The sequence below is a fragment of the Hugenholtzia roseola DSM 9546 genome, from assembly GCF_000422585.1.
GTDB classification, from domain to species: Bacteria; Bacteroidota; Bacteroidia; order Cytophagales; family Bernardetiaceae; genus Hugenholtzia; species Hugenholtzia roseola.
The window spans coordinates 1-57671 of record NZ_AUGI01000044.1; the positions used below are offsets into that span (position 1 = coordinate 1).

Here is a 57671-nt window from a genome sequence, read left to right on the forward strand (position 1 = left end):
TTTTCCAACTTCCGAAGCAAGGCAAAGAGCATGGTCGTTTTGCCATACTGACGTGGGCGGTTGATGACAAAGTAATCACCATACTCAACCATTTCTATGATGCTGGCAAAGCGACGGCTGTCGTCCATCATATAATGCTCGTTAGGGCGGCAAGTGCCTGTAATATTAAAATCTTTTTTCATGTGATTAGTTTTTATTAGTTTTGAAAATTATTTTTTATTTTTATATCATACCACGCGCTTTGAGTTCCAAGTATTTATTGATAGTATTGACAGAAAGGTCTTGCGGTTTGGTCAGGATACACTGAATCCCATGACGACGCAATTCCTCTGCAATAATGCGTTTATCCAAGACAAATTTATGCGCAATGGTCTGTTGATACACGCCCAGAAGATGTTTGCTTTCTTCTTGTGCATAATCTAATAACTCTGTATTTTCAAAAAATACGACTACTAAAAGATGTTTTCGACTAATTTTTCGCAAAATAGGCAACACCCGTTCTAAGGCAGAAAGGCTCTCAAAGTTGGTAAAAAGCAGCATCAGGGCGCGTCCCTTTGTCGTATATTGCAAGGTATGGTAGAGTTTTTCGTAATCGCTCTCCATAAAATTGGTCTGTTGGGCATAAAGGGCGTTAGAGATTTTGCCAAGTTGTCCTGCTTTTTGTTCGGCGGGCAGGACGGTATCTATCTGTTCGGAAAAAGTTATCAAGCCTGCGCGGTCGCTTTTTTTGAGGGCAATATTGCTAAGGGTCAGAATGGTATTGATGGCGTAATCGAGCAACGAAAGCCCCTCGAAAGGCATGCGCATAACCCTACTTTTGTCCAAGATGGTATAAATGGCTTGCGACTTCTCATCTTCATATTGATTGACCATTAAATGCCCCCTTCGGCTTGTGGCTTTCCAATTGATGCTTCGGTAGTCATCTCCAATGACGTAATTTTTTATCTGTTCAAATTCGTAACTATGTCCTAATCTGCGTATTTTTCGCAAGCCTGAAAGCTGTGCGGTATTAGAAAACGCCAAAAGTTCGTATTTTTTCATCTGTATCACCGAAGGCACAGCAGGCAAACTTGTAGCCGCCTTTTCTACATATCTCCTTTGCACCAAGCCAATGGGCGAGGTAAGAAAAAAATTCATATCCCCAAATTCATACAAGCCACGCTCGGCAGGGAAAAGCGTGTAGTTAAAATCTTGGGTGCTTTTTTTGGCAATCGAAAACGAAAAAATAAAGTCGCGCTTCTGAAAAGCGGTAGGCAATTCGTCTATAAAATCTACCTGCAAAGGATAAGGCGACTCGCTCTGTACCTCTATGCGAATCGGATTTTGGTCGCCCAAAGAAAACTGTATCGGCATTATCCGTCGTGCTTGTATCTTTACCGAAGGCAGGTGAATCCATATTACATCAAGCAGAAAAATCAGACCTAATAAAAAACTACCGCCTATCCCTACTTCAAACAAAAAAGGAAAGCTATAGCCGAAAGCAAAGATAGCCGCCAGCACGCCCAAAGCAACGTAAAGACGTGTGTTGAGATACAAGTTTTTAAAAAATTTAATCATATTTTTTTGTAAAAAAACAAGTTAGAAAACGCTAAAAACGGACAAAAAGCCATAAAATTGAAAGACACAAGGTAGGCTTTTTTCCTTATATCTCCAAATGATAGGGCAATTTAGCTAACGATTTGGCAATAAACCCCTAACAGAAAATCGGGCAGCAGCGCAGGAAACGCCACAGCCCGACTTACTATAACTCTTTTTTTATATTTTTTGTAAAATTTGTACCACTTGTAAAAATAAGATGGCACTATTACAAAGGTCAGAAGACTAAAAAGTAGAGATAAAAGCAAACACGCTACCCCTGACTATTGACGTTTTCTAAGTTGAAAAGGTCGTTTAAGACATCTGCCAAATTTTCGGCTTCGCCTCGTTTGCAGGCAGCTTTGAGTTGTAGTACGGGAAGTTTGATGATTTTTTGCATCATATTTTTGGTAATCATTTCTACCTTTCCCAATTCTTTTTCGTCTAAATTTTTAAGATGACGCGCAATTTCAGCCTGTCTGATTTGCTCTAAAGCCTGTTTGAGTTTTTGAATGGTAGGGGAAAAAGTCATCTCTTGTAGCCATTGCGAAAACTCCTCTATCGATTCGGCAATAAGGGCTTCTACGGCAGGGATTGCCTCCTTTCTCCGTTCTATGGTTGCTTGGGTACGATTCTGAATGTGGTCGATGTTGAACAAATTTACACCCTCAATTTCCTCTGTTTCAGGCTCGATGCTGCGCGGAATAGAAAGGTCTATCAGGTAGCGAAATTTAGCCAAAGGGAGTTCGGATAGCATTTTTTTGGTGATAAGAGGACTTTGCATCATCACCGAACTCACTAATGCGTCTGCCTGCGCCAGCTCTTTTTCCAAATCAGAAAGAGGTGCAGACCGATAACCCAATTCCTGCGCCAAAGACAGGGCTTTTTCCTCTGTACGGTTTATCAGGACTACCTCCCAATGCCCTACATTTTTGAGATTCCGCACCGCATCTGCACCAATTTCACCCAAGCCAACCATCAATACCTTTGGCTTTGGCAGGTGCGATAGGCTATCATACAAAATTTCAGTAGCAGCATAAGACACCGAAGCCGCTCCGTCGCGAAAGTTCGTTTCTTGTGCTACGCGCTTGTGAGTAAAGAAGATGGTATGCAGTAGGCGGTGCAGAAAAGCAGTGGCTAAGTTTAGGTCGGCAGAAACCTGATAGGCGCGTTTTACCTGATTTGAAATCTGAATATCGCCTACTACCTGCGATTCAAGCCCCATCGCTACCGAAAAAAGATGCCTTACCGCTTCCTCGCTTTGCGTAATGTTCTGAAAATAAGCGGCGTAGTCGAGTTGCTTTTCCGATTTATCCCACTCATGGTGATAAGGACAAGCCGAATAGTGCCTTTCTATCCCTTTTTCTATCAAAAGAAGTTTGATAAAATCATCAAATATATCGTTTTCCGAACTATAATACAATTCTGTTCGATTGCAAGTGGAAAGCAATAGGGCTTCTTGTATGCCTAAAATCTCTTGTAGTTTGAGCAAAAAGCTACGTGCTTCCTCATCTGAAAGTGCCAGCGGCTCGCGTATGGCTACGGGCGCAGTTTTGTAAGAAATGCTAATTGCCTTAAAGGGGTGATTCATCGCTTTTGATAGAGAGGGGATTTTTGAGTACGCAAATTTACGAAGCGTTTGAGTATCTATAAAGCAATTTGTAAAAGAGATATGTTATTTAGAACAAGTATAAATAGGTAGCTTCCGCCTCAAAGCAAAATCCTCTTTCTTTGCACTACCTTTTGGAAAGGCAGGCAGAAAAGAAAGAGGATTGAACATCAGAGCAGAAAACAGGTGGTGTTTCTACTAAGGTTAGTTTTTAATTAATTTTTTAATAAAAGTTTGAGTTTGGGTCTGAATCTTCAACAAAAACATGCCCGAAGCCAACTTTTGTGTAGGAATGGCAAGATTCTGCCGTCCTGCTGCAAGATTTTGTTGGACTTGGTAGAGCGTCTTGCCTTCCATATCTTGAAGTTGTACCCAAATTGTTTCGGCTTGGGGTAGGAAAAGCAAAACTTGTGTATTTTCTGCAAAAGGATTCGGTGCAATTTGTAAGAAAGCATCAGAAGGCACACCAGACTTTATTTCTACTACGGGCGAATAGAAAATTGTCCCTGCTTGGTCTTTCATTTTGAGGCGATAGTAGAAAATTTGGTCAGATAGCGGCACTTGGTCTGCCCATTGGTATCGCAAGACCTGATTTTGTGCTACAACCTTACCGACAGGCGCAAAGGCTACTCGGTCTTGTTTTCTTTCCACCTCAAAAAACACTGCGTCCGACTGTGGCGTTACTTCCCAATGAAGCAGCACCTTTTCATTATCAGTTTGGGCGCGGAAAAAGACCAAATCAATAGGCAATAAATCGCCGCCTTCGGCAGAATGGATATAGAAATTGGAGCTACCATCAAAATCTAATACATCAATCTCGATGTAATGAATACCCGTCAGGAAGTTGGTAACGACGCTACCGCCTAAATACTCTCCCGCAGGGCGATAGGGCGCACCGTAGGAGGCAGGGTATCTATCTACTGCCAAATTGTAGCCTGCCGCGCTGGGATTGGCAGCCAAAAGCTCTTGATATTCGGCTTCGGTAAAGTAGAGGCGAATGGTAGTGAGTCCGTTAGAAGTGGGCGTTACGTTGTAATGGCGGCGGATATAAGGTTCGCCATCATAGTAGGGTAGGCTTGGCTCTATCGTAACACCTGCCTGCACGATACCCATATTTACGCCATTGTCGTTGATAGCCAAAATCATATCCTCGTTGGGGTCGGCAATGGAAAGCCAAGCATTTACCCCCGGCACCAAACAAGCCCCAATTTGGTCGTTACTCGGAATGGCATCATTGATATTGGGGGCGGCTACATTGAAAACAGTATCCCTACAACCTTGTGAATCGATGACCTCAAAATCATGGGTAGTGTTATTGTCTATAAAGAAAGTATTATTTGTCGTATGTGCCGTAGCCAAGGTAAGATTGCAATATTGATAGCCTCCTGTGCCGCCTGTGGCTTGTAAAATTACGGCGGTCTGTCCTGTGCTGCCGATACCCCCACAAGATACAGTCGCATTTACTTCTAAGGTGCTATAATTGATAACGAGTGTATCCGAAACCCTACAACCACCTTCATTTTCCACAAAGACCCTATAAGTTCCCGCTTTAAGCCAAGTGGCAGAGTCGGTAGAAATAATCGTGTTGCTGCTATTTTGCCATTCGTAGGTTACATATTTGCCTACTCCCATCAAGACAGAGTCGCCCTTGCAAATAATCAAATCGGGTCCCAAATCTGGCAGCGGACTTAAATAAACCACCATACTATCATAAGGCTGCCCCGTGCAAGGCTGCACACGCCTGATGATGACGCTATCGAGCTGCGTGATGTTATTGTAGTTGGGGGTAATCGTCATATTAACCGTCGGTACGCCTGCCCCAAAGGTAAGGGTATTTCCGCCGCCCAAAGAAGTAGTATATTGCACGCCATTAACTGCCGAACCTGCAAATTGGAAAGTCAGGGTAAGCGGATTAACAGTGCTACCTGTACGATTGTAGGTAATAATAGGGTCAGTACAGCCTGCCCACACCTGCGAGGCATTGACAGTAGTATTGATGTCGTTGCTCGTTACTTTTTCTATAAAAACGCCTGAATCGTATGAACTATCTCCTGCATCTGCAATCATCTAACGGACGCGATAAGTCGCACAAGGCGTTAGACCTGTTCTTGTTGCTACCAAATTTACGGTATAGCCGTCATATTGAAAAGTTGCGTTACCTGTGGCGTTAGTCTGATAATAAGTTGCATTGCTGCCTACATTGACATTGTTAATGGTTACGGGCGTAGTCGTTGCTGGAATAAGTGCTATGTTCTGTTCGCCTGCAATGCCCGGACCGCTTATCATAAAAGCAAAGACATCATTGTAAGAAGAATTGACCCATTCGGGATATTCTTCCGAACCAAAACTGTAACGAAATTCTATCCTATCTCCTGCGGGTACTACGTCAAATTCTAAAATGCAAGCGTCTTGCGTTGTCGCACCTGCCAAAGTGGTTAATAGCGCGTTTCCGCCCGTTCCCATATTACCACTAAGATTACCTACGTTATTAGGTCCAATTGCGCCTGTTGCCGTTCCCGAAGTTAGCAAAACGCCCTGCGTCAATCCCATAGGAGTAGTACCTGCAAGGTCAAATAAACCATAACCGTTACTGGCACAAGAGATGGTTACATTTGAAATGGTTACGCCTTCACCTTCAATTGTATTGATAATGTTGGCAATCGTCGGATTGGTAGTAACAGTAAGTTGTGCCTGCAAAGAAGGTATAAAAATCAAAAAAGCCAAAATCGAGTAGAAAAAAGAGTTTCTCTTTGTATAGTGTTTCATATTTTATTTTTTTTGTACGGTGAGCATGACTTTTATCAAAATTGACCCTCAATATAAAGAATAACCCTTATTTTTCAAAATTGGGGACTTATTACACACGTAAGTTTTGGCTTCATTTTAAACTTTTTTACCTTTCGAATGGCAAAAAAACGTATCCTCTCTTTTTTGTTTTTTTTAAAATTGCACCCTTCTGAAATGAACAAGGCTGTATAAACAGCAAGACGCATTTTTTAGATAATAAAAAAAACCTATTTAGGACATTGTGCTTAGGCTACTGTATAAAAGCATTTTTTTTGCGTTTGTATGAAAATCCTAAAAAAAGAAAACAAAAAGTTTGGTGGCTTCTTTTTATCTGCCTTTTGCCTATTTTCTTTGTGTTCTTTATCTTAGGCGAAAATAGGGAGCTATTTTGCCCAAAATGATTAAATTTCTAACTTTGCGTTCATTCTCATTTTCTGACCCCTCTCCAAAGACATGTCCTTAGACCGCCTTTCTACCACCCAACTCTTAGAAACCTTACATCAAGCCGACAGTAGTGTGGCACAGGCTGTCGGTTTGGTCTTGCCTCAAATTGAGGATTTTATAGAAACAACGCTGATTCGCATGCAAGCGGGGGGGCGGCTTTTTTACATTGGCGCAGGTACGAGCGGACGCTTAGGTATCTTAGATGCTTCCGAATGTCCGCCTACTTTTGGTGTTCCGCAGGGGCTTGTTATCGGACTGATAGCAGGGGGCGATAGTGCCATTCGCAAAGCCGTAGAGTTTGCCGAAGACGACCTCACACAGGCTTGGCAAGACCTCGCCGCCTTTTCACCTACTACACTCGATACCGTATTGGGCATTGCCGCCTCTGGGCGCACGCCTTATGTGATAGGCGGCATCGAGGCGGCGCGTCAGGCGGGCTTATACACAGGCGCATTGGTCTGCAAAGAAGGAAGTGCCTTGGCAAAAAAGGCAGAAAAAGCCATAGAGGTCTTGGTAGGCGAAGAAGTCTTGCGAGGAAGCACACGCCTAAAAGCAGGTACGGCGCAAAAGATGGTTTTGAATATGATTTCGACAAGCCTGATGGTAAAGTTGGGAAAGGTAAAAGGCGACAAAATGATTGATATGCAGCTTGCCAATCACAAACTCATCGAGCGCGGCATCGATTTTATTTGTGAAGAAATCCCTAACCTTTCACGCAAAGAGGCAGGAGAGATTTTATTAGAAAAAGGCAGTGTTCGCGCCGTTTTGTCTTATTTTAATAAAATTTAGAGAACAAGAAATAACCACTTCTTCAAATTCGATTGTTAAAAAAGTGGGCAGCGAAGTTCTCAAAAAGACAATTCCGACCTGCCAAAAAAAATATTAGTCGTCCAGACTTGTAAGTTTGCTTTTTTTTGTTTTGATTTGCACAGAACTTATCGCTTGTGTCATCATACCCTGCGCATTTCTTGCCTTAGTAATTACTAATTGATAATTACTAATTACTGAACTTTCAATATGGACAAAAAAATTCTCTTAGGGAAATACAATCGCCTTGAAATTGCGCGTCTTATCGTGCATGGGGCTATCTTGCAGGCACAAAGCGGCGAAGAGGTGCTTTTACCCAAAAAATGGACTCCTGCTACCGCCAAAGTGGGCGACCCACTCGATGTCTTTATTTACACCGATTCGGAAGACCGCCTCATTGCCACAACGCAAAAGCCAAAGGGTATCTTAGGAGATTTGGTAGGACTCAAAGTTGTCGATAGCACCGCTATTGGGGCTTTCTTGGATTGGGGATTAGAAAAAGACCTTTTCGTACCCAAAGCCGAACAAAAAAAGAGCATGCAAAAGGGCGAGTACTACGTCGTGCGCATTGGTTTGGATTTCCGCACAAATCGCTTAATAGGAATGGGCAAATTTGAACATTTCCTACAAAAGACCATCGATGAAGACGAGCGCGACACCTGGCAGGAAGGCAAAACTGTTTCTATCCTGATTTATGAAAAGACGGATTTGGGCTACAGTGCCGTAGTAGAAAATCGCTTCTGGGGGTTGCTCTACGAAAATGAAATCTTTAGCCCCCTACAAATAGGCGAAAGAAAAAATGCCTTCATCAAGAAAATCCGTCCTGACGGCAAGATAGACCTCGTCTTGCAAGCACAAGGCTATCGCGCCACCAGCGAACGAAGCGACGAAATTTTAGCCAAACTCCAAGCCGCAGGCGGTAGCCTACCCTTTGGCGACAAGAGTTCGGCAGAGGAAATTCTCGCCCACTTTCAGATGAGTAAGCGTGTCTTCAAACAGCTCATCGGGAAGCTCTACAAAGAAAAGAAAATCGTGCTGACCGAAAAAGGCATCAAACTTGCTACCCAATAAAAAACCTTTGGCAGCACAAAGTCGTTATAGTCGGATACAAATATTCCTTTTTTGGTAGATTTGGTCGAATTTTGGAAATATTTAGCGAATATTTCGCCTTTCAAACGGCTTTTCTTTTTGTGAAACGGAATTTATGTTTATATTTACGCATAAAATAGGCTCTACTGCTCAAGCGGCATGCATTCGCCTCACAAATGCTGGTTGGTATAAGGCTTCTCAAATAAAATCCGCTTTTTTTTGAGTCGCTTGCTGTGGCGAAAGCCTCTCTTTTCTTGCAAAGGGCTGCTTTTTTCTCCTCACTCTTTTCGATTGATTGACGATAGAGATTTTGTTTCATCATTATATTTTGCCTTCACCTTGAACCTCAACGAACTTTACAAGAACATGCTGCCCGACGACATCATTGTATCCTACAAGGGTGCGCCTTCGCAGAGTCTTCTGGATAGCTTACTGAGTATCGCCGACGAGAAACTGGCAGCCATCGAGCCGCAGTCGAATTTAAAGAAAAAAGTATATCATATCTTGATAGAAGCTCTGCAAAATCTGTATCATCATTTAGATACAGAGGCACTTGCACCCGACCACGAGGCGGATACGGTACTCTTTGTCTTAGCACGCCAAGAAGGTGGGGGCTATCTCATCATAACAGGCAACTACTTGCCTACTGCGGAAGTTCCCAAACTCAAAAGCCATATTGAGAAGGTCAATAACGCTTCCAAAGAAGAAATCAAGCAGCTCTATCGCGCCCAACTCCACGCAGGTGAAGTGTCAGACAAGGGAGGAGCAGGATTAGGCATCATAGATATTGCACGTCGTTCAGGCGAAAAACTGGATTATTCTTTCGAAGAAGGTCTGTACGGCAACTCATTCTTTAGTTTGAAAATCAAAGTATCGGCTTAAAAAGATATATCAGATAGAATGGAAAACTTTTTCTTAGAAGGAACAAGCAAAACGCCTTTGCTCGAGTTCAAAAAAACAGAGGGCAGATTCCTCATCAAGGGACGCTCCATACCTGAAAACTCCATAGAGTTTTACAAGCCTCTTTTCGAATGGCTCGATAACTATTCAAAAGAGCCACAAGAAGATACCATTTTAGATGTCAAATTAGAATATTTCAACACCAGCTCTTCTAAGTGCTTGGTGGAAATATTCCGCAAACTCGAGCATCTACAAGACAATGGCAAAAACGTCCTCATCAACTGGTACTACGAAGAAGATGATGAAGACATGCAGGAGTCGGGTGAGGATTTCCAAGAAATCATAGACATCAAAATCGTGATGAACCAAATAGAAGGCGACGAAGACTAAGAAAGTCTTTTCACGCAGGCAGCCCGACTCTCTGCCGCCCTAAGCGCAGGGCTACTCTTGCCTTGCGAGTAGTTTTGTGAGGGTAGGCTGTTTTAGGGTGCTAATTTTTTGTGGTCTTTCAAAAAAGTTTCCGCACGAAAGTTTCCTTTTAGATGCTCTTACACAGGTCTGAAAATGATGCAAAAAGCAAAAAGACTCTCTGTCTTTTTGCTTTTTGTTTTTCCTTACTTTACCTACATTACTTTCTGTCTTGCTTCTTTTGTTCTCTCTTTTTGCTGACAAGCAAAATTGGCTACTCCTTTTTAGCTTGAATAGGGATTTAAAACTTCCTTAGACGCAAAAAGAAAACTTATTTCACTTTATTTTATTTCAATAATTTCCTAACTGATATGATAAACAAATCAAAAATCGCAATTCCATTTCTCTTTTGGATACTCCTGCTCCTTACGGCTTCTTGCGCTGGTTCAAAGAAAAAACAGAGTAAAATTGCCCCACAACCTTTTATGGAAACAATGTGGAAAATCACCTATTTAGAAGGTGTGGAAACGCTGCCAAGTTCTGCCAAAAAGGATATTTTTGTATTATTTCAAGATGATGCAAAAAGTTTGCGCGGTTTTGCAGGCTGCAATAATTTTTCGGGCATGTATCAGATAGACCAAACGGCAAAAAAATTGAGCATTTCAGGTTTTATGGCGACTAAAATGTCTTGTCCTCTGCTCAAATTTGAGTATGATTATTTAGGAAAATTAGAGAAAGCAACTCGCTATGAAATAGAAGGCAAGAAACTCTCACTCTATCAAGACGCGCTGCTTTTGGCTACCTTCGAGGCGCAGGCAGGTGTTCAATAGGCTGCTAATCGTAGCGAATCGCTTTTTATGTTTCAAGAGTGCTGCTACAAAAAAGACAATAAAAAAACCTAAGTCCTTAGAAAAAGACTTAGGTTTTTTATTTGGATAAGCGGAAATTTTAGAGCGAAATACCCATAAAGGACATAAACGCCAAGCCCATCAGACCCGTAATGATAAAGGTGATACCTAAACCACGCAAGGGGGCAGGGACATTTGAATACTTCATCTTTTCGCGAATTGCCGCCAAAAGAATAATCGCCAACCACCAACCGATACCCGAACCTACGGCATAGACGGTAGATTCAGCCAAGCCGTATTCCTTTTGTACCATAAAAAGCGACGAACCTAAGATGGCGCAGTTTACCGCAATTAGCGGAAGGAAGATACCCAAAGCACCGTAAAGGGCGGGCGAAAACTTTTCAATGACCATTTCCACAAGCTGTACAATGGCGGCAATAACGGCAATAAAGCTCACAAAGCTAAGAAAGCTAAGGTCTAATTTTGCCAATTCAGGGCTGCCTGTCCATTTCAAAGCCCCCTCACTCAAAACGTAGGTAGTGAGCAGGTTGTTGATAGGAACAGTAACCAAGAGTACGAAAATAACCGCCAAGCCTAAGCCCATTGCCGTAGAAACCTTCTTCGATACTGCCAAGTATGAACACATACCCAAGAAGTAGGCAAAGACCATGTTCTCGATAAAAATCGAGCGAATACCTATATTGATGAGTTCCATAGTTACGAGGATTACAAGATTTAAGTAGCCAAAAAAAACTTAATGTGCTTCGGTATAGCCATTTCGCGCACGCTGTACCCAGATGATAAGGGCAATGATGATAAATGCACCCACAGGGTTAGTCATCAAACCATTATTGGGGATAAATTCAGGCATAATTTTGATGCCGAACACAGAGCCAGAGCCAAAGAGTTCGCGGAAAAAAGCCACTACCAAAATCACCCAAGCATAACCAAAGCTGCTTCCGAAGCCGTCTAAGACCGAATCATAGGGCTTATTACCCATCGCAAAGGCTTCCAAACGCCCCATTACGATACAGTTGGTAATGATTAGCCCTACATATACGCCCACGACTTTGGCTACATCAAAGAGAAAGGCACGCAATACTTGGTCTACCAAAATAACCAAACTCGCCACAATCGCAAGCTGCACAATGATACGCACACGATTGGGAATTAGGTTGCGAATAAGGGAGATAATCAGGTTTGCAAAGACCACTACAAAAGTTACGGCTATCGCCATTACTAAGGTAGGCTCCATCTTCGCCGTAACTGCCAATGCCGAACAGATACCCAAAACCTGTACGGTTACGGGATTGTCGTCATCAAGGGGGTCAGTCATCAATCGGACGCGGCGTTTCGAGAAAAGAGCCTCCGATTTTTTAGCTGCAATATTTTCGGCAACTTCTGCCATATTATCAAAGGTTTAGGTTTCGAGAAAGAAGAATAAAAAAGCCTCGCCAAGGGAGTGCTACTGTACGGCAGCCGCCGAGTCTGCTTTTTGCATTTGCGCAGAATCAGTCAGGGCGGTAGAATCTGCCATTTGCAGGTTTAGCGAATCAGGGAGTTCTATTTCGATGGCTTTGGTAGGCTTTTGGGTTGCCTTCTTTTCCTTTTCAAAATAGTTTTGATAGAAGCTCATATAGTTTTTCAACATATTATTGACCCCTACCCCTGTGATGGTCGCGCCTGCCATGCCATCTACCTTGTTTTGCGAAAGTGCCGATTCAGGGTTATTTTCACCTTTTATCATGGTTACGGCTACAAGTGCGCCTGCCTCATCATAGATAGATTTTCCCTGATAACGGTTTTGAATATCCTTGTCGGAAATACGCGCTCCCAAACCGGGCGTTTCGCTTTTGTGTCCGAAAGAAACGCCAAGAATGGTTTTCAAGTCGGGTTTCAAAGCGACGTAGCCCCAAATCACGTCCCAGAGTCCGTTTCCATAGACGGGAAGAATATAGGCTTCTACTTCGCCCTTTTCGTTTTTGTATTTAAAAACGGGGAAACGCTTTTTATTCACGTCTTTTTCTTTAAACTCTTTATAGACATTGATTTTCTCTACTACCAAATCTTTGCCTTCGGCATCTTTGGCAATAGGGTCGCCATTGGCATCTACAGCAATGGCTTCAATGCGTGTGGAATAATAAGCATTGACATCGCCGACGGCAAGCACGTCATCGACGACGGCACTCAAGATTTGCTTTTTTGTGTCCAAATCTTGGGCTTCAGTTTGGAAAGGTTTTAAGCCAACGTTGGCTAAGGCAAGCAGACTGCCACAGATAAGGGTCAGTGCTACGATAAAGCCGATGATGTATCCGTTAGAGTGTTGCACGTTTTAGTCTTCGTTTTTTGTTAGCTTCTATCACATAATAATCAATCAAAGGAGCAAACACATTGAGCAACAAAATCGCCAACATGATGCCTTCAGGATAAGCAGGATTAAAGACTCTGATAATGACCGTTACTAAGCCAATTAGAAAGCCGTAAATCAACTTACCCCACTCGGTCTGTGCCGCAGAAACAGGGTCAGTAGCCATAAAGACCACACCAAAAGCAAAGCCGCCGATAATGAGGTGTTTGTAGGCAGGCATCAACATGTAAGGATTGTCTATCCCTGCACTTTGCGCAATCACAGTAGCCAAAGCACCCATTGCTAATGCACCTGCTACCGAACCTACCATAATGCGCCAGCTTGCTACGCCCGTTACTACCAAAATAACCGCTCCGATAAGGATAGCAAATTTAGAAGTTTCACCAATACAGCCGGGAATTGTACCCATAAAAAGGCTAAAATCAGAAAACATGTTTTCTGCACCTTTCCAAGAAGCCGTTGCATTGATGGCGGCATCAGCTACGCTTCCCGTTTTGGTTTCAGCCGCCACAGCCAAGTAAGTAGCCCCTGTATAGCCTTCTACTACATTTGCCGCCCCTTTGTAATTCCAAACATCGCCTGAAATATCGGTAGGATAAGCAAAATAAAGGAAAGCGCGTGCCGTAAGTGCAACATTAAGGATATTCATACCTGTACCACCAAAGGCTTCTTTTGCAATCACGACGGCAAAAATTGTAGCCAATACTACCTGCCAAAGCGGAATATCAGGTGGCATCACCAGCGGAATAAGCATACCCGTAACCAAGAAACCCTCGTTAATGGGGTGCTTTCTAATAATGGCAAAGACCACTTCGACGATACCCCCTGCGGTGTAGGCAGCAATCACGATAGGCAATACTTGTATCGTACCTACCATAATCTTGTCCATCAGAGGGGCATCTAAATTGCCGATAGAAAGGAAGTGCTGATTGCCTACATTCCAAATCCCGAAAAGAAGGGCAGGAATCATTGCCAACACGACGGTCATCATCATGCGTTTGAGGTCGATGGCATCATGCACGTGTGTAGCACGCCTACCCGCAACTGTGGGGGGCGTGAAAGCAAAGGTTTCGCCAGCTTCGAAGAGGTAGTAAAATTTTTCAAATTTCCCTCCTTTTTCAAACATGGGTCTTTGCTTTTCTAATATGTGGTGTAAAAACTTCATAGTTGAGTAGAAGATGAAGAGAAGTAAATCAGAAAAGACAGAGAAATAAAGAATTAAAACATTCAGACTTGCAAAACAAGTATCGCTACGGCATAGGTAGCTCATATCCAGATAAAGACCTACCAGAAAAAAGCAACCGAAAGCCACTCTTGGGCTTAACCCTCACGCAAAAGGTTTAGACCTTCACGCAGAAGCAACTGCAATTCGTGTTTCGATACATCTACAAACTCGCACAAGGCTACATCTTCCTCTACCAATTCGTAAATCCCTAAGGCTTCCATCTCCTCGTAGTTTTGTGCCATAATAGCCTTGAAAAGGTAGGTAGGATAAATATCCATAGGCATTACTTTTTCGAAAGCTCCCGACATAACAAAGGCACGTGGCTCGCCATTTAAGCTCGAATCCAAGACGCGCTCTTTTTTAGGGCTTAGGAACGAAAGCAAACCGAAAGCACGGTGGATAGAGGTACGCTGTGTAGGCGCAAGCCAGCCGTCTGTAAGGATAAAGCGCGGCTTATCGCCTTCGGGGATAACCGTTACCTGATTGTGGTAGAAGCCCAAATAGCCATCTTTGCCCACACTCTCGCCCGTCAAGACGTTGCCCGAAATCACGCGCACATGGTCGGATTTGAGGTTTTTGTCTAATAGGTCGCTGATTTTAGCTCCTACAAAAGTCTTGGCATAGGCAGGCTTGGCAACTTCCGAACCCGTCAGGGCTACTAATTTAGAAGCGTCATATTTGCCCTCCATAAAGAGTTTGCCCATCTGAATTACGCCATAAGGCTGAATCGTCCAAACGGTTTCACCCTTATTGATGGGTGCAATGTGGTGGATTTGCACACCCACGTTCCCCGCAGGGTGCGTACCTGCAATGGTATGAATTTCGACACCTCTAACGCTACGCAAAGGCGAAACTTCCGATTTGGCATCAAAAGTTACGTGAATAGGCACGTTTGCAATCTTACCCAAAATGTCGATACCTGCCTGAAAATAAGGAGCTTCGTTTTTGTATAAAAACTCATAGTCAGGCGCAAGTGGGTGCGAATCGAAAGCCGAGATAAAGATAGCCTTCGGCTTTTCTTCGGGGTCGGCTACAATACCGTAAGGACGCTTGATGAGATTGACCCAAGCACCACTTTTCAAAAGGGTTTCCTTCGCTTTGGCAGCCTCGAGCTTGCCTAATTCCGAAACGCTATATTTTTCGAAAGGCTCATACTCGACCTCCTTATCGGCTAAGATAACCACTTCTAAGACCGCACGCTTTTCGCCGCGCTTAATTTGGGCTATCTCACCGCTTACAGGTGAGGTATAGAGAACACTTTGCAAGCGTTTGTCGTAGAAAAGGGGCGTTCCAGCCTTGACGCGGTCGCCTTCCTTTACAAGCATCTTTGGGCGATACATGCCCAAAAAGTCTGACGGCTTGAGCGCGTAAGTAAAGGCAGGCTTGCCGTTACTGATGGTCTTTTCAGCGCGTCCGACCAGATGAATGTCAAATCCTTTTTTTATTTTTATATGCATGGTAAGAAGCCTTAGTTTCGCTATGTTTCCCCCCTGCTTTGTGCCTCGCTCGCTTGTAGGGCGATACAAGCACTGACGCAGAGATAGGGGCAAGGTTAGAAATGGGGTATGCAGCGCAAAATTAACAAATATCTTGGCATAAAACCCAACCCCCTGCTATTATTTTCGGTAAAAAAAGACTTATTTTCTTCAAAAAAATCCCTTTTTAGCCTACAAAGAGGCAAAATAGGAACTTTTCGAGCAGCAAGTGGGTTGTTTTTCTCTGCTATAATTTTTTGTGTGCGATTTTGTTTGCACAAAAGTCGTGAAAAAATAGCAAAAGTACACAAGTAGCTTTGCCCTATTGCCCATCTTTTTGGCTAAATTCCAAACTTTTTTAGTATAAAAGCGGCGGTCTATCAATGCGCTCCTCCAAAGAGATAAAGGTTTCGGTGCGCTCTATTCCCACTACCGACTGAATCTTATCGTGCAACACTTCCCGTAAATGCTTGGTATCACGACACAAAATACGCGCAAAGATGCTATAAGCACCTGTGGTATAGTGCAGATTGAGAATTTCGGGGATTTTTTGTAGCTCCGCCACTACATCTTCATACATCGAGCTTTTTTCGAGGTAAATACCCAAAAAAGCCGTAACGTCATAGCCTAAGGCACTGTAATCGAGGGCTAAGGTAGAGCCTTTCACTATGCCCGCTTGCTCCATCTTTTGCATGCGCACATGCACTGTGCCGCCCGAAACAAAGACGCGATTGGCGACATCAGTATAGGGCAGTTTCGCATTTTTAGAGAGTTCGCTCAATATCTTCAAATCGATGTTGTCGATTTTTAAATTTCTATCCATCTGTATTAGGCATTTTATGTTTTTTGCAAGAAAAACCGTATAACATTGCGAATATCGTAAATTTTTGAGAATTTTGTTGCAAAAAAGGCAATCGTATAAGAATTTTTTATACCTTTGTCATGTGCAAAGAAAGCATCGCCTATCAAAGGTTAGAAAACGAAAGGTTCTTGTGCAAGTTTGGGGCAATCGTTGCCCTGATTTCAAAACCCAAGCAAGATAATAAAATTTTCGAAACCGATGCGATTTGCGACTCATTTCGCAACTTTGATAGCGCGTGTGTTTTATGTGTTGTTTATTGGTTAAGGTCGAAAGGGCGTGCCGTTGGCATTGCCTTTTTTTTGTTTTTGTTTTCAAATGATACAGAAATAAGTTTAATTTTTAAATTATATACAGACAAAAAAAGCGCACCGTAGTTTTTAAGGCTACGGTGTGGTGCTTTTTCAATGCCAAAATCTAAACTGCTATGATTGGCTTACAGAATGGCGATTGAAATTTCAGGCGCAAAGTTGGATTTGGCTTTGGGCTACTTTCCACTTTCAAAACAGAAGGCGTTAGATGGAAAAATCGTAAGTCGCAATTTCATTTCCACTTTCTGCTTCCAAACGGTACTCACCTGCGGGCAAGTTGGTCAGATTGATTTGCTGCACACAATCGATGTTTTTGCAGAAGTTGCTATAAAAAATGCGATTCTGCTTATCTTTAATGACCAAATAAACATCTTGTTTTGCATTTTCCAAAGAAACAAAAAGCTCTGTCTGTTGTTTCTGGGCTTTGATGTCGAAAGCCTTTGGCGTGTTGGCACTCAAATTGTTGAACAATGAAACAAAAGCCAAAAGCGCAATCATAGAAAAAGCAAAACGGCGAGCAGTGGCAGTGAAGGCAGGGAAAATAAGGGTAGGTTTCATAAGAATAAGAAATAAAGGATTTGAGAATGAAAGAAAAAAGAAAGTTTGTGTGGGCGGCGGTTTCTGTGTGCCGCCTACACAAGAGATAGTGCCAAAAGCGTGCAAGATTTGTAACACACTGATTTTCAAACACTTATAAAAATTTAGCTTCAAAACTTGTATCGAAAACGAACAGTTGATTTCGCTTTTGCGAACATCAAAACCTTGTTATTTTTTTTTCGTAGCAAAAAGAAACCCCAAGTATTCGAACACAATGTTCCAATACTTGGGGTTTTGGCTTGGGAGTTTTATTTGTAGTTTGTCGGATTTGGCGTAGGATTTCGAATCCGCACTTTCCTTTTAAAGCCAACTGTTTTTGAACAAGAACGGAATAAAATTTGGCTTCAAGCCTCATTTGAGTCTGAAAAGCCACTTTATTTCAATTCATCTTCGAATAAAGCCTGCCTTGCCGTTACCAAAGAGGCAATTATTTGGTCTTAAACCTTTGCGAGCCAGTCAGAAGCCGCCTTGATTTGGTCGAAATATTCTATCTTGATTTGGTCTTGGTAGTAAAGACGCGCCATAGCTGCAACCTGTGCGGCAGGCACTTTTCGGAAGAAATTTTCCGTCTGCACCACCGCCATCGCTTTATACCCCAACTCTAAGGCTTTGGGTAGCCACTCTTGGGCAGCCCAATTTTGGTCGGCTTTTGTGATAGAACCCGTAATTTTTCGGTCGTCGTTGAGGATTTTGCTCACGCCACGCTCTTGCATCTGCGCCAAAAGGGTGTTCATCGATTGTCGGTAGTGGTCAGAATTCAATTTGCCGCGCCATTTTACCATCAGACAAGGGACATCTTCATTGAATTTGATGAGGCAGTGTGGTTTGTCTTCTATGATAAGATATTCTTTCATGGGTTTGTGAAAAGTCGGTACGATAAAGCCCAAAGGCAGGATTTGAAATAAGGCTGCAATCTTACTAAAAAAGGGGCAAATCCTCAAATAAATTTCTTAATTTGTCTTATTTTTTTTATCAAATCCCCGATTTTGCTTTTCTCTCTTTTTAGTATGCCCAAAAAAAGCTATTTTTGCTTCGGTAGTGCCAAAATTCGCAAAAAAGTACAAACCCAAAGTATAGAAAAAAGCAAGTGATGATAGTTTCGGGCGACGTTTGGGCGGAAAGCCTAAGTTTTTTTTGGGAAAATATGGAAACAGACTTTCAAGTGCGAAAGGCTTGGGAGTCGCTTTTTGCTCTTTTTTTTCAATCGCAGGGCAGAAGTGAGCCTTCCCAAAAATTTTTACAAGAGGCAGACCGTCTGATACAGACCATTGGCACAAATTCTTATGCCAAAACTCTGCAAAGTTGGCTCGAAACCGTTGCGGCTGCCCCTTGGCGCGTGCTTTTTTATGAAGACAGTTATCAAATAGAGCGGTATAGGCTTTTGCTTTTGCAAAGTCAGAATGAAATTATTTTTAAAAAAGTCATCTGGACGGTGCTTTCTGTGCCTGATAGCAAAAACATATTTCAACTTTTAATAGAAATTATCCAAAAATCTTACACGCCTTATCAGGGTTTGGTAGCCGAAAATCCAATTTTAGGCAAAACCGCCTTACTTGTTTTGGGTAGGAAAGGGCGCAAAGGAGCAAAGTTCCTAATTGCCCTCAAAAGTTTTTCGAGGCGCAAAGATTTCCAACAGACCGTAGAAAAGGCACTTCTACAAGCTGCTGCCATAGAAAACACAAGTCCTGCCCTGCTCGAAGAAACCCTGCTGCCCACCTATAACATGAAAGAAGGTGAAAGACAAATTAGGCTCGATACTTACATTGCCGATTTGCGCCTTGAAGACGAAGGGAAAGTCCAACTCACTTGGTACAATGCACAAGGAAAGGCTCTCAAAACTGCACCCACAGCACTAAAAAAGCGTTTTCCTGCCAAAATAGAAGCCATACAAAAACTTTTCAAAACGATAGACCAAACCGCAAAGGGGCAAAAAAAATACTTAGAAAGTCTTTTTCTTACTTCGCGTCGTTTTCCTTTTTCCCATTGGAAAAGTTATTTTTTAGAACACCCGCTACGCTCTACTTTGGTTTCCAAACTTATTTGGAATATTCATTTTCAAGACGAAGAAAAAGAGCGCGTACAGACGGGTTTTTGGCTTTTTTCGCACTTTGTAGATGCTTTTCGGCAGCCGCTCGAATTGCCTTTTTCGCTTTCCGAAATAAATTTTGAGTTGGAGGATTCAACCCAAGGGGGCGCAAAAAACATAGAAATCAGTCTTTGGACACCTGCACAGGTATATGAAAATTGGGCGAAAGTTTCCCAAGAAACAAGTCCTGAAAAAATCATTGAAGACTGGCAAGATTTTTTGCAAAAAAAGCAAATCAGGCAGCCCTTCCTACAAGCCTTTCGTCCGCTTTATTTCGCCAAAGAGATAGATTGGCACTGGCTTTTTAATCAAAAGTTAAAGCAAAATCAATTAAGAGCTGTCGCCTTACAACAAGATTGGCACTACAAAATGCTGCGTCCCTATCGCAAAAATCGCCTACCGATGCGCAAAAAGTTTATTTATCAGCATCAAGGGTGTGAAAAGCGAGAAATTACGCTTGAAATTTGGCTTTATTTAATTTTCGAGCAGCAACCCACTTGGGTTGGTATCAATCAAATCCTTATTTACGATAAAATTCAGGTTTTGTCGCCAGAAAGCCTACCTCTCTCTGTTTTTTCGGAAATGATGCGTCAGGTTTTGCTTTTGGTAAAGGTAGCCAAAGAAGAATAATTTTTTAAAGCTAAAAATCAGTAACAAACCGCAAAATCCGTATAATTCGCGTTCCCTTTCGAACACAGATAAAACGGATTTGACGGGTTTAAGCGGATTTTGAAAGACTAAAAAAACAGTGGCAAACCGTAAAATCTGTATAATCCGCGTTCCCTTTCGAACACAGATAGAACAGATTCGACGGGTTTAAGCGGATTTTGAAAGACTAAAAAAACAGTGGCAAACCACAAAATCTGTATAATCCGCGTACCTATCAGTGCGGCAAATCTTTGATTTGCGTTGTAAGATACTACAAAAATAGCAAAAAACCCCCTTTGAAGCTACAAAATTGTTTTTGCCACTCACTATCCTGCACAAGTAACGACGAAGTACACCTAATAAACTTATAGTTCTTTACTCAATTTGCGAACTTCCTCGATGGATAGCTTCGTAAGTTCGGCGGTCATTTCGATAGAAAGCCCTTTTTTTAGGCAAGAAATTGCTAATTCACGGCGGGCTTCGAGTTTGCCCTTTTCCACGCCTTTCTCTATGCCTTTCTCTATGCCTTTTTGCAAGCCTTTTTGCAGACCTTGCAAATAAAAGTCATCTTTTTCGATGTCATATCCTATTGTTCCCATGTTTCCTAATTGATTTTGAATTATTTTTGGAAGTTTATTGCGCAGACGTGCCAACACAAGCAACTGCTTGATGTATTTACTTAACGCAGTAATATCGGTTTTTAGTTGCGAAAGGCGAAATAAAATTTTACTCACTACTTCCTCTTGCTTTTCCTTTTCGAAATCCGCTAAAACTGCCATAATGACTTCTTCGGCATTTTCAGATTCGATAAATTCTTTATAGGAATAATCTCTAAAAGATTTTAATTGAAAGCCTACAAAAACTTCCGACGGCGCAAGGATAGAACGCATATTACTGGGAGTTTCACCTAAATAATAAACGATTTGAACAATAGGCTTTTGATACTTTTTTTGTAAAATGGCATGATACTCTTGCATACGAAGTATCATATTTGGCTCATCTCTTGCTTGAAATTCTAATTGTAGGATAAATTCTTTTTCGTCTTGGGTGGTGATAAGGACTAAAAAGTCGGCTTCTCGTTCTAAGGTAGTTTGTAACTTATCTTTTAATAAAGCATGTTTTTTGATGTGAAAGCCTAACTGCTTTTCTGAAAACTGCAAGACATATCCTAAGATATTTTCCTTTAAAATTTTATCGTAAAGATTTTGTTCTTTTTGATTAGATTTTTCGTTTTCCATAAAAGATTTTATGCGCTAATTAGACTGTGAAGACACGATTTTTTTAGAGATTATCAAATTTTTTATGCTTTTTGTAGCCGAAATTTGAGATTTGCAAAATTGATTAGGCTTAGTCTAATAGGCATTTTCCTATAAACCCTACATTTCCAAATCTTTTCTTTGATAGGTAGGTCTTTCTCTTGCTTGCAGAAGGGCGATAATCTCTTGATTTTGAAGGCGTTGTGCCTCCTCCAAAGGCGTGGTAGGCAGGCAGTCGCCCCAGTTGCCGACAGTTTTTTTTGCCCCATGTTTGAGCAAAATACGCACGCCCAAGACCTGCTGACGGTACACACATTCGAGCAAAAAGCCCCAATATTCGCCCCAAGTATCGGTATAGACCGATTTTTCGTTGATAAGGCTGCTATCCTGCTCCAAAAGGGAATCGAGCCTATCCCAATCCTGTGCCTCGATGGTTTGGCGCAGGATTTGGGCTTTCTCTCTTTTAGACTGTAAATCGTTTTGATTTTCCATATTTAAAAGCGATAAGAATTTCTCAAAAAATATTTTTTTCCTAAAAATCCCAAGACTGAACAAAGGCAAAATCCGACTTTTTAAGCCCCAACCATTCGAGGGCAGAGCCACTCAAAAGCTGTTCTTTGAGGTCGTCGGAATAGGGAAGGCTGTGTATAATTTTGCCCGGTTCGAGTTCGCCCAAAGGGAAAGGGTAATCCGTTCCTAAGGCAATGCGATTAGCCCCTACCAAATCTACCAAATAAGTTAGCATTTCGGGGCTATGCACCAAAGAATCGAAATAAAATTTGCCCAAATAGTGTTTGGGTGCAATGGGGTTATCGATGGCACAAAGGTCGGGGCGCACCTCGAAGCCATGCTGAATCCTGCCAATGGTAGCAGGAAACGAACCGCCGCCATGGGCAAAGGCAACGCGCAAATTCGGCAACCTTTCGAAAATACCTCCAAAAATCATCGAGCAAATTGCCAAACTTGTTTCGGCAGGCATGCCCACCAACCAAGGAAGCCAATATTTTTTCATCTTCTCTGCCCCCATCATATCCCAAGGGTGAACAAAGACAGCCGCGCCTAATTTTTCTGCTGCCTCAAAGATAGGGAACAGTTCGGGCGCGTCTAAATTCCAATCATTGACGTGTGAGCCTATTTGCACCCCTGCCAAACCCAACTCTTTCACACAACGCTCCAATTCGCGAATCGCCAAATCGGGGGCTTGCATCGGAATTGTACCCAAACCGACGAACCTATCAGGGTACTCTCTGACGATTTGTGCAATGTGGTCATTTAAAAATTCAGAAACAGCTAAGGCATCTAAGGGTTTTGCCCAATAACTAAACATGACAGGAACGGTAGAAAGCACCTGCACATCTACTCGATGGTGATTGCACTCTTTGATGCGCGTCTGTGGCGACCAGCAATTATCCTGCACTTCTCTAAAAAATCGGTCATCTATCATCATACGCGCACAACAAGGCTTATGATGGTCTAAACGAATAAAACCGCCATATCCGAATTTTTTAGCAAAATTGGGGATATGTTCGGGCAAAATATGCGTGTGAATGTCTATTGTAAAAAGGCGTTGCATGCGAAGAAAGCCAAAAAAGGCTGTGAGTGGAATTGGGTGAGGGAATGAAAAGCCCTTTTGAGCAGGGCTTTTGCACAAAGATAGCCTTTTTTCGCAATTTGTTCAAAAAGAATAACCGTCTGCCAAAGGAAAATAGCAAAGTGGGAATCCCTTTGGGGTTGTTTTCTTGGTTCTGAAACGGCGACTTTTGCCCGCAGAATTGCTAATTTTGTCGTACTTTGTCGTACTTTGCTATACTTTGTTATATCTTACCGACCGCCTACTCGCTCACGCGCTTCTTTCTATGCACCAAATCAAACTCACCACCCAATTTGCCGCCCCCTTAGAACGATGCTTCGAAATGGCACGCCACCTTTTTGCCTACCAACAGGCAGCAACTTGTATCGGGGGGGCAGCAGGGCATAGTGCCGCAGACCGCAACCTTTTTAGCGCAGAAGGCGAAACTTGGTGGCACACACTGCCGCCTATTGGCTTTTCAAAACCTACCCTTATCTGGACACTAACCGAATACGACGCACCCAACGCCCTTGTCTTTCAGACCAAAGCCTTTTCCTTAGCATTGCAATATCAACAAATTTTTGAATGGATAGATGTACGAAAAACGGAAGTGAGTGAAATTTTTTCACTCCAAAAAACGCCGCTTTGCACCCAAAACACTTGGAAAAAACAAATAGAAGCCTTTTTAAGGGAAAGGCAACTGGCTTTAAAACAAGCCGTAGAGTCTGACCAATGGGAAAAAATTTTGCAGCAAAGTCCTGATTATGAGCCATTTTTTAAAACAGCCTTTGAAGAAAATAGACAAGAAGAGGAAGAAGAATAAAAAAGTATTATTTTAACACAAAAAAACACACATAAAAAAACACAGAATAGAGTTGGCAAACCCTATTCTGCGTCATTTTTACAACACTGCCTTGTGGCAAAAAAACTGCCTATTGTTCGGTTTCCTTCAAAATATTCACCGATTCGAAAAGGTGAATGTCCTTTTTTAGCTCTTTCTGAAACTGCTCTATACGCGCGGTAGCAACCGAATCAGGGGTTTCGGGTTTCATCTCTAAAAAGGGTAGGATTTGCCAATCGGTAAATTCTTTGCGGCTCTGCTCCAAACGCTTAGATTCTTCTTTGAGCGTTTTTTGTTTTTGGCGATAAGCCTCTAATTGAAGCGGATATAACGTTTCGTCCATGCGTTTTTTCAAACGCTCGGCACTCTGATTAAGCAAATTGAAGGCTTCGCTGCCCTCGATGCGGCTCTTGGAATGTTCGCGAATGGTACTCAAATTAGGCGAATTGTCCCAATTCTTGTAGGTGGCGCGTTTGATTTCGTCCCATTCCATCGCATATTTATCTTCTTTTTCGCCCAAATTCGCGTAACTATACAAATCAGGCAGAACGATGTCGGGGATTACGCCGCGAAGTTGGGTAGTGCCGCCATTGATGCGATAGAATTTTTGGGTCGTGAGTTTGATAGCTCCCAAAGGCTTAATGGCATCATAACTGCTGGGCAGAAAGGCATCTAAATCATAAAACTGCTGTACTGTGCCTTTGCCAAAAGTGGCATTGCTGCCCACTACCACGCCTCTGCCATAGTCTTGGATAGCGGCAGCGAAAATTTCGGAAGCGGAAGCACTAAATTCATTCACCATCACAACCAAAGCACCGTCATAGATGACCTGTCTGTCTTTGTCTTCTAAGACCTGCGGAGCGCGTCCCTTCGATTTAACCTGCACAACGGGACCTGTTTCTATAAAAAGCCCCACCATATTGACCACTTCGTAAAGCGAACCGCCACCATTATTGCGCAGGTCTAAGATAATGCCTTCTACATTCTGCGCCTTCAAACGCAAGACCTCTTTTCTCACATCTTCGGCACAACTGCGGGCATCTTGCTGCTCGCCCATATTAGAATAAAAGCTGGGCAATTTGATGTAGCCAATTTTATGAGATTCGCCTTTGCTTTCCAAAATGGCAGACTTGGCATACGTTTCCTCCAATACCACCACGTCGCGAATAATGGGAATGACCAAGATACTGCCATCTACTTTTTTAACGGTTAGGCGCACCTCTGTTCCTTTTTTACCGCGAATAAGCTGTACGGCTTCATCTAAGCGCATGCCTACAATATCTACGGGTTCGTCTGCCCCTTGTGCCACTTTGAGGATAATGTCGTTTTCTTTGAGTTGCCCTTGTTTCCAAGAAGGGCTACCCACGACGATATTTGTAACCCTGATGTAGCCTTCACGCTCTTGCAGGGTAGCACCAATTCCTTCCAACTTTCCGCTGAAAGTGATGTCGAAATCGGCTTTGTCTTTGGGTGGAAAATACTGTGTATGGGGGTCATAGACATTCAAAAGGCTATTGATATAGACCGATTGCCACTCCTCTTTTTTCACCTTGCGAAGTCTATCAAAATAATCTTTTTGGCTTTTCAAAACCTTTTCACGTGCTTCCTTTTCTAAGGTAGCCAAATCTTTTTTCTCTTCTTTGAAGGTGCTATCTTCCTGCACTGCCAACATTTCGTCTAAGCGCATCAAGGTCTGATACTTCAAGTTTTTGCGCCAACGCTCACGCCATTCCTTTTCATTGGCTACATATTCGAGCTTTTCGCCATCAAATTCTACCTCTTCGTTCTTTTCAAAATCAAAGGGTTTTTCAAGTAGGACGAGGCTCATTTTTTCTGCCTCATCGATGCGTTTGACAAAGAGTGTGTAGGCTTGCTCGAAAAAGTCGTAGTTGCCTTCTTGCACCTGCTCATCGATTTGTTTCTTGTGCTTGACCAGCGTCTTGATGTCGCTTTTCCAAAGGAATCGTTTTCCGTTGTCTAAATTATCTAAAAACAACTGATAGGCATTTTCGGAAAAAGCGTCATCTATGGCTTTTGGCTGATAGTGTTGGTAAGAAAGAGCCTGCCAAATGAGTTGTAATAGCACTTTATCTTTTTCAGGTTCGCCCTCGTTTTTGAAGGGGCTGCCAAAATATGCCCCTACCCCCAAAAGTATAAATAAAAAGGGTAGGCTGCTCCAATATATGTTTTTTTTCATCTTTTCAAATAAGAAAATGAGAAGTTTCAAGTAAGTAGGATATTGAGGTGAGGCAAAATAGAAAAGTAAGCAAAAGCGGATAAGTAAGAAAACTGCCCAAAGAAAGGTAGCGAAAGAGGTATGGATACAAAGGTATTGATAAAGACGGCAAAAGCAGGACAACCGCCAAAGGCGCAGCCTAAAAAGGGAGTTTGTCGCGCCTTTCTTCTTTCAAGATTGCCTTATTTGCACCAAAATTAGTAGGCAGAAAGGCTGCCGAAATTACAGTAAGATTCGCTTTTTTCCAAATCTAAGATAGAAAAAGGCAGGAAAAGTGTTTTTTTTAAAACTTTTTAATATACCTACCCCAAAAAGATTTGAAAGATTTGGCGGCTTGCTCAAAATTTGCCCCTTTTGATTTGATACCAAAACCGCTTGGGAATGTGTTTTGTTTCAAAGCTGCCTTATCAGGCTAAGAAAGACGCTTGCGTTTGAGTGCGGGGCGGACTTTTTTCTTCTTTGTGGGAGCTTTTTCGGGTACAAAAATCGTATAAGAATTTTCCAAATTAGCATCACTATAATTGCCTACTTGAAAAAGGCTCATCTCTTTAATGGTATCTATATCTAAGTCGAGCTTTTCGCTTTTGCTGCCCAAAATGCGTTTCATATCGTTGAAAAGTGTAGCATCTTCTACTTGGTCTTTGTTCCAAGTGGTGTAGAGCTGTCGCATCAATTTGCCGATATAGGCGTAGGCGGCTAATCTATCGCTTCGGTCGGGCAGGGCAATCGCGTCTATCAACAGATTTTCCACATTCCTACCATAATGGCGAAAGCGAAATTCGGTCTTTTGATAGCCCAAGTGTTTGGGTTTTTGGTGCAAAGTATCAGGCGAAGGAGGTGGAAAGGGACTATCTATGTCTAAATCGAAACCTGCCATAAGATAAAGGTGGTCCCAGATGCGTTGTTCGTTGTCATTGACCTCTTTGAGGGTGGGATTGACTTCTTTTAACACGTTGATAAGTGCGTATGCCGCCTGTGTGCGTTCCTGACGGTCTGGCAGCGTTTTGAGATGCTCGACCATATTTTGCACATTTCGCCCATATTCTTTGAGCAAAAGAGCAGGTTTTAGGGTATGATAGCCCCAAGGCGTGTCGGATTTGTGGTCTGAATTTTTAGGAAATGCCATTCTTGATGAAAGATGTAGGGTAAAGACAGGGTAAAGATAAATGAATTGTGCCAAAGAAAAGAATAAAAAAGCCCTTTCCTGCATTTTGTTTGGATAAAGTTCTTATTTTTACAAAATCTATGCCTTAGCCTCGCTTATCTTACGTTTGTCGCCTTATGTTTGTTATATCCCTTTTTTTGATGTCTGTGGTAGAAATAGTTTCTTTTTTTGAAGCCCTTGGCGAAAACTTAGCGGCAGCCTTCGCCAATATAGATGGAGCAAAGGTGCGTCTTTTTCTGATTTATGCTTCCATTCCGCTCACAAGCGGGCTTATCGGCTGGCTTACCAACTGGATGGCGTTGCTGATGACCTTCTACCCTTTGGAGTATGTAGGCGTGCGCCCTTTGGGTTGGCAGGGCATTATTCCTTCTAAGGCACGAAAGATGGCGACTAAGTCGGTGGATTTGCTTACGGCAAAATTACTAAAAATAGAGGAACAATTTGAAAAAATAGACCCTTTGCGCGTAAGCGAAGAGATGTCGCCCGAACTCAAAAAGGTAGCGAATAAGATTTTAGACGAGGTAATGGAAGCCCAAATCCCTACCATTTGGCGCAACACTCCGCAAGCGGTTCGCAAGCAAATCTACGACCGCGTGCATGAGGAACTGCCCAATAGCGTTGCCGAAGTGATGTCGGACATCAAGACGCAAATCAAAGACCTTTTAGACCTCAAACGCTTAGTGATTGAGGCTTTAATGGCTGATAAACAACTTATTAACGAAATTTTCCTGCGCTGTGGCAAGGAAGAATTTAAGTTTATCGAGCGGTCGGGCTTCTGGTTTGGGGGCTTATTTGGCTTGGTACAAACGGTAGCGGTTTATTACTTCCCCTCTGGCTCTTGGTGGATTTTGCCCTCCTTCGGTTTGATAGTGGGCTATCTTACCAACGTGCTGGCTCTCAAACTCATCTTCGAGCCACAACTTCCCATCAATATCTTGGGCTTGTATCGCCTACAAGGGCTTTTCCTCAAACGCCAAAAAGAGGTCGCACGCGAATATGCAGGAATTATCACGACGGAAATTCTGACCACAGAAAGCATGTTCGAGTTTTTGGTACGCGGTCCTGCCTCCCACAAATTGGGCATGCTCATGCAGCAGCACGTCGATAATTTGGTCGATAAAGTAGTACAAGAAACGGCTGGCGGCTCGCGCCCTGTCGTGAGCTTGGTAGCAGGTAGGCGCATCGATATTGCCAAAAACATTGTCCTCTACGAATTTATGCGCGAATTGCCCATTTCGGTCAAATATGTCTTTGCCTATGCCGAACAAGCCCTCAACCTGCGCGGCATGCTCGAAGAAAAAATGTCGGCACTGCCCCCCGACGAATTTGAAGGCTTTTTGCGCCCTGCCTTTCAAGAAGACGAATGGATTTTGATTTTAGTAGGCGCAATCTTAGGTTTTGTAGCAGGCTTGGTACAGCTTCTGGTGATGTGGTATTTCGATTTGACCTAACAGCAAACAGACCTAAAAACCTAACTTAGACCATTTAAAAACAGAAAACCCTTTATCCCCTTTTCCCATGAAAAAAAATTATCTCTACCCCTTCCTAACCTTTCTTTTTTCGCTTTGGACTGCCTTCTTTCTGACAAGTTGTGAGCCTATTTCGCAAAATCAGGGTCAGCAAAATGGCGGCTTTGCCTCTCAAACGAAGCAGGACAAAACAAGCGATTCGCCCCAAAAAGATAGACCTTCTAAAAAAACAGATGCCCTCAAAATCCTGACTTGGAACTTGTATAATTTTGGCAAATCCAAATCTGACGAAGAAATTGAGTACATTGCCAAGACCATCAAAGGCTATGATGTAGTGGCAATTCAGGAAATTGCTACCTCACCCGCAGGCGCACAAGGAGTCGCCGCCCTTGCCGACGCGCTCAACCGCACAGGCGCAAAGTGGGATTACAGCCTAAGCGACCCTACCGAAGGCGCGGGAACAGAACGGTACGCCTTTTTGTGGAAAACCGCTAAGGCAAGCCTCAAAAAGGCTTGGCTTGAAAGCAAGTTGGCAAATAGCCTCGACCGCGAACCCTACTGTGCGCGTTTTGAAGCCGCCAAAAGTGGTGAAACTTTTATGATGGTCAATTTTCACGCCGTCCCTTCGAGCAAAGACCCCGACAAAGAAGTAGAACAACTCACTTTTTTCACTTCAACTTACAAGCGTGATAAAATCTTGATAATGGGCGATTTTAACATCAGCGAAAAGCACGCCTGTTATGATGGCTTAAAAAAACAAGGGTATGAGTCGGCGATTCAGAACCAAAAAACGAGCCTGCGCCTCAAACCTGCCCAAGATGGCGAACTTTTGAGCCAAGAATATGACAATATTCTTTATGAAAGCAAATATTTTGAGCTAAAAAAAGCAGATGTAATTCACTTCTACCAAGATTTCAAAGATTTGAAAACTGCCCGTAACATTTCCGACCACATTCCCGTTTGGATAGAGGTAGTGATAAAAACGGCAAAAATCCAATAGTAAAGTAGCATTTTTTTGAAAAATAGGCTTGAAACGCTTTTTTTCTTTGTATTTTTTTGAGAATCACGGCAGCCTACTTGTTTTTTATGCCATGATTTCTTTATTTTGTGAAAAATATTATTTTCAACTCTCTTATTATTCCCATCAAGCCTCTCAATATGGAAGATTACAATAAAATTGTCGAGTCGCTCATCATTCGCCATGAGTATTCTGCCAAAAGCAGCGTCAATGCACCGATACACGTTGAAAACATCTATGACATCAATAACAGCGTTATTCTGGTACATAAAGGCTCTATTTTCTTTGGCGAAAAAAAGCAAGTAGTAGAATCGGGTGAGGTCTTGTTTATCCCCGCAGGTTGGAATTTGAGCAACCTTATCTTGGGAACAGGCACTGAGGTTAAGCACGTTTCACAGGAAGAGTTCTATGCCCAAAAGGAGCAATACCTCACGCCTTATCAGGAAGAGCAGGCAGGACAAGTGGTTATCTCTTGGATTGTCTTTGATGCAAAGGTGTACGATTCTATCAACTTTTTCAAGTCGTTAGACCTACCTGCCTTTGTGCTAAAAGACGACATTTTAAAGCACGACATCGAGCTTTTGGTAGAAGAACGCGCCCAAACGCGCGTAGGCAAAGAACGCCTGACCAATATCCTGATTGAAAAAATCAACTTGGCAATCTTGCGCTATATCATTGGCAACAAACTCTTTGTAGAGCGTATCGCCACCAATAGCACCTACTTCTTAGACCCACGCCTGATGCAGATGTTTAATTACATCAAAGAAAACTTGGCAGACGACCTCTCGAATAAGGTCTTGGCAACGATTGCAGGCGTATCGGAAGATTACGTAGGGCAATACTTCAAGATGCTCACAGGCATGAACCCACAAGACTACATCGAGTACCAGCGCATGGAAGAAGCCGTCAAACTCTTGCGTACTTCGCGCAAAAGTATCCGCGCTATCGGCATCGAGATTGGGTACAAAGATACAGCTTATTTCTGCCGTCGTTTCAAGATGATGTTTGGCGTACCTGCGGGCAAAATGCGTAAGCGTAGCTCTTTGATGAACGTCAAGCGCAATACACGAGTGGAAGCCGACCAAATGTAGAGGTAATCCCAGCCTTTTAGCCCTAAGTGTCTTATCGATGCTTAGGGTTTTCCCTGCTATATCTTTGCTGCCTATTTCATTTGGATTTTAAATCGCCTTTAAAACGCCTTTAAAGATGGAAAATCTCTACAAAATCAATATCTCCAACCTACAAAAAGATAAGCTCTCGACGGCAGAATTGGTAGCCGACATCGTCGTTCTGACGCTTTTAGGGCTAAATCTCTTGCTGATACTCTTCGATTTTATCTTTGAGGCGGTTTTGATACAAGATTTTCTAAAAAACTATTTATACAACTTTTATTTTTACTACAATAAATACATACATCAAAACTTTTCTCTCCTCGACCTCATCTTCGTTTCCATCTTTGTAAGCGAACTTTTTATCCGTTGGGGCATTGCCATTTTTAGAAAGACCTACCACAAATGGTTTTTCTACCCTTTTATCCATTGGTATGATACCTTAGGCTGCCTGCCGGGGGCGGCGTTTCGTTTTCTAAGGCTTTTGCGCATTTTTATGATGCTCTATAAGTTGCAAAAAATGGGCGTGGTGGATTTAACGCGCACTTATGTCTATAAAACGATTACAAAATACTTTGCCATTTTTGTAGAGGAGGTTTCGGATAGAGTCGTTATCAATGTTTTGAATGAAGTGCAGAACGAAATAGAAAAAGGCAATCCACTTACGGAAAAAATCTTGGCGCAGGTAGTAAAACCGCATGGAGGCACGCTTGCCGCTTGGCTTTCGCGCCGCATGCAAAAGGTAGTGGCTGCCAATCACGATTCCTATAAAAATGATTTGAAAAGATACGTAGATAAGCTCATTTACGAAGCCGTAGAGCAAAATAAAGAAATCAAGACCATCGAGCAAACCGTTCCCGTTTTGGGCGGCTTCATTAGCCAAACCTTAGAAAATGCCATCAGCGACATTGTGCATAACGTTGTGCAGCAAATTTTAAAAGATGTAGTAAAGCCCGAAAACAATCACGTCATAGACGAAATTTGCGAAGTTGTGATAGCAACGCTTGTTTTAGACGAGCAAGGGCATAAACAGCTCTCTACTCTTTCAAAAGGCATGCTCATAGAAGGCATCGAACTTATTAAAGAACAAGTAAGCGTGCAACAGTGGAAACTCAAAGAATTAGAAGAAAAAGAAATGGGCTTTTCTTTCCCAAGAGAGTCTTAATTTTTTGTTTTTATATCTTAATGCTTCTTTTCTGATTTTTATACAAAAAATAAAACGCTAATTTGTTCGGATTTTCTTTGAAATAGCGTATTTTTCAGCCCCAAAATAAGAAAAAAACGAGCTTCTTTGGTCTTCAAATTGATAAAGAGAAGGTTTAAATTTTTTTTTGAAAAAAGACTTTTTTTTGCTTGCAGATTCATTTTTTTAAACTACCTTTGAGGTCGAGGGTTTGGGTAGGAAAGGTAGAAAAAACAAAACCATTTCCGACACGCGCCCTGCTGCTTTCCTTCTCTGCTTGCTCCATTTCCTCACCCTTCTCCTTCTTCTTCCTATGCTGACTCTCATTGTGATTGTCTTTGTGGTAGGCTATTTAGCCATCGCCTTCGAGCATGTCATCAACGCCAACAAAACGGCTTCGGCTTTACTTACGGGCGTGATTTGTTGGTCTTTGTATGCCCTTTTAGGGGCGGAATCGCATCTGGTAGCCGAACAGTTGGCACACCACCTTACGCCGATTGCCGAGATTTTGTTTTTCCTTTTGGCAGCCATGACGATTGTAGAGTTGGTCGATGCCCATCAAGGTTTTGCCCTGATAACTGACCGCATCAAGACGCAAAATCCTGTGGTCTTGCTTTGGGTTATCGCCTTGCTGACCTTCTTTATGTCGGCAGCCTTAGACAATCTGACCACTTCTATTGTGATGATTTCGCTCTTGCGAAAATTGCTCCCTGCTTCGGATTGGCGCAAGCTATTAGCGGGTGTGGTCATTATTGCCGCCAATGCAGGCGGAGCTTGGTCGCCCATTGGTGATGTTACTACCACAATGCTCTGGATAGGAGGGCAAATCAGTGCCGTTCATATCATTACGCACCTCTTTGTGCCGAGTTTGGTCGCGCTGCTTGTGCCTGTTTTTTATCTGCAATTCGCCTATTTTCGTAAAAATAGAATTGCGCTCACTACCGATACCAAATCGCAGACCCTTTTGCCACAAGGCAGTGCGGTGATGCTCTTTTTGGGATTGGGCATGTTGCTTTTCGTACCTATTTTCAAGACCTTTACCCATCTGCCGCCCTACATGGGCATGCTCTTGGGCTTAGGCGTGGTTTGGATAGCCTCCGAAATCATACACAAGGACAAAGACGAAGAAGAACGCAAGCCCTTCACCGTTGCACACGCCCTTTCAAAGGTAGATGCTTCAAGTGTGCTTTTCTTTTTAGGGATTTTGTTGGCAATTTCAGCCCTCGAATCAACGCATATCCTCTCTGCCTGCGCCACTTGGCTTTCAGAAGCCATACCCGATATTCATTGGGCAATGTTCCTAATTGGGGCAATTTCGGCAGTGGTAGATAACGTGCCGTTGGTGGCTGCCGTTCAGGGCATGTATTCGCTCGAAGCCTTTGCTATGGATAGCAGCATGTGGACTTTCTTAGCCTATTGTGCAGGAACAGGTGGCAGCCTGCTTATTATCGGCTCGGCGGCAGGTGTGGCGGTCATGGGCATGGAAAAGATAGACTTTGTATGGTATGTCAAAAAGGTGTCGTTTTTAGCCCTGATAAGCTATGTAGCAGGCGCAGGGGTTTATTATTTGATGTTTTTGGTCTAATAGAGGCAGCGCAAAATGCTTGCTTCTCCCTTTTATGCTTGTTTGAGCGTAGTGGTGTTAGGTTCTGTAAAAACGTTGCATTTTAAAATTTCGGCTCAAATTTTAGATAGGATAAAATTTGACTTAAACCCTATTTTAGAACTCAACGCCGCGTTTTATTTCAATCCAATTTCGGAAAAGATGTTGCCCTTTCCGAAATTGACGAATAATTTTTAGAGCTTAACACCACTACCTTTAAACGCGCCTTCGAGCGAAACGAAAGCGATACCCAACAAAAAGGCAGAGCGCAAAAAAGTGGAACAACATTAGAAAAAGCTACTTAAAATTAGCAAAAGCCTTTCGCCATTTGGCTTTGTTGATGCCAAAAAAAATGCCGCCCACCATCATAACTGCCGCCGTAGCCGCGCCCACCATGCCAAAAAAAGGCGTTTTCGGGATTCGCGTTAGCATTTCAGCGACAAAAGCCGCATACAAACCCATCACAGACCAATACATAAAAGAGAAATGCAAGTATTTCCATGTTTGAATTGGTTTTTTTAGTAGAATAGGAATCATACCCACACTTAAAGAAAGGAGAGCTAAAAGATTAAAGTAATGAAAGATACCAAAGCCCTTAAAAAGGCGGTAAATCATAAAGCCCGATACAATCAGAACAAGCATAGAAAGAACGTAGCCATAACCCATTTTTCTGTGCAACTTCGTCCCTTTTGTAGCCAAAACAACGTAAGTACCTGAAACAAGAGCCAAACAGCCCGCCACAAAGTGTATCCAACCTGTCAAATCGTGAATGATAGTATCCATCTGGAAAAATTTAGAGAAAAGAAATAAGCCCTCTTCGGAAATTCCTAAGACAACCTTTAAAAGCGTTTTCTTAGAAGTAGGCGCGATAAGCGAAAACTTACAAAAAACGTTAATTTTTTGGCAGCCCAAAAAGTATGCAAGCCGAATATTTTTAAAGGAAATTGCGCCTAAGCCAAAACTTTTTACTACTTTTGTCGGTCTTCTACAAAAAAGCGAAAAGCCGACAAGCGCAAACACTTTTTATATACTGCAAAAAGAATATCTCATATACAAAATAAAATCAATCTATGTCTGAAACTATTAAAGTGCCGACAGTGGCGGAATTAGCTGCCGAAGGCAGAAGCCCCGAAGTTTTGTTTTGGGTAGGCTGTGCAGGTTCTTACGACGACCGCTACAAAGCCGTAACACGTGCTATGGTGCGCATCTTGAATCGTGCCAACATTGATTTTGCCGTTTTGGGCAACGAGGAAACCTGCACAGGCGACCCCGCCAAACGCGCAGGCGACGAATTTACCTTCCAAGCCCAAGCCCTGATGAATATCGGCGTTTTAGATGGCTACCAAATCAAGACGATTGTAACGGCTTGCCCCCACTGCTTCAATACGCTCAAAAACGAGTACCCCTCTTTGGGCGGCAACTACAAAGTTTTGCACCATTCTACCTACCTCCAACAACTTTTAGACGAGGGTAAAGTGCGCCTTAGTGATGCCAACGAATTTAAGGGCAAACGCATCACCTACCACGATTCCTGCTATTTGGGCAGAGCAAACGACATTTACGAAGCCCCACGCGCCCTCTTGGAAAAATTAGATGCCGAACTTGCCGAAATGCACCGCAACAAAAAGCGCGGACTCTGCTGTGGCGCAGGCGGAGCGCAAATGTTTAAAGAACCCGAAAAAGGCAATAAAGACATCAATATCCAACGCGCCGAAGATGCCCTGCAAACGGCTTCCAGCGTAGTGGCTGTTGCCTGCCCTTTCTGCATGACGATGATGTCGGACGGCGTGAAACATTTTAACAAAGAAAATAAAGTCCGCGTCTTGGATTTGGCAGAGATGATAGAAAAAGCACAAGATTTGGCTTAAAAAGATTCCTCATTCAAACCAGATAGGCGCGTATTTTTTTAGGCTCTATGTGGTTTGAATGGTTTTATTTTTTAATGCTTACTTTTTTTTAGGTTCAAAAGTTGCTTTAATCGGATAATGGTCGGAATAAGATATATCCGAAAGCGTTTCAAAAGTAGAGAGCGTATAAGGCATTTTTCCAAAATCGTAAAAAATATGGTCTATTCTTAGAAAGAAAAGCCGCTCTCCGCGATAAGAAAAGCCCAATCCTCTACCCCTTCTCTCGAAGGCAGACGATAGCGATTGCCAAAAAGAAAAATAAGTATAACTATAAGGCAAATCATTCATATCGCCACAAAGCAGCACAGGATAGGGCGAGGCTTCGATATGTTGTTTGAGAAAAGCCACCTGCCTACCGCGCTCTATCGCTCCCTTTTTGAAGGGACGACCTGCACGATACCATAGCTTTTCCCAAAGTTCGCTATTTTCCCAATCGGCGCGTTTTTGGGGCAATTCTATCTGTGTTTCATCAATTTTCATCGATTGCAGATGCACATTATAGCAGCGCACCGTATCGCTACCAACCTTTAAATCGGCATAAATTGCACCATTAGAAGTACGATTAGGAAAGGCTACTGTTCCTTTTCCCACAATCGGATACGCCGAAAAAATCGCCAGTCCAAATTCGCCGCGATTGTGTTGGCTGCCATTAGACTTGAAAAAATGATAAGGCGTGTGGCTTTTTTCAAATTTTGCTATCAAATCAAAAATACTATCTTGCGGCTGTTGGTAAAATTCTTGCAGGCACTTGATAGTGCTTTTTTCTTCGAGCAACCATTTAATTTGTTTTTTAGCCGTTTTTTTGGTCAAATCTTCATCATAAATATTGAAGGTATAAACATTGTAAGAAAGCAGTGCAAGCGCATTGTTATCTTTTTCGGTGCTAAAATTGAAATAACCCAAAAAACCGACAGTAGCTGACACAAAAGGTAAGCCCAATAGCACAAAAAGTAACGCATATAAAAAACGATAGTTGCGCTTCCAAACCCAAAAAAGAAACATCAAAAAATGTCCGACCCAAAACAAAGGCGCGAAGAAAGCAACAAAGGCAGCTACCCAAAGACTATCAGGCGCAACCAGCACACTGCCATACACCAGCGGCGTGAGCAACAAAATCAAACGATAACTCCCCAAAGCCACACTGCGCCCCAGATTTTTACTAAGTTGCTTGCTTTTTTGCCAAAAAGATTGTAATGTCATGCCTAAAATCGCTTAGGATATTTTTTAGCTATAATAAAATTAGCTCTTTTTTTATTAGATTTTATGAACAGTTTGCTTCTTCGCATCTAAAAATACGATACAGAACAATTCTTAAAATTTAATCTTGTAAAAACATCAAATATAAAACACCGTTTTCATCTTGTTTCCAAACCTTAAAACGCCACACCTGCTTTTGCCCCCCTTGCAAGGGTGCGAAATCGAGCGTAAATACCTGTGTATCAGTCGCTTGTTGCCATCTGCCTGCCCATTCTGCCAAGCCGTCTGTGGGTGCGATGCGCTTTGCCTGCACCTCGCCATTTTGTGCCAAACGAAAACTCTCCCTGCCGCGTGAAGGCGGAAAATCATACCCTTCGGCACGAAAAGCCTGCGCCGCTCCTTCCTCTGTTTGCAAATCGTCTTCATGGGAACGTACCCAAGTGGTTTCGAGCAGTGAAGTCATCTTTGTATCTAATTCATTTTTTAAAACTTTTTTAGAATCCTCTTTTTCACTGTTTTTTTGCGCCTTGCAAGCAGGCAAAAAAAACAGTGAGCCTGCCAAAAGGCAGAAGCAAAAAATCCGCGCCGAAAACGAAAATAAGTGCATTTTTGTTATTTTTTAGTGGGCAAAAAATCAAAGATAGGCATTTATAGGATACAAAAAAACCTTTTCCAAGTTTTTATACTTGAAAAAGGTTGTTTTGGTTTTTTATGATTTTCTCTATCTTACAGGTTATCTTATACACTATCTTGCAAGAAAAAAGAGCCCCCTGACGGACTCGAACCGCCGACCTACTGATTACAAATCAGTAGCTCTACCAACTGAGCTAAGGAGGCTTATTTTGTAGCGAGGGAGAGGCTCGAACTCTCGACCTCAGCATTATGAGTGCTGCGCTCTAACCAACTGAGCTACCTCGCCAAAAGGTTTTGCAAAGGTACGACTTTTTTTTAGAACTACAAATTTTTTCGCGCTTTTTTGTTTTATTTTCTCTTTTTTTTCGGAATTTATCCGATTTTTTCTAACTTTTTTTCTTTTTCCTTGTTTTTTTGGGAAGCAGTAAAAAGTAGCGCGATATTTGAGTCTTTAAGCATTGTCTTGCCTTCCGTCTGAATTGCGATGCAAAGGTAGGGCGTTTTTTTTTTCGTTCCAAATTTTTTTTGCGTTTTTTTTTGCGATTTAATTTATATCTTTGAAAGTCAAGAACATTCAACCCAAAAAAAATCGTATGCCCAAGTACAAATTCTCTGCCGAATACGAAATTAAGGCTTCGCCGCGCATACTCTACCCCTACCTATCTACGCCACAAGGCTTGCAGGAGTGGTTTGCCGAGGAGGTGAAAATTTTGGACGGCAAAGACGGCAAAATTTTCGAAATCGTTTGGGACAACCAATCACACTACGCCAAAACGGTTTCGCAGCGCGTCAATCAATCGGTGCGCTATCAGTTTCAAAGTGAAACCGAATTGCCACGCCAAGAACAAGCCTATTTAGAATTTCGCCTTAGCTACAACGAATTTACCGAATCTACCTTCCTTACTGTGGTTGATTATTCCGATATGGATAACGACGACTCACTCAAACAACTTTGGGCGGGACTTGTGGAAAATTTGCGCGATTGCGTAGGTGGGTGAGCCAAAAGGCAGCCCTTTTTTGTTGTCTTTCGCCTCTTATTTCAAGAAAAAACTTCGCCAAGGGCTGCCCTTTTGAAGGTGCAAGCTATGAAAATGCAAAAAATCGCTTCAAGCCTCATCTTCGCCATAAACTGCGCCCCCAAGTCGCTAAAATTTGGGGCTTTGCTTTTTTTTTAGCATCTTTCAGGCGGCAAGTTCGCCTGCCCCTCTTTTATTTCCTATCCAAACTATTCTATGAAATCTGAAAGACAAAATAAGATAAAAGCCCTACGCGGTACTTCGCTTTTTCAAGGCTTGCCTGAAAATGCCCTACAAGAAATTGCTACTAAGTCGAAAATTCGCCAGTTTTTTCCCAGTGAAACGATTGTTTGGCAGGGCAAACCAAGTGATAGTCTTTTTATTATCATCAATGGCATTGTAGTCGTTAAAAAAGTAATTAGTCAGGATAAGGAACAGATTTTTGCCTATCTGATGCCGGGCAATACCTTTGGCGAAGTGGGCATTTTGGAAAATCAGCCGCGCTCGGCTACCGTTGCCGCCCTTAGTGATGTAGATGTGCTGGTCATTCGCAGGGGCGATTTTTTGGATATGTTGCAAAGCTACCCCAGCATTGCGATAGAGTTGGCAAAAATGTTGGGTAAATATTTAGTAGAATCAAACAGACGACAAAGTAGGGGAAATAGAAATTCAAAAGTCATTCTTATTTTTAATCTCTGTGCCGATAGTGGCGGTACAACTTTGGGCAATGCCCTATGTAAGATTATTTACGAAAAAACAGAAATGCCTACTGTTTATGCCGAATATCCTACCCCCCAACAAATTATGGCAGACCTCAACATCAAACAAAGAGGCAATATCTACAAGCACAATACAGGCTACGACATCTTACTTTCACAGCAGGACAATCTGCTGCCTGCCGCCGCGCGTACTACCCTACTTTTAGATTCGCTCTTGAACGATTACAACTATTTGGTCATTAATTTACAAGGCAATGCACAAATTGATGAAAACATTGCCATGATGTTGGATTACGTCAATCAAATTTTAATTATTTTTCCTCCTTTGAGCGAAGATTGGCATGAAAGTGAGCGATTGCAAAAGCAACTAAAAAAGTACGTGCGCTTAGACGAGGTTACCATTTTTACCTTAGTAAATAGAAGTAAGTCTGAATTTCAAGATGTAAGTTTTGATAAAGATATTGACTTTGAAATTCCCTATTTCCCCAATCTCAACCTCATTGCAGCTTCCGAACAGCAAAATTTTAAGCTCCCCGAAGCCTTAGCAGAGCCACTCTCCAATATCTTCGACCGTTTAGAACGCACCAATCAAATCGGACTTTACATTCCCACGACCGTAGATGTGGATATGGAAGTGGATACTTCGGAATATGTAGAAAAGACGCTTAACTTTTTAGCCGAACGCTTCGGCGGCGCAACCAGCACCGAAGCCAAAGGCGTTTGGAACAGCGAAGAAGTAGGTTTAGTGGGCGAGCGCGTTTATTTGGTCTATACCTATGCTACACGTAGCGATATGAACCGTTATTTAGATGAAATTGTAGATTATGTAAAAAATATGAAAGTAAAACTTTCGCAGGAAGCAATGGCTTTGGAGGTAAACAAAAAACTAACACTTATTTAAAAATTAGGAAATTTTATATCCAAACTTTTGTACCTTCTGAACAGTTGGTACAGATGTCTATTTCCTTGCGCTTGGTAAAAAGTTGCCTTCTAAATGCTTGATAATCAGGGCTTTTCCATATATTTTTAAACCCACTTTCCCCAATCTTACCCAAAGTATAATGCGCATCTTTATCAAAACAACAAGGCACAACGCGCCCGTCGAAGGTAAGGACGCAGGAATGCCACATGCGCCAACAATGATTAAATAGTTTGTTTTTAAAAGCAAATTTTCCATCTTTATCGCGCTTATATCGCGCCCAATCGGTTTTATCAGGTATAAAATCAGCGGCATTTTCATAGTCATAAATTTGTGCAGTTTTTATCACAACTTCATCTACGCCTAAATCGCGCCCCATTTTTTTGATAGCCGCTACCTCATGTTGGTTGTGTTTGAAAACAATAAATTGTAACATAACGAAAGGCGTTCTGCTTTTATGTCGCAATTTCGCTTCTTTTAAATGCTGCAAACCTTGTTTTACTTTTTCCAAATTGCCGCCAATTCTATATTTTTCATAGCTTTCTTGCGCTGCCCCATCAATCGAAACGATGACCCTATCCAAACCCGATAAAACGGTCTGCTCGGCAATCTGTGGCGAAAAATAGTGTCCGTTGGTAGAAGTGGCGGTATAAATGCTTTTTTGATGTGCCATTTCTACCCATTTTAAAAAATCCTGATGCAAGTAAGGTTCGCCCTGAAAATAGAAAATAAGGTAGGTGAGTGTATCGCTCACCTCGTCCAGAATTTGCTCGAAAAGCGAACTTTTAGCCTTGCCCGTCGGACGCGAAAAAGCTCGCAATCCGCTGGGACAGTGCGGACATTTGAGATTACAAGCCGTAGTAGGCTCGAAAGAAAGGCTAATAGGGTAGCCCCAAATCTCGCCTTTTTTATTCCATCGCGCCCGATAAAAACTAAGCAAAACTTTCGCCATATTCCAGACCTTTTTTCCGTTGAGTTTGGAAAAATAGCCCCAAGTATCTCTTATTTTGGCTATAAAAGTACGCAAGTAAGTTTTTATCATATTTAGGTGTTTTAGAATTTCGCTAAGTTAGTACGTTAATTTCAGGTTCTAACCAAATTTCAAATTTTTCAAAGACGGCTTTTTGGATTTGGGTAGCAAATTCCCAAATGTCCGCACCTTTTGCGCCCCCCCAATTCACTAAAATAAGAGCCTGTTTGGGATAAGTACCAACCTGCCCTACGCGCTTGCCCTTCCAACCAGCCTGTTCGATGAGCCAACCTGCGGCAACTTTTCGACCGTTTTCAGTAGGATAGGAAACCAAGTCAGGAAATTTTTTGATTATTTTTTGGAATACCTCTTGTGAAATTTCGGGATTTTTAAAAAAACTTCCGCCATTTCCAATTTCGGCAGGGTTTGGCAATTTGCTATTTCGTATGCGCATAACTGCCTGACTAACGGCTTTTAAGGTAAGCGAATCAGGGTCAGATTGATTTTCTTTTTTTAATTCTTCCTGAATTGCACCATATTCCAAGCGGAAATTTGGCTTTTTATGGAGGCGAAAAACCACTGAAAGAATGAGATATTTTCCTTTCGCCTCTCTTTTAAAAATGCTATCACGATAGCCAAACTGACAATCTTGATTAGAAAAACATTTTACTTTCTGACTTTCTATCTCAAAAGCCTCGACTTCTACCAACGTTTCTTTGATTTCCACGCCATACGCGCCAATATTTTGCAGCGGTGCAGCCCCCACAGTGCCATAAATGAGGGCTAAATTTTCGATGCCTGCCCAACCCTGCTCCACAGCAAACTCGACAAAATGATGCCAATTTTCGCCCGCTCCTACACGCACCAAGACAGAATCCTCGTCTTGTGTTAGGATTTCTTTTCCTAAAATGTTCATTTTAAGAAACAAATTAGGATATACCACAGTTTCGTTGGCTTGTGCTTTTTTTGCCAAAAGCAAATTACTGCCGCCGCCCAACACAACAAGGGGCAAAGTTGAATAAGCCGCCTCTTTCTGTGCAAAAAGCCAAAAAAGCTCCTCTTTGCGATTGATTTCTGCAAAATAGCGTGCCTTTGCCTCTATCTGAAAGGTATTGTAAGGCAAAAGAGAAACATTTTCTTGAATTTCTACCATGTTCGTATTTTTTATACAAAAGATAATAAGATAATTTTTGTTTTATCTCACCACCTTTTAGTTTTTTTTAGTTTTCTCTTTTTATTTTTTTTCTCCGCCCTCTACAAGGGCTAAAATACTCTCGACGTATTCGCGTGTGTTGCTCAAACGCGGCACTTTATTTTGTCCGCCTACTTTTCCCTTGCTTTTGAGCCAATTAAAGAAGGTTTGGGCGGGCAGCACCTGCACTTTGGGCAGCACAAGGGCAAGGTCGGCAGTGCGCTTGGCATCATAGTCAGAGTTGATTTTTCGCAGGTGTTGGTCTAAATGATAAACAAATTTATCTAAATTATCGGGTTCTTTTTCAAATTCTACAAGCCACTGATGCCCTCCCTTTTGTGTTTGGGTAGCCTCTTCGAGGTGTTGGAAATAGACGGGCGCGGCAGTGTATTCTTTGAGTCGCGCACCTGTCTGGCGGCAGGCTTCGGCTAAGGCTTCGTCGGCATTTTCTACCACAATTTCCTCTCCGAAGGCGTTGATAAAATGCTTGGTTCTGCCTGTAATTCTGATGCGAAACGGAAAAAGATTTGTAAAACGAACCGTATCCCCAATTTTATACCGCCAAAGTCCGCCATTTGTAGAAATAACAACCGCGTAATTTTTATCCAACTCTACTTCGTCTAAGGTAAGGGTGCGCGGCTCTGCCTTGTCCCATTCCTCCATAGGGATAAATTCATAAAACACGCCAGAATCTAATAGCAGTAATAAATCTGAACTATTAGTTTGGTCTTGCAAGGCAAAAAAACCTTCGGACGCATTATAGACTTCCATATAATTCATCTGTGGCGAAGGAATTAGCTCCTGAAAAAAACTACGATACGGCTCGAAGGCTACCGCTCCATGGAAAAAACATTCCAAATTTTGCCAAACTTCTAAGATAGATTTTTTTCCTGTAATTTCTAATACTTTTTTTATTAAAAAAATTGTCCAAGTAGGAACGCCTTGTATGCTCGTAACATTTTCCTGCGCGACAGCTCTTGCCATGACCTCTATTTTTTCCTCCCACTGCTCCATAAGGGCGATTTCGAGGGTAGGGGTGCGCATGTATTCCGCCCAAATGGGCAAATTTTTCATAATCAAAGCCGACACATCACCACAATTTTTTTCGCCTGTTATTGGGTTAGGCTGCAAAGAACCGCCTACGGCTAATCCTTTCCCCGTAAAAAGTTTGCTTTCAGGATAGTTATTAGTATAAATAGCAAGCATATCTTTTCCTGCCTCATAGTGTGCATTTTCTAAGGATTCTTTTGTGATAGGAATGTACTTGCTTCGCGAATTGGTAGTACCCGAAGATTTGGCAAACCCAATTTGGGGCGTATGCCACAGCAAATTAGCCTCCCCCCTCAAACTGCGCTCAATGTAGGGGTAAAATTCCTCGTAAGTAACCAAAGGAACGCGCTTCTGAAACAACGCCAACGACATAGTGGGGGAAAACTCATATTTTTTACCGAAAACGGTATCACGCGCTGCCCCTACCAAATACTGAAAAACGCGCTCCTGCGTTTCCAAAGGATAGCGCATAAAGTTTTCGATGCGTTGCAGGCGGCGCGTAAAGAGCTTCATACCTAACCAGTTAACGATTTCTCTCATAGTAGTTTGGATAGTATCAAAATAGGATTGCTATTTTTTACGCCCTACCAAAGAGGCGCAAGCGAAGGGCTTGAAGTCGCCGCTCATTTTTGGGTGCGCTAAGATACAAAAAAACCGCAACATTGACAAGATGCCGAATTTTATCAATGATACGGTTTTGAGTATATTTTTAATGCAAAATATAATTTTTTATTTTTATGATAGCTTAATTTGCCGTCAATTTTGCTATAATTTGCGCCACATCAAGCGTATGCTGTTCGCTCGCCTGCATGTCTTTGAGGGTATAAACTTGATTTTGCATTTCGTTTTCGCCTATCAAAAGGGCGTAGCGGATTTGCCGTTTATTGACATAATCCAACTGCTTCTGAATTTTTTTGTTCTCGGTATAAAGTTCGGCTCTGATACCTGCCTCTCTCAATTTTCTAAGCAAAGGTATCGCAAAAAGACGTGCTTTTTCATCAAATCCTAAAACCATTATTTGCGTACTTTCTATGGCTTCGGCAGGAAAAAGTTGTAATTCTTCCATAATGTCGTAAATGCGCTCCACGCCAAAAGAAATGCCCACGCCCGAATACCCTTTCATACCGAAAATACCCGTTAGGTCGTCGTATCTGCCGCCGCCGCCGATACTGCCCATTTGCGCTTCCAAAGATTTGACCTCGAAGATGCAGCCCGTATAATAGCCCAAACCACGCGCTAAGGTTGCATCAAATTCTATTTTATTGGTTAGTTCAATTTCTTTTAGGGCAGTAAAAACGGTTTCTACCTCTGCCAGACCCTGTGCCGCCACGTCTATCCCTGCAAAGAAGTCTTGTAGGAAAGGCAAATCTTGGGCGTGTTCTATAAAATTTTGGATTTGCGCGATTCCCTCTGGTGTAATTTCGCGCTTTGCCAACTCCTTTTCTACGCCTTCCCAACCGATTTTGTCTAATTTGTCAATCGCTACGGTGATATCGACCATCTTATCAGGCTGCCCTACTTTTTGCGCCAACCCTTGTAAAACTTTGCGGCTATTTATTTTAACAACTACTTTCAGACCTAATTTTGCATAAATCTCATCTGCCATCTCTAAAAGTTCGGCTTCGTTGAGCAGCGAATCTGCACCCACGACATCAGCATCACACTGATAAAATTCACGATAACGCCCCTTCTGCGGTCTATCGGCACGCCAAACAGGTTGAATTTGATAGCGGCGAAAAGGAAAAGTTAGCTCGTTTTGGTGTGTTACAACATAACGCGCAAAGGGAACAGTTAAATCATATCGCAATCCCTTTTCTGAAATTTGCGTCGTAAAATGCTTGTAATCAGATAGTTCTGTTACTTTTTTGAGATAATCGCCCGAATTGAGGATTCGGAAAAGAAGCTGGTCGCCTTCCTCACCATATTTGCCCGAAAGGGTGCTAAGGTTTTCCATCGCTGGCGTTTCGATGGGCAAGTATCCGTATTTTTTAAAGACGGTCTTGATGGTTTCGAAAAGGTAATCGCGTTTGCTCACCTGTGCAGGTGAAAAGTCGCGTGTGCCACTTGGCGTAGAGGGTTTTTGCATATTATTTTTATCGTAAAAACAACTTTTGACAGGTTTTTGGTCGTTTGTCGGATACAAACAACGGCGAAAAAGTCTTAAATGCACCCCACCCCAAACCCCTCCCCCAAAGGGAGGGGCTTCTATTCGGTATCATTTTTTTATGCGAGCATAAAAAAGTGATTTGGTTTTCAAACCCTCCCCATAGGGCAGTAATGTTAAGTTCTGTAAAAAAACTTGTTTGGTCAAATTTGAAACGAAATAGAATTTGGACTAAACCCTAAGGGTCTTGAAGACCCTTAGGGTTTGGGGCATAGGACAAGGCATGCCTTATCCCTACATTTGCACCTGATTTTTAGAATTTAACATCACTGCCCCAAAGGGAGGGGCTTTTATGCGGTATCATTTTTTTGCATTTATGCAAAAAAATGATTTGTATTTCGAACCTTCCCATAATGGGGGGAGGGCAGGGTGGGGGTTCAGCAGGTTTGCGCGAAGCACAAGACCCCGTTTTTTGACATTCTGACCGCTGTAACAACGCCATTTGAAGGGCTTATACGGTCATGATGTCTTTTTCTTTCACTTCTAAAAGCTCATCAATTTTTTTAATGTATTGGTCGGTAAAAGCCTGTACTTTTTCTTCGGCACGTCGGACGGCATCTTCGGGTGCGCCCTCATTTTGAAGGGCTTTCAAGCCGTCGTTGGCAGATTTTCGCGCCGCTCGGACGCGAATTTTCCCCTCTTCGGCTTCGCCTTTGGCTTTTCTTACCAACTCCTGACGACGCTCGCCTGATAGCGGCGGAATATTGAGGCGCACCAAATCGGCTTCGGCAATGGGATTTAGCCCCAAATTGCTCTCACGCAAAACCTTTGTAATGGCGGCTACCATGTTTTTTTCCCAAGGCTTGATGACAATGGAGCGCGGGTCGGGGGCAACGATGCTCGCTACTTGATGCAAAGGCGACATCGAGCCATAATACTCAACGGCTAAACCATCTAACATAGCAGGCGTAGCTCTGCCTGCACGGATTTTGGCAAATTCAGCTATCGTGTGTTTGATAGCTTTTTCCATGTTTTCCTTAGCATCGTCTAAGTATAATTCAATTTCTTCTTCCATGATGATACGAAAATTGTAGTAAAAAAGAGTGCGAAAGATGTACGAAGATTATGTTTTATCTTTGCAGCCCTTCGAGGGCTTGCCTGCTCGCCTAACTACCTTGTTTGGTTTTAGGCTGCTCGGCTCTGCGCTGCAAAGAAAAAGAAAAAAAAGTAAAGAAAAAAGTAGGGCGGCAGATACCTTTTTTTGCTACTTTTTTCTCTACTCCTATCAAGATTTTGAGGCTACGAAAAAGAAGGTTCGCCTGCATACAGTTTTTGGCGCAAAGCCTTAATTTCCTCACTCACGATATAATCGTCATACTCCATATAGCGGTCAATCATGCCGTTGGGCGTGATTTCTATGATGCGATTGGCAAGCGTTTGGGTAAAGGCATGGTCGTGCGAAGCAAAAAGCAACGTGCCTCGATAATTTTTGAGCGCGTTATTGAAAGCCGTAATCGATTCGAGGTCTAAGTGGTTTGTGGGTTCGTCCAAAACTAAGACGTTTGCTTTTTTGAGCATCATACGCGAAAGCATACAACGGACTTTTTCGCCACCCGAAAGCACTTTTGCCTTTTTGAGTGCCTCTTCGCCCGAAAAGAGCATGCGTCCTAAAAAGCCACGTACAAAGGTTTCGTCTTTTTCCTCGTCATTTTTGGTGTATTGTCTTAACCAATCTACCAAATTCAAATCCACACCCTCGAAGAAAGGGCTATTATCGTTGGGCAGGTAGGCGGAGGTAATGGTTACGCCCCATCTAAATTCGCCTGTTTGGGGTGTGCGGTTTCCCATCAAAACTTCAAAAAAGGCAGTAATCGCCATGCTATTTTTGGAAAGCACCGTTACTTTGTCGCCTTTTTGTAGGGAAAGATTGACGTTTTTGAATAAAATTTCGCCTTCTTCTGTCTGGGCAGCCAGATTTTCGACTTCGAGAATTTGATTGCCTGCCTCTCTTTCCTGCTCAAAGACGATACCAGGGTAGCGGCGTGTGGAGGGCTGAATGTCATCTACATTGAGTTTTTCTAAGAGTTTCTTGCGGCTTGTGGCTTGTTTAGATTTAGAGGCGTTGGCAGAAAAACGCTCGATAAATTCTTGCAATTCTTTGCGCTTTTCTTCTACTTTCTTGTTTTTGTCGCTTCGCTGACGGGCAGCGATTTGGCTACTTTCATACCAAAAAGAGTAGTTTCCTGCATGGAAATTGATTTTGCCATGGTCTACATCTACGATATGCGTACAGACGGCATCTAAAAAGTGTCTATCGTGCGAAACAACGATAACGGTATTTTTAAAGTCTGCTAAAAAGTTTTCGAGCCACATGACCGTTTCGATGTCGAGGTCGTTGGTAGGTTCGTCTAAAAGGAGTACATCAGGGTTTCCAAAAAGTGCCTGCGCCAAAAGCACGCGCACTTTTTCATTTCCACTCATTTCGCTCATGGGCTTGTGGTGATTTTCTTCGCCAATGCCCAATCCACTTAAAAGTTCTGCGGCATCACTTTCTGCTGTCCAGCCATTCATCTCGGCAAACTGCCCTTCTAACTCGGAAGCGCGAAGTCCGTCTTCTTCTGAAAAGTCGGGTTTGAGGTAGATGGCATCTTTTTCCTGCATCAAATCCCAAAGGGTTTTGTGTCCCATCAAGACGGTATTGAGGACGGTGCAGGTGTCAAATTCGAAGTGGTTTTGCTTCAATACTGCCATACGTGCGCCTGTATCCAGACTGATTGTGCCACGGGTAGGGTCTAATTCGCCCGAAAGGATTTTGAGAAAGGTAGATTTGCCTGCGCCATTCGCACCAATCACACCATAACAATTTCCGGGTGTAAATTTGAGATTGACTTCATCAAATAGAACCCTTTTGCCAAATTGAATGGCTACATTTGCAACAGTTAGCATAAGAAAGACGAAATTTTAAGGAAATGAGATAGAAATGGGGTTGCTGATAGAAAGCGCAAAGATAGTAAAAAAATGCGTACCCAACTTGCCAAAATGGAGAAAGAAAATCGCCTGCCTCGCACTTTTCAATCTACTCTCATTCGCTGATGGCGCGATTGAGAAACTGCAAAAGTGGCTGCAAGGCACGCATCGCCGCTACACTTTTTTCTACAAAATCGGCTTGTAATACCTCTTTATCCGAAAAAGGGCGCAGAGCTGTAAAACTTTTCAGTTGGAGATACTTCAAGGCAGGGTGATTTTTGTCGTATCCCTTCGGTTGCGTTTTGAGATACTGCCCTTCCTCGCGGTCTAAATCCCCAAAAGTAGCGACAAATTCGGGGTTCTGCACAATTTCAAAAAACTCCGCCGTATGATAATCTATTTCCTGCCTTATTTTTTTTACAATTTCCGCCGCTGGCTGATACAAACCGCCCCCTGCAAAGGAAAGCCCACGCTCGATGTGTGTGTAATAAATTGCCAACTCTTTTTTTCGGTTGTAGGGTGCAAATCCGAAACCTAAGTAGGTTTTGTAAGGCGACTTATCCGCCGAAAAGCGCACATCACGATTGATGCGAAAGATGCAATTTTTGGCAGATAAGCCCTCCAAAGTTGCATCAAATGCCTGCATTGGCACAAGCATCGATTCGGCTAATGCCAAATAATTATGCCGTAGGGCTTCATAACGCTCGCGCTGCTGTGCAAACCATTCTCTATGATTGTTGTTTTTTAAATCATCTAAAAAGGCGAAAGAAGCAGACAAAAAGGTAGGATTCATGGTAGTAATGTTAAGTTCTGTGGAAAGCCTTGTTTTGTCAAAATTTTGTCAAATTTGACACGAAATAAAATTTGGACTTAAACCCTAAGGGTCTTCAAGACCCTTAGGGTTTGGGGCATAGGACAAGTCAATGCCTTGTGCCTACATTTGAACCTAACTTTTAGAATTTCACATCACTAAGATTCAGAGTAAGATTCAGAGTAAAATTCGGGGCAAAAACCTATTTGGGTCAAAGTCAAGTCAGGTTCAAAGATACAAGGTTTTTGTAAAAATCGAGGTAGCTTCTTTGTCTTATTCCCAACCCAAAACAGTAAAATGGCAACGCTATTAAGCCTTATGCAAAGCCTTCTCTTTTCGGATTTGAAACAAAATAAAGTTTGGATTGAAGCCATTTTTTGGGTCTGAAAACGCTCTTTTATTTCAATCTTGCTGCGGGCAAGGCATTGTCTTATCCCTACCTTGAACAATAATTTTTGGAACTCAACCCTACTGAAAAAATAAAATGCGCTTCTGATAAAAAAGTTTGTCAAACTAAGGGATTTTCCTTATTATAGTATTTTTTTGTACGCTTTTTTTGTTTATATTCGTCTTAATGAGTCAGTAGCAAACGATTTCTCACCTATCAATTTATTTTGTATGCCAATGCGTCTAATATTTTATGTTTTTTTTCATATTTTCCTTTTTCCTTTCAAACCTACTTGTGTTTTCATTTTGGGTACTTTCCTGCTCTTGGGCGGTAGTCTGTTTTTAGAAGATAGTATCCTTTTGGCGCAATCAAACCCTAAAAAAAATTTTGCGAGGCGGTCTAAAAAGGCTACCATTTTGGATAAGGGTTCTTTCGAGCTTCAAACCCCTCAAAGTGCAGTTTTGGGAAAATATGTGTTTCATAAATTAGACTCTAATCAACTCTTTATTCAAACTGACCCCCTAACAGGCAGAATTACCAATCCTGAAATTATTGACTATTTAAAAAGGTACACCATTTTAAACATTACCCTAATTTATACCAACTGCCCCCGTCAGACAGAAGATGCCACCCTGCAAGCCAAATGGACACACACGCGCAATCAGAAAAGACTTGCAGAATTGTATCGCCTTGCGCCCTACTACTTTACTTTTCAAAGCATCACTTGGGGACAAATAGAGCAGCTCACCCTGGGCGATTGCAGCGACTACCTAACCTATGCGCAGGGTTTTGTCGTTACTTACCTACCCCTTCCAACTGTGGAAGAGGAAATGAACTATTTGAAAAAAATTGTAAAGGGAGAAATTTTATTAACGGATTCTACCGTTTTTAATATTTTTAATCGAAACAACCACCAGTGGAGCAGCAAAAATACCCTTATTGTAGCCGACGTTACGGGCAGCATGAGTCCCTATATGGCAGGTTTGGTGCTTTGGCTCAATATGAATATCCAAACTAATCCCTACAAAAAGTTTGTATTTTTTAATGATGACGACCTTTTTTCCTACTTTCCTATCTATCCGAGAAGGAAAAAACGGCGTGAAAGGTTGCTAAAAAAACAACAAGACAAAACAGGCATGGTGCTGGTCAGAAACAACAACTTTGATGTCATTTTCGAGCGTCTATTGGAAGGCATGCAAGAAGGCGCACACGTAGAAAATGTCATCGAAGCAATTTTGCATGGCTTAGATGCCTATCCAGACACCAAACAAGTTATCTTGATAGCCGACCATTGGGAAAGCCCTTGGGATTCGTATTTGCTGCCGCTGCTCAAACAACGAAAAGTGCCTGTGCGCGTCATTCTCTGTGGCGTTACGCCTTTCAAACCCGTCAATCGCGACTACCTCGACATTGCCATCGAAACCAAAGGCTCTTTCCATACCTTAGAAGACGACCTAAGCGAACAAATTTGGCAACAAGAAGGCAAGATATTCACGATTCTGGGCTATCGATACAGAATAGAGAGGGGCGATATAATTTTTTTAAACAACTAATTTTTTTTCTTTTTTCAAATCTTTTTTGCGATTTTGCCCTCGATGCCTTACCTTTGCGCATTAAAAAATCCTTCTGGCAAATACAATCCCAATGAGAAGAAACCATCGAGGAGCCGACTCCGACGAGCGCGAACTCCCCAAAACGCCTCTCAATAAAGAGACCCTTTCGCAGCTGCTCAAAATTTATCGCTTTATGCGCCCCTATCAAGGCTATTTTATCTTGGGCATGGTCTGTCTTTTCCTTTCAAGTTCGGTCTTGTTAGCCTTTCCCGAACTCACAGGTAGGCTCATAGACGACTCTTTGGGCAAAAACGACTGGGTAGTGCAGGGCATCGATAACTTGGCTTTTTCCTTAGTGGGCGTACTTGTGGTGCAAACGGTCTTTTCTTTTTTGCGGGTCTATTTTTTCGCCCAAGTAAGCGAACGCTCGATGGCAGATATCAGAAAAAGCCTCTTTCAGAAATACATGCAACTGCCCATGGCGTTCTACGACGCACGCCGTTCAGGGGAACTCCTAAGCCGAATTACTGCCGATGTTTCACTCTTGCAGGATACTTTTTCGGTTACGCTTGCCGAATTTGTGCGCCAACTTATCACGTTGGTAGTAGGAATTAGTTTGCTTTTTGTAAAATCGCCAAAACTAACCCTTTTTATGCTCTCCATCGTGCCTGTTTTGGTCATTGCGGCTATGTTTTTCGGACGCTTTATCCGAAAGCTATCCAAACAGACCCAAGACCAATTAGCAGAATCGAATATTATCGTAGAAGAAACCCTACAAGCTATTAGCGTAGTGAAAGCCTTTACCAACGAACTTTTCGAGGTAGGACGCTATCAGTACCTACAACAAAAGGTAGTACAGACGGCTTTAAAAGGCGCAACTTTCAGAGGGCTTTTCGTTTCCTTCATTCTTTTTACCATCTTTGGAAGCATTGTAGCGGTACTTTGGTATGGCACAACCTTAGTAGCCGATGGCACGCTCAAAATTGGCGACCTTACCTCCTTTATCATCTATACCATGTTTATTGGCGGCTCGATAGGCGGTTTGGGTAGCCTTTATGGTGAAATACAGAAGGCTTTGGGTGCTTCCGAGCGCATCTTAGAAATTTTGAACCAAGACCAAGAACCACAAAAAGAGCAAGCCGCCCCTATCCAAATGCAAGGCGATATAGCCTTTAAAAACGTCTGTTTTAGCTACCCCACACGCCCCGATGTGCAGGTTCTGAACGACCTTTCGCTGCAAATCAAGGCAGGTGAAAAAGTAGCCTTAGTAGGACATAGTGGCGCAGGAAAATCTACCATTATCCAACTACTCTTGCGTTTCTACGACCTCAAAACGTTGGGTAGCGGTCAGATAGAAGTAGATGGTCTGGATTATGACGCTTATAATTTAAACGATTATAGAAGCAAAATAGGAATTGTACCACAAGAAGTTATCCTTTTTGGGGGTACGATTAAAGAAAATATCGCCTACGGCAAACCTGATGCCACAGACGAAGAAATCATAGAAGCCGCCCAAAAAGCCAATGCTTGGCAGTTTATAGAGCAGTTTCCCCAAAAATGGGACACGCTGGTAGGCGAGCGCGGCGTGAAGCTTTCAGGCGGACAGCGGCAGCGTATCGCTATTGCGCGTGCCATTTTGAAAAACCCTGCCCTGCTTATCTTAGATGAAGCCACCAGCTCCTTAGATGCCGAATCGGAACACTTGGTACAGGAAGCCTTAGAAAAACTGATGAAAGAGCGCACCACCCTTATCATTGCGCACCGTTTGGCAACCATTCAAAAGGCTGATTTTATTTATGTCTTAGAAAAAGGCAGCATTTTGGAAAAAGGAAAACACGAAGAACTGCTCCAAAAAGGCGGAAAATACAGCGATTTGGTCAGATTGCAGCGTCTGGAAGAGGCGATTTAGAGCCGTCGGCGAGGCTAAAGCCGTCGCCGAGGCGCGTGTTTGTGGTTTGAAAAACCTCGTCGACGGGCAACGCCCTCGACGACGGTTGAAAAATTTGGGGGCTAACGCCCCCAAGCCCCCAAAAGCCAAAAGAAGGTAAAATACAAAAACCAAAAGGCGGCAGCTACGCTGCCCTGCAAAGGGTAAAAGGTTAAGAGAACAGAGCATTACGGATTGAGGAAAAACGAAACCCGTCGCTGAAACTCCCATTTGAAGGAATATACCCGTTACGGTTGGCAGAACAACAGTAATCAGAATCAAAGCTCCACGAACCACCACGCAAAACAATCTTATCATTTTCTTTTACAGTAGCTATAGCCTCAATATAATCCTCACAAGAGTTTTGATGATAGCGTGTATTTGTCCATTCAAAAAGATTGCCACTCATATCATACAAGCCCCAAGCATTGGGCTTTTTGAGTTTGACGGGCTTAGTTTGAAAATGCGAATTTCGACTATACCAACCCACCTGATGCAAATCGTCAGAGCCTGCATACTCGAAACTTTCTCCTGCACTTGCCGCATACTCCCAGCAAGGTTCGGAAGGCAGCTGATACTGAAAAGGCGAATTATTTTGTTTGGCTAACTTATTCAAAGCAGGCAAAAACTCTCTTTGTATCTTATACCAAGAAACTGAATCCACAGGTCTTCTTCGGCTTTTAAAACGTGAAGGATTCTCTCCCAAAACGGCTTCCCAAAGTTCTTGCGTAACAAGCGTTTCACCTATCCAAAAATCGGGAATCGTAACTTGCTGCCCCAATTTACCCAACATCAGTGTCCCACCTTTGATAAAAATCAGGTCAAAGGAAACACCCTTAATCGTTTCAGTATATCGGTCTAAATGGTTCATGGCTATTTGGCGTTTAGAAAGTGTCGGTTTTAAAAGAATTTCGACGGGCAAGATAATAAAAAATGGCAAAAAACAAGAAAAGAAAAATATAAACTTGCCTTAAAATTCCAAAATATACTATCTTTGTTCAGATGGTTTTGTGCTTCAAATAAAGAACCCCCACCCTGCCCTCAGTGATGTTAAATTCTAAAAATCAGATGCAAATGTAGGGACAAGGTATTGCCTTGTCCGCAGTGAGATTGAAATAAAAAAGAATTTTCAGACCCAAAAATAGGGGTCAGTCCAAATTTTATTTCGTTTCTAATTTGACAAAACTTTGACAAAATAAGGCTTTTTACAGAACTTAACATTACTGGGGGTTTGGGGTGGGGTGCATTTCAGGCTTTTGTCGTCGCAAAAACGCCGCTGCCATAGGAAACATTAATTTTATCTTTCACAATTTGATACAAACATGATACGTAATCAAGATTGGTTATACAAATCTGCCCTAAATTTAGACCAAACCGCTCTACCTGCTATTTGGAAGCAAGCAAGACAGGAACAGACGGTATTTTTAGATTTAAGCAAAAATAACTTTACTACTTTTCCACTTCCCGACATCCCACTGCCTCATGTCAAGGTATTAGAATTAAGCTATAATAGAAGGTCTATTAAAGAGCTACAAATTGATGCTAAGACTTTTCCTAATTTAGAATATCTTTTTGTATATGAAAGTCAGATACAAGAAATAAGATTAGTAGGAAAGTTTGAAAAACTATATGAAATCAATGCTGCAAAGAACAGGCTCACGCTTTTAAGCGGCTTGGAGCAAGCTGCAAACTTTCCAAACTTAGAATGTTTATTCCTCTATGGAAATCCGCTGGTGAACTTTCCCAAAGAGATTTTCGATAGAAGGGATAAGAACGCTTGGGAAAGCGTCAAGAGTTTTCTGCAAGAATCAAATAAAGGCACTGTCATCAACGATAGGGCAAAACTTATCATTATAGGAAACGGCAGAGTAGGAAAAACCTCTCTCTATAACGTTTTGAAAAAAGGAAAATACAACCCAAACGAAAAATTTACGCATGGCATTGTTTTGGGCAGCCTTTCCAAAAAAGAGTTATCCGAAGTAGAAGCGGAAACATTGCGCCTTCAAGTTTGGGATTTTGGGGGGCAGCATATTTTCTACGCGCTGCACCAGTTTTTTTTAAGTGAAAATGCTATTTATATCTTAGCTTGGACAAACTTTGAAAATGTTAGAAACAAACCCAAAGAAAAAGAACAACCCATAGATGAAAAATGGCGCACCGAAGAGTATTGGCTCGAAAACATAAAACATGTGGGCAAAGGTAGCCCTACTTTGGTAGTACAAACGCATGCAGACGTTCCTGCCAACAAAAAAATAAAGCCTTTTGAGGGTTACGACATTTATGCCCAAATAGATTTTAGTGCTGCCAAAAAGTTGGGCTTAGACTCATTAAAATATCACCTTGCCCAAATACTGAATACTCGCATTGAAGGCTTCAACAAAAAAGAACCCATTACCTATGAAAATGTCATCAAAGAAATAGAAGCCCTCAAAGCCAAAGGGGTAGTGGAAATCAGCAAAGAAAAATTTTTCGAACTTTGTCATAAAAAAGATGAAAAAGGGCGCAGCATAGACAAAGGCAACGAAATGCCTCTCTTAGACCTTTTGCGGGTGCGCGGCATTGTTCTATACTATGAAGACGAACAAATGAAAGATACAATTTACATCAATCCAGAAGCAATCGTAGAACAAGTTTATCTGCTTATCAATAATAGATTAGAAGCCCAAGCTGGAAGGTTTGATGAACCCTATATCGAGGCGTTTCTTTTGCAAAAAAAGGAAAAAAAAGCATACTTTAAATCCCTTGAAAAATTTTCATTAGCCGATTACGAAGACAGAAAAAAGCGTCGCGAGTTTATCGCCCTTCTTTTAAAATTTGGTCTTGTTTTCCGCATCTACGACAAAGAGGACAAAGACAGAGAAATATATATCGCCCCTCAATATTTACCCAAAGAAATAGAAAACAAGGAGGCGCGAACCCTTTTTCAGGATACATTTGAGGAATTAAAGTTATCTTATATTTTTGCCTTTCCGCGTTATATACCTGACAATGTAGTGGTAAATTTTTGGAGCAAGTACGGACCTTTTTCGAGCGAAGTTATCTATCGCACAGGTATTTATTTTAAAAAAGAAAATCGCAAGTTTATTGTCGTTTTCAAAGAACACAATCAAGATGGCGAAATTATCAATCAAATCCAAGTGTATTCGCACCATCAAGAAGCGGACTATACACTCTTAGCCGAAATTTGCCAAACCTTACTCGATTTAAGCCATAACGCATACGCAGAAATTTCTCACCACCAAAACGATTTTGTTTGCTACCAAACACTTTGCGAAGCCATAGAAAATACGCCTACCATCAGGTCTGAACAAGGGAATTGGGTAGCTACCAGTTCGTTTGATTTTCTATTTCCCAATGCTGCCAAAAAAAGGGACAGTCAGAAACCCAAGATTTCACAAAAGGAAAAAGAAGGAATGGAAAAGGCAATTAGTATTTTACTCGAAAAAAGAGAGGCGTTCATGGCAGAAATGGTAAAGACGGATAGCAGCAGTAAAAAGTTTGAACTAAACTGCGACATCAAAGCGATTGATGCCGAAGTTGCCCAATATCGCGACCGTTTGGATAATAGTCAAATCGTGCCGCACTAAGTTTTATATTTTAATTGTTTTATATTCTCACTGTTTTGGTTTGCACAGTTCTTATGCAGAAAAGACTCTGCCTTTTCCCTACATAACTTGCAGTTTGTAATTTTTTCCAAAAAAAACCTCGTCGACGGGCAATGCCCTCGAAGCCGTCAGGCGTATTGGCGTGTTTGTGGTTGAGCAGCCGTTGGCGAGGCTAAAGCCGTCTCCGAGGCGTATTTTGTAGTTTGAAAAACCTCGTCGACGGGCAACGCCCTCGACGACGGTTGAAATCATTTCAATTTTTGATAAATTTTATCAATCAAACCTACGCCTTCATACACAAAGCCTGTATAGACCTGAACAAGGGCAGCCCCAGCCTGCAACCTTGCAGCGGCATCTTCGGCACTGTGAATCCCCCCAACTCCGATAATAGGAAAAGCACCCTTGCTTTTTTGATGTAAATATTGTACAATATCCTGCGCCTTTTGCTTCAAAGGTGCGCCACTCAAACCGCCTGCTCCTACTTTCTCGAGTTCTTTTTCGGTTGTTTGTAAGTGGCTGCGCTCGATGGTGGTATTGGTTGCGATAAGCCCTGCAATTTGCGTTTGGTTCTGAATATCGAGAATATCATCTAACTGATTTTGGTTTAAATCAGGTGCAATTTTTAAAAGAATGGGTTTGGGCTTGTGTTTTTTCAAGTTTTCATTTTGCAAAGTCGCGAGCAGGTGCAAAAGTGGCTCTTTTTCTTGCAAAGCCCTCAAATTGGGCGTATTAGGCGAACTGACATTGACGACAAAATAATCTACATAATCAAAAAGTTTTTCAAAACAGATAAGATAATCTTTAAAAGCCGCTTCGTTGGGCGTGATTTTGTTCTTTCCAATATTGCCCCCTACGATAATATCGCGCTTGCGACGCTTCAAATTTTGCACCACAGCCTCTACCCCTGCATTATTAAAACCCATGCGGTTGATAAGGGCGCGGTCGGCAGGTAGGCGAAACAAACGCGGCTTAGGATTGCCCTCTTGTGGCAGTGGCGTAACCGTCCCGATTTCTACAAAGCCGAAGCCCAAATCAGCTAAGGCATCTATCCATTGCGCATTTTTATCAAAACCTGCCGCCAACCCCAGCGGCGAGGCAAAGCGAAGTCCGAAGACCTCTTTGGCAAGTGAAGCAGGGACAGTTTTTTTGAAAAAAGGGGCGATAAGCGGATTTTGTAGCGCGTCCATCGCCAAATAGTGCGCCTTTTCAGGGCTTAATTGAAAAAGA

The 57671-nt window shown here is 42.3% G+C and carries 51 protein-coding genes and 2 tRNA genes (1 of these 53 running past the window's edge); 19 read left to right on the plus strand and 34 right to left on the minus strand.

Annotated elements, in window-relative coordinates:
* The 5 genes from G500_RS22420 to G500_RS22425 all read right to left on the minus strand — a co-directional run.
* On the minus strand, positions 1-182 hold a 182-nt coding region (locus G500_RS22420), incomplete at its 3' end, for a hypothetical protein (RefSeq protein WP_035756385.1).
* A 40-nt stretch (positions 183-222) separates the two neighbouring features.
* The gene (locus G500_RS0105350) at positions 223-1557 is read right to left on the minus strand and encodes a DUF58 domain-containing protein (RefSeq protein WP_027001837.1); all 1335 of its coding nucleotides are present in this window, start codon (positions 1555-1557) and stop codon (positions 223-225) included.
* Between the two features lie 292 nt (positions 1558-1849).
* Positions 1850-3166 carry a glutamyl-tRNA reductase gene (gene hemA, locus G500_RS0105355; protein ID WP_027001838.1) on the minus strand — a complete coding sequence of 439 codons (1317 nt, stop codon included), beginning with the start codon at positions 3164-3166 and terminating at the stop codon, positions 1850-1852.
* 222 nt (positions 3167-3388) lie between these two features.
* Entirely contained in the window at positions 3389-5251 is a 1863-nt protein-coding gene (locus G500_RS24825; protein WP_051203304.1) for a T9SS type A sorting domain-containing protein, read from the minus strand.
* The gene (locus G500_RS22425) at positions 5252-5950 is read right to left on the minus strand and encodes a choice-of-anchor L domain-containing protein (RefSeq protein WP_051203305.1); all 699 of its coding nucleotides are present in this window, start codon (positions 5948-5950) and stop codon (positions 5252-5254) included. It lies immediately after the preceding gene.
* Positions 5951-6424: 474 nt separating this feature from the next.
* Between G500_RS22425 and murQ the strand changes: the two genes are divergently transcribed.
* Together murQ and G500_RS0105380 are read left to right on the plus strand one after the other, a co-directional pair.
* Positions 6425-7204, plus strand: coding sequence for an N-acetylmuramic acid 6-phosphate etherase (gene murQ / locus G500_RS0105375; protein ID WP_027001839.1), 780 nt, complete (start codon positions 6425-6427; stop codon positions 7202-7204).
* Between the two features lie 228 nt (positions 7205-7432).
* Positions 7433-8293: a CvfB family protein gene (locus tag G500_RS0105380; RefSeq protein WP_035756388.1), complete on the plus strand. Its 861-nt coding sequence runs from the start codon at positions 7433-7435 to the stop codon at positions 8291-8293.
* 100 nt (positions 8294-8393) lie between these two features.
* Here G500_RS0105380 and G500_RS0105385 read toward each other — a convergent pair whose 3' ends face one another.
* Positions 8394-8633 carry a hypothetical protein gene (locus G500_RS0105385; protein ID WP_027001841.1) on the minus strand — a complete coding sequence of 80 codons (240 nt, stop codon included), beginning with the start codon at positions 8631-8633 and terminating at the stop codon, positions 8394-8396.
* A 17-nt stretch (positions 8634-8650) separates the two neighbouring features.
* On the opposite strand from G500_RS0105385, the gene G500_RS0105390 reads away from it, so the two are divergent.
* The 3 genes from G500_RS0105390 to G500_RS22430 all read left to right on the plus strand — a co-directional run bounded on the left by G500_RS0105390 (position 8651) and on the right by G500_RS22430 (position 10449).
* On the plus strand, positions 8651-9193 hold the full coding sequence (locus G500_RS0105390) for a SiaB family protein kinase (RefSeq protein WP_154657028.1): 543 nt from the start codon (positions 8651-8653) through the stop codon (positions 9191-9193).
* Positions 9194-9211: 18 nt separating this feature from the next.
* Positions 9212-9601: a DUF1987 domain-containing protein gene (locus G500_RS0105395; RefSeq protein ID WP_027001843.1), complete on the plus strand. Its 390-nt coding sequence runs from the start codon at positions 9212-9214 to the stop codon at positions 9599-9601.
* A 389-nt stretch (positions 9602-9990) separates the two neighbouring features.
* Positions 9991-10449 carry an META domain-containing protein gene (locus G500_RS22430; protein WP_086047823.1) on the plus strand — a complete coding sequence of 153 codons (459 nt, stop codon included), beginning with the start codon at positions 9991-9993 and terminating at the stop codon, positions 10447-10449.
* A gap of 118 nt (positions 10450-10567) precedes the next feature.
* Here G500_RS22430 and nqrE read toward each other — a convergent pair whose 3' ends face one another.
* The 8 genes from nqrE to G500_RS0105460 all read right to left on the minus strand — a co-directional run bounded on the left by nqrE (position 10568) and on the right by G500_RS0105460 (position 18156).
* Entirely contained in the window at positions 10568-11182 is a 615-nt protein-coding gene (gene nqrE, locus G500_RS0105410) for an NADH:ubiquinone reductase (Na(+)-transporting) subunit E (RefSeq protein ID WP_027001844.1), read from the minus strand.
* Positions 11183-11221: 39 nt separating this feature from the next.
* Positions 11222-11875: an NADH:ubiquinone reductase (Na(+)-transporting) subunit D gene (locus tag G500_RS0105415; RefSeq protein ID WP_027001845.1), complete on the minus strand. Its 654-nt coding sequence runs from the start codon at positions 11873-11875 to the stop codon at positions 11222-11224.
* A gap of 57 nt (positions 11876-11932) precedes the next feature.
* A complete protein-coding gene (nqrC, locus tag G500_RS22435; RefSeq protein WP_086047824.1) occupies positions 11933-12796 on the minus strand; it encodes an NADH:ubiquinone reductase (Na(+)-transporting) subunit C in 864 nt (287 codons plus the stop codon).
* Positions 12783-14000 carry an NADH:ubiquinone reductase (Na(+)-transporting) subunit B gene (locus G500_RS0105425; RefSeq protein WP_027001846.1) on the minus strand — a complete coding sequence of 406 codons (1218 nt, stop codon included), beginning with the start codon at positions 13998-14000 and terminating at the stop codon, positions 12783-12785. The genes nqrC and G500_RS0105425 overlap by 14 nt, the downstream gene beginning before the upstream one ends.
* 155 nt (positions 14001-14155) lie before the next feature.
* Positions 14156-15517 carry a Na(+)-translocating NADH-quinone reductase subunit A gene (locus G500_RS0105430; protein WP_027001847.1) on the minus strand — a complete coding sequence of 454 codons (1362 nt, stop codon included), beginning with the start codon at positions 15515-15517 and terminating at the stop codon, positions 14156-14158.
* Positions 15518-15893: 376 nt separating this feature from the next.
* Positions 15894-16358: an Lrp/AsnC ligand binding domain-containing protein gene (locus G500_RS0105440; RefSeq protein WP_027001849.1), complete on the minus strand. Its 465-nt coding sequence runs from the start codon at positions 16356-16358 to the stop codon at positions 15894-15896.
* A gap of 551 nt (positions 16359-16909) precedes the next feature.
* Entirely contained in the window at positions 16910-17263 is a 354-nt protein-coding gene (locus tag G500_RS0105455; RefSeq protein WP_161626084.1) for a DUF3244 domain-containing protein, read from the minus strand.
* A 476-nt stretch (positions 17264-17739) separates the two neighbouring features.
* Positions 17740-18156 (minus strand): STAS/SEC14 domain-containing protein, encoded by a 417-nt coding sequence (locus G500_RS0105460; RefSeq protein ID WP_154657030.1) that lies wholly within the window; start codon positions 18154-18156, stop codon positions 17740-17742.
* 236 nt (positions 18157-18392) lie between these two features.
* On the opposite strand from G500_RS0105460, the gene G500_RS0105470 reads away from it, so the two are divergent.
* Complete coding sequence (locus G500_RS0105470) at positions 18393-20018, plus strand: DUF4132 domain-containing protein (RefSeq protein WP_027001853.1); 1626 nt, start codon at positions 18393-18395, stop codon at positions 20016-20018.
* A gap of 383 nt (positions 20019-20401) precedes the next feature.
* Here the strand turns inward: G500_RS0105470 and G500_RS0105475 are convergent, their stop codons facing one another.
* The 3 genes from G500_RS0105475 to G500_RS0105485 form a co-directional block, all read right to left on the minus strand.
* Positions 20402-21274 (minus strand): RpnC/YadD family protein, encoded by an 873-nt coding sequence (locus G500_RS0105475; RefSeq protein ID WP_027001854.1) that lies wholly within the window; start codon positions 21272-21274, stop codon positions 20402-20404.
* Positions 21275-21412: 138 nt separating this feature from the next.
* Positions 21413-21784: a hypothetical protein gene (locus G500_RS0105480; RefSeq protein ID WP_027001855.1), complete on the minus strand. Its 372-nt coding sequence runs from the start codon at positions 21782-21784 to the stop codon at positions 21413-21415.
* Between the two features lie 40 nt (positions 21785-21824).
* Positions 21825-22865: an amidohydrolase family protein gene (locus tag G500_RS0105485; RefSeq protein ID WP_027001856.1), complete on the minus strand. Its 1041-nt coding sequence runs from the start codon at positions 22863-22865 to the stop codon at positions 21825-21827.
* Positions 22866-23103: 238 nt separating this feature from the next.
* On the opposite strand from G500_RS0105485, the gene G500_RS0105495 reads away from it, so the two are divergent.
* Positions 23104-23685: a hypothetical protein gene (locus G500_RS0105495; protein ID WP_154657031.1), complete on the plus strand. Its 582-nt coding sequence runs from the start codon at positions 23104-23106 to the stop codon at positions 23683-23685.
* A gap of 109 nt (positions 23686-23794) precedes the next feature.
* On the opposite strand, the gene G500_RS0105500 is transcribed toward G500_RS0105495, so the two are convergent.
* Both G500_RS0105500 and G500_RS22440 read right to left on the minus strand, forming a co-directional pair.
* Positions 23795-25900 carry a carboxy terminal-processing peptidase gene (locus G500_RS0105500; protein ID WP_035756391.1) on the minus strand — a complete coding sequence of 702 codons (2106 nt, stop codon included), beginning with the start codon at positions 25898-25900 and terminating at the stop codon, positions 23795-23797.
* Positions 25901-26351: 451 nt separating this feature from the next.
* Positions 26352-27065 (minus strand): DUF4290 domain-containing protein, encoded by a 714-nt coding sequence (locus tag G500_RS22440; RefSeq protein WP_161626086.1) that lies wholly within the window; start codon positions 27063-27065, stop codon positions 26352-26354.
* Between the two features lie 155 nt (positions 27066-27220).
* Between G500_RS22440 and G500_RS0105520 the strand changes: the two genes are divergently transcribed.
* The 6 genes from G500_RS0105520 (at position 27221) to G500_RS0105560 (ending at position 33684) form a co-directional block, all read left to right on the plus strand.
* Positions 27221-28555: a DUF445 domain-containing protein gene (locus G500_RS0105520; RefSeq protein WP_245574462.1), complete on the plus strand. Its 1335-nt coding sequence runs from the start codon at positions 27221-27223 to the stop codon at positions 28553-28555.
* A gap of 67 nt (positions 28556-28622) precedes the next feature.
* Entirely contained in the window at positions 28623-29573 is a 951-nt protein-coding gene (locus G500_RS22445; RefSeq protein ID WP_051203308.1) for an endonuclease/exonuclease/phosphatase family protein, read from the plus strand.
* 158 nt (positions 29574-29731) lie between these two features.
* Entirely contained in the window at positions 29732-30682 is a 951-nt protein-coding gene (locus tag G500_RS0105535; protein ID WP_027001860.1) for an AraC family transcriptional regulator, read from the plus strand.
* 115 nt (positions 30683-30797) lie between these two features.
* Positions 30798-31865, plus strand: coding sequence for a hypothetical protein (locus G500_RS0105540; protein WP_027001861.1), 1068 nt, complete (start codon positions 30798-30800; stop codon positions 31863-31865).
* Between the two features lie 331 nt (positions 31866-32196).
* Positions 32197-33468, plus strand: coding sequence for a sodium:proton antiporter NhaD (gene nhaD, locus G500_RS0105555; protein ID WP_027001862.1), 1272 nt, complete (start codon positions 32197-32199; stop codon positions 33466-33468).
* A 15-nt stretch (positions 33469-33483) separates the two neighbouring features.
* Positions 33484-33684 carry a hypothetical protein gene (locus G500_RS0105560; protein WP_027001863.1) on the plus strand — a complete coding sequence of 67 codons (201 nt, stop codon included), beginning with the start codon at positions 33484-33486 and terminating at the stop codon, positions 33682-33684.
* A 99-nt stretch (positions 33685-33783) separates the two neighbouring features.
* Here G500_RS0105560 and G500_RS22450 read toward each other — a convergent pair whose 3' ends face one another.
* On the minus strand, positions 33784-34269 hold the full coding sequence (locus tag G500_RS22450) for a DUF2306 domain-containing protein (RefSeq protein WP_051203309.1): 486 nt from the start codon (positions 34267-34269) through the stop codon (positions 33784-33786).
* A 287-nt stretch (positions 34270-34556) separates the two neighbouring features.
* On the opposite strand from G500_RS22450, the gene G500_RS0105575 reads away from it, so the two are divergent.
* Positions 34557-35354 (plus strand): (Fe-S)-binding protein, encoded by a 798-nt coding sequence (locus G500_RS0105575; protein WP_027001865.1) that lies wholly within the window; start codon positions 34557-34559, stop codon positions 35352-35354.
* Positions 35355-35432: 78 nt separating this feature from the next.
* Here G500_RS0105575 and G500_RS24830 read toward each other — a convergent pair whose 3' ends face one another.
* The 4 genes from G500_RS24830 to G500_RS0105600 form a co-directional block, all read right to left on the minus strand.
* Entirely contained in the window at positions 35433-36593 is a 1161-nt protein-coding gene (locus tag G500_RS24830) for an endonuclease/exonuclease/phosphatase family protein (RefSeq protein ID WP_051203310.1), read from the minus strand.
* 118 nt (positions 36594-36711) lie between these two features.
* Positions 36712-37197 (minus strand): hypothetical protein, encoded by a 486-nt coding sequence (locus G500_RS22460; protein ID WP_035756394.1) that lies wholly within the window; start codon positions 37195-37197, stop codon positions 36712-36714.
* 157 nt (positions 37198-37354) lie between these two features.
* Positions 37355-37427 (minus strand) — tRNA-Thr (locus G500_RS0105595).
* Positions 37428-37435: 8 nt separating this feature from the next.
* Positions 37436-37509 (minus strand) — tRNA-Met (locus G500_RS0105600).
* 307 nt (positions 37510-37816) lie between these two features.
* Between G500_RS0105600 and G500_RS0105615 the strand changes: the two genes are divergently transcribed.
* Positions 37817-38221, plus strand: a complete 405-nt coding sequence (locus tag G500_RS0105615; RefSeq protein ID WP_027001867.1) for an START-like domain-containing protein — start codon at positions 37817-37819, stop codon at positions 38219-38221.
* 234 nt (positions 38222-38455) lie between these two features.
* A complete protein-coding gene (locus tag G500_RS24835) occupies positions 38456-39859 on the plus strand; it encodes a cyclic nucleotide-binding domain-containing protein (RefSeq protein ID WP_051203311.1) in 1404 nt (467 codons plus the stop codon).
* A 13-nt stretch (positions 39860-39872) separates the two neighbouring features.
* On the opposite strand, the gene G500_RS0105630 is transcribed toward G500_RS24835, so the two are convergent.
* The 8 genes from G500_RS0105630 to G500_RS0105675 all read right to left on the minus strand — a co-directional run bounded on the left by G500_RS0105630 (position 39873) and on the right by G500_RS0105675 (position 48953).
* On the minus strand, positions 39873-40919 hold the full coding sequence (locus G500_RS0105630) for a radical SAM/SPASM domain-containing protein (RefSeq protein WP_051203312.1): 1047 nt from the start codon (positions 40917-40919) through the stop codon (positions 39873-39875).
* Positions 40920-40941: 22 nt separating this feature from the next.
* A complete protein-coding gene (murB, locus tag G500_RS0105635) occupies positions 40942-42000 on the minus strand; it encodes a UDP-N-acetylmuramate dehydrogenase (RefSeq protein ID WP_027001870.1) in 1059 nt (352 codons plus the stop codon).
* Positions 42001-42081: 81 nt separating this feature from the next.
* Positions 42082-43629 carry a GH3 auxin-responsive promoter family protein gene (locus G500_RS0105640; RefSeq protein ID WP_051203313.1) on the minus strand — a complete coding sequence of 516 codons (1548 nt, stop codon included), beginning with the start codon at positions 43627-43629 and terminating at the stop codon, positions 42082-42084.
* A gap of 205 nt (positions 43630-43834) precedes the next feature.
* Positions 43835-45175, minus strand: coding sequence for a histidine--tRNA ligase (gene hisS / locus G500_RS0105650; protein WP_027001872.1), 1341 nt, complete (start codon positions 45173-45175; stop codon positions 43835-43837).
* 529 nt (positions 45176-45704) lie between these two features.
* Positions 45705-46268, minus strand: a complete 564-nt coding sequence (gene frr, locus G500_RS0105660; RefSeq protein ID WP_027001873.1) for a ribosome recycling factor — start codon at positions 46266-46268, stop codon at positions 45705-45707.
* A gap of 91 nt (positions 46269-46359) precedes the next feature.
* The gene (locus tag G500_RS25640) at positions 46360-46518 is read right to left on the minus strand and encodes a hypothetical protein (RefSeq protein ID WP_154657032.1); all 159 of its coding nucleotides are present in this window, start codon (positions 46516-46518) and stop codon (positions 46360-46362) included.
* Entirely contained in the window at positions 46493-48139 is a 1647-nt protein-coding gene (locus tag G500_RS0105670; protein WP_027001874.1) for an ABC-F family ATP-binding cassette domain-containing protein, read from the minus strand. The genes G500_RS25640 and G500_RS0105670 overlap by 26 nt, the downstream gene beginning before the upstream one ends.
* 136 nt (positions 48140-48275) lie before the next feature.
* The gene (locus G500_RS0105675; RefSeq protein ID WP_027001875.1) at positions 48276-48953 is read right to left on the minus strand and encodes a DUF2461 domain-containing protein; all 678 of its coding nucleotides are present in this window, start codon (positions 48951-48953) and stop codon (positions 48276-48278) included.
* A 636-nt stretch (positions 48954-49589) separates the two neighbouring features.
* On the opposite strand from G500_RS0105675, the gene G500_RS0105685 reads away from it, so the two are divergent.
* Both G500_RS0105685 and G500_RS0105690 read left to right on the plus strand, forming a co-directional pair.
* On the plus strand, positions 49590-50912 hold the full coding sequence (locus tag G500_RS0105685; RefSeq protein ID WP_154657033.1) for a hypothetical protein: 1323 nt from the start codon (positions 49590-49592) through the stop codon (positions 50910-50912).
* A 91-nt stretch (positions 50913-51003) separates the two neighbouring features.
* Complete coding sequence (locus G500_RS0105690; protein ID WP_027001877.1) at positions 51004-52821, plus strand: ABC transporter ATP-binding protein; 1818 nt, start codon at positions 51004-51006, stop codon at positions 52819-52821.
* A 190-nt stretch (positions 52822-53011) separates the two neighbouring features.
* Here G500_RS0105690 and G500_RS22470 read toward each other — a convergent pair whose 3' ends face one another.
* Positions 53012-53710: a formylglycine-generating enzyme family protein gene (locus G500_RS22470; protein WP_051203314.1), complete on the minus strand. Its 699-nt coding sequence runs from the start codon at positions 53708-53710 to the stop codon at positions 53012-53014.
* A 451-nt stretch (positions 53711-54161) separates the two neighbouring features.
* Between G500_RS22470 and G500_RS0105705 the strand changes: the two genes are divergently transcribed.
* On the plus strand, positions 54162-56426 hold the full coding sequence (locus tag G500_RS0105705; protein ID WP_027001878.1) for a COR domain-containing protein: 2265 nt from the start codon (positions 54162-54164) through the stop codon (positions 56424-56426).
* Between the two features lie 266 nt (positions 56427-56692).
* Here G500_RS0105705 and G500_RS0105715 read toward each other — a convergent pair whose 3' ends face one another.
* Positions 56693-57671: the 3' portion of a quinone-dependent dihydroorotate dehydrogenase gene (locus tag G500_RS0105715; protein ID WP_027001880.1), read on the minus strand. The gene runs 26 nt beyond the window's last position; only the last 979 of its 1005 coding nucleotides appear in the window; its start codon lies beyond the right edge, outside the window; it ends in the stop codon at positions 56693-56695.

Excerpts from the sequence above, each read along its gene's own strand:
- G500_RS0105350 (WP_027001837.1), bottom strand. The coding sequence starts at position 1,557 with ATGATTAAATTTTTTAAAAACTTGTATCTCAACACACGTCTTTACGTT.
- hemA (WP_027001838.1), bottom strand. The coding sequence starts at position 3,166 with ATGAATCACCCCTTTAAGGCAATTAGCATTTCTTACAAAACTGCGCCC.
- G500_RS24825 (WP_051203304.1), bottom strand. The coding sequence starts at position 5,251 with ATGATTGCAGATGCAGGAGATAGTTCATACGATTCAGGCGTTTTTATA.
- G500_RS22425 (WP_051203305.1), bottom strand. The coding sequence starts at position 5,950 with ATGAAACACTATACAAAGAGAAACTCTTTTTTCTACTCGATTTTGGCT.
- murQ (WP_027001839.1), top strand. The coding sequence starts at position 6,425 with ATGTCCTTAGACCGCCTTTCTACCACCCAACTCTTAGAAACCTTACAT.
- G500_RS0105380 (WP_035756388.1), top strand. The coding sequence starts at position 7,433 with ATGGACAAAAAAATTCTCTTAGGGAAATACAATCGCCTTGAAATTGCG.
- G500_RS0105385 (WP_027001841.1), bottom strand. The coding sequence starts at position 8,633 with ATGATGAAACAAAATCTCTATCGTCAATCAATCGAAAAGAGTGAGGAG.
- G500_RS0105395 (WP_027001843.1), top strand. The coding sequence starts at position 9,212 with ATGGAAAACTTTTTCTTAGAAGGAACAAGCAAAACGCCTTTGCTCGAG.
- G500_RS22430 (WP_086047823.1), top strand. The coding sequence starts at position 9,991 with ATGATAAACAAATCAAAAATCGCAATTCCATTTCTCTTTTGGATACTC.
- nqrE (WP_027001844.1), bottom strand. The coding sequence starts at position 11,182 with ATGGAACTCATCAATATAGGTATTCGCTCGATTTTTATCGAGAACATG.
- G500_RS0105415 (WP_027001845.1), bottom strand. The coding sequence starts at position 11,875 with ATGGCAGAAGTTGCCGAAAATATTGCAGCTAAAAAATCGGAGGCTCTT.
- G500_RS0105425 (WP_027001846.1), bottom strand. The coding sequence starts at position 14,000 with ATGAAGTTTTTACACCACATATTAGAAAAGCAAAGACCCATGTTTGAA.
- G500_RS0105430 (WP_027001847.1), bottom strand. The coding sequence starts at position 15,517 with ATGCATATAAAAATAAAAAAAGGATTTGACATTCATCTGGTCGGACGC.
- G500_RS0105440 (WP_027001849.1), bottom strand. The coding sequence starts at position 16,358 with ATGGATAGAAATTTAAAAATCGACAACATCGATTTGAAGATATTGAGC.
- G500_RS0105455 (WP_161626084.1), bottom strand. The coding sequence starts at position 17,263 with ATGAAACCTACCCTTATTTTCCCTGCCTTCACTGCCACTGCTCGCCGT.
- G500_RS0105460 (WP_154657030.1), bottom strand. The coding sequence starts at position 18,156 with ATGAAAGAATATCTTATCATAGAAGACAAACCACACTGCCTCATCAAA.
- G500_RS0105470 (WP_027001853.1), top strand. The coding sequence starts at position 18,393 with ATGATAGTTTCGGGCGACGTTTGGGCGGAAAGCCTAAGTTTTTTTTGG.
- G500_RS0105475 (WP_027001854.1), bottom strand. The coding sequence starts at position 21,274 with ATGGAAAACGAAAAATCTAATCAAAAAGAACAAAATCTTTACGATAAA.
- G500_RS0105480 (WP_027001855.1), bottom strand. The coding sequence starts at position 21,784 with ATGGAAAATCAAAACGATTTACAGTCTAAAAGAGAGAAAGCCCAAATC.
- G500_RS0105485 (WP_027001856.1), bottom strand. The coding sequence starts at position 22,865 with ATGCAACGCCTTTTTACAATAGACATTCACACGCATATTTTGCCCGAA.
- G500_RS0105500 (WP_035756391.1), bottom strand. The coding sequence starts at position 25,900 with ATGAAAAAAAACATATATTGGAGCAGCCTACCCTTTTTATTTATACTT.
- G500_RS22440 (WP_161626086.1), bottom strand. The coding sequence starts at position 27,065 with ATGGCATTTCCTAAAAATTCAGACCACAAATCCGACACGCCTTGGGGC.
- G500_RS0105520 (WP_245574462.1), top strand. The coding sequence starts at position 27,221 with ATGTTTGTTATATCCCTTTTTTTGATGTCTGTGGTAGAAATAGTTTCT.
- G500_RS22445 (WP_051203308.1), top strand. The coding sequence starts at position 28,623 with ATGAAAAAAAATTATCTCTACCCCTTCCTAACCTTTCTTTTTTCGCTT.
- G500_RS0105535 (WP_027001860.1), top strand. The coding sequence starts at position 29,732 with ATGGAAGATTACAATAAAATTGTCGAGTCGCTCATCATTCGCCATGAG.
- G500_RS0105540 (WP_027001861.1), top strand. The coding sequence starts at position 30,798 with ATGGAAAATCTCTACAAAATCAATATCTCCAACCTACAAAAAGATAAG.
- nhaD (WP_027001862.1), top strand. The coding sequence starts at position 32,197 with ATGCTGACTCTCATTGTGATTGTCTTTGTGGTAGGCTATTTAGCCATC.
- G500_RS0105560 (WP_027001863.1), top strand. The coding sequence starts at position 33,484 with ATGCTTGCTTCTCCCTTTTATGCTTGTTTGAGCGTAGTGGTGTTAGGT.
- G500_RS22450 (WP_051203309.1), bottom strand. The coding sequence starts at position 34,269 with ATGGATACTATCATTCACGATTTGACAGGTTGGATACACTTTGTGGCG.
- G500_RS0105575 (WP_027001865.1), top strand. The coding sequence starts at position 34,557 with ATGTCTGAAACTATTAAAGTGCCGACAGTGGCGGAATTAGCTGCCGAA.
- G500_RS24830 (WP_051203310.1), bottom strand. The coding sequence starts at position 36,593 with ATGACATTACAATCTTTTTGGCAAAAAAGCAAGCAACTTAGTAAAAAT.
- G500_RS22460 (WP_035756394.1), bottom strand. The coding sequence starts at position 37,197 with ATGCACTTATTTTCGTTTTCGGCGCGGATTTTTTGCTTCTGCCTTTTG.
- G500_RS0105615 (WP_027001867.1), top strand. The coding sequence starts at position 37,817 with ATGCCCAAGTACAAATTCTCTGCCGAATACGAAATTAAGGCTTCGCCG.
- G500_RS24835 (WP_051203311.1), top strand. The coding sequence starts at position 38,456 with ATGAAATCTGAAAGACAAAATAAGATAAAAGCCCTACGCGGTACTTCG.
- G500_RS0105630 (WP_051203312.1), bottom strand. The coding sequence starts at position 40,919 with ATGATAAAAACTTACTTGCGTACTTTTATAGCCAAAATAAGAGATACT.
- murB (WP_027001870.1), bottom strand. The coding sequence starts at position 42,000 with ATGGTAGAAATTCAAGAAAATGTTTCTCTTTTGCCTTACAATACCTTT.
- G500_RS0105640 (WP_051203313.1), bottom strand. The coding sequence starts at position 43,629 with ATGAGAGAAATCGTTAACTGGTTAGGTATGAAGCTCTTTACGCGCCGC.
- hisS (WP_027001872.1), bottom strand. The coding sequence starts at position 45,175 with ATGCAAAAACCCTCTACGCCAAGTGGCACACGCGACTTTTCACCTGCA.
- frr (WP_027001873.1), bottom strand. The coding sequence starts at position 46,268 with ATGGAAGAAGAAATTGAATTATACTTAGACGATGCTAAGGAAAACATG.
- G500_RS25640 (WP_154657032.1), bottom strand. The coding sequence starts at position 46,518 with ATGCAGGCGAACCTTCTTTTTCGTAGCCTCAAAATCTTGATAGGAGTA.
- G500_RS0105670 (WP_027001874.1), bottom strand. The coding sequence starts at position 48,139 with ATGCTAACTGTTGCAAATGTAGCCATTCAATTTGGCAAAAGGGTTCTA.
- G500_RS0105675 (WP_027001875.1), bottom strand. The coding sequence starts at position 48,953 with ATGAATCCTACCTTTTTGTCTGCTTCTTTCGCCTTTTTAGATGATTTA.
- G500_RS0105685 (WP_154657033.1), top strand. The coding sequence starts at position 49,590 with ATGCCAATGCGTCTAATATTTTATGTTTTTTTTCATATTTTCCTTTTT.
- G500_RS0105690 (WP_027001877.1), top strand. The coding sequence starts at position 51,004 with ATGAGAAGAAACCATCGAGGAGCCGACTCCGACGAGCGCGAACTCCCC.
- G500_RS22470 (WP_051203314.1), bottom strand. The coding sequence starts at position 53,710 with ATGAACCATTTAGACCGATATACTGAAACGATTAAGGGTGTTTCCTTT.
- G500_RS0105705 (WP_027001878.1), top strand. The coding sequence starts at position 54,162 with ATGATACGTAATCAAGATTGGTTATACAAATCTGCCCTAAATTTAGAC.